The organism is Bartonella taylorii 8TBB (genome assembly GCF_902825155.1).
In the GTDB taxonomy this organism is placed as follows: domain Bacteria; phylum Pseudomonadota; class Alphaproteobacteria; order Rhizobiales; family Rhizobiaceae; genus Bartonella; species Bartonella taylorii_A.
Genome location: NZ_CADEAG010000005.1, coordinates 115343 through 159361, shown reverse-complemented (window position 1 = coordinate 159361; position 44019 = coordinate 115343). Strand labels below are relative to the sequence as shown.

Sequence of the window (44019 nt, the reverse complement as noted above, 5' to 3'; positions counted from 1 at the left end):
CGTTAGTAGGTGTTAATGAAAGTGATCCAGTATTGATAGATAATGTAGGTGATGGTAGCATTGAGCATGGCTCGAAAGAAGCTGTCAATGGAGGTCAATTGCATGATTATACCGAACAGCAGATGAATATAGTTCTTGATGATGCGAAAAAGTATACGGATGATAAGGTCGGCAGTGCAATAAATAATGCTGCTAATGAGGCGAAATCCTATACAGATATGAAGTTTGAAGCGTTAAATTATGCTGTTGAGGATGTCCGGAAGGAAGCGAGACAAGCAGCAGCCATTGGTTTAGCAACGTCTAACTTACGTTACTATGATATACCAGGATCTTTAAGTGTTTCATTTGGTACGGGTGTATGGCGCAGTCAATCCGCATTTGCTATTGGCGCTGGTTATACATCTGAAGATGGCAATATCCGTTCTAATATGTCAGTAACGAGTGCTGGGGGGCACTGGGGAATAGGCGCAGGGATTACTCTGAGACTGAGATGATGATGGAAAAAACTGATAGCATGATAAAAAAAGGAAATGTTTTTGTGAAGATTTTATTCGTCCTTGCCTTATTAGGTAAGGGCGAAAGTCTTGCTAATGAGAATAATAATGTTTATACGGTGCAACCACCGCATTTATCTATTCCTAAGGGAGAACGTGGTGAGACACGTCGAATCATTATGCAATTTTATCATTGGACTTTGATTTGCGATGAAAAAGAGGATGAAAAACAAAAGCTTAAGCAAGGTGTATGTAATGTAACTCAGACTGTTCATGACCAGGAGGATAATACTATTTTTAGTTGGTCTCTTGTTTCTACGAAAAATGGCCAAGCAGTAATGCTCTTTCGAACATTGCCAAATACTGATACAAACATCCCACTTCGAATATTTTTGGAAGGCGTTAAAAAGCCCCTCCTCATTCATTATACGCAGTGCAATGAAACGGTCTGTTTGGCTCAGTCACCTGTAGGAGCAGTCCTTAGTAAACAAATAGAGCAGAACAAAAAAGTGCGTATCTCCTATAAGGTTAAAGAGGGAAAGATATTTTCCTTTATTGTACCATTTAAAGGATTAAGTGCAGCACTTAATTCTCTACAACGATAGACTGCATGGAGTTTTTTAACAAAGATTTTTTCATAAATTTTTGCAGTGTATTTCAGATTTAGTTGCATATCCAGATTGAAATGAAGAGTAATGAGTGAGAATTTCTATACGATGTGATGTAGAGGCGATTGATTAAAATAAGGGCACATTTTAAAAGTCTAAAAATCATAATAAGCTATTTATATACAATAGAAAATCATATTAGAGTTTTTCTGTAGGGCTTATGAGTGAATTATAGGATTCTTTAACCGTAAAAATAACTGAGAGTAAGAAGTTTTAAAAAATAGAAATATGGCTTTCTCGGATGATGGACGAGTTCATTTATTCCTGTAAAAGTTTTTTACAGGTTTTGGGAATGATCTTATTTGATACCAATAACTCCCAATTAAAATGCTGTAGTATCTTTTTTGTGATAGCAGTAAGATTTCAGTCATTCTGAAAATACAATTACAATGCTACCATTTTGTGAAACAAAAGAAAATTATAATTCCAAAACTCCCTAAAAGTATAAATTTATCTTTATACAATACTATTCCATGTGAATGATATAAAGAAAGTTTAGTAATTTACAAAAATGGCTGTAAACATAAACGATTAATTTATAGTTTCAAGTTCATAAAGAAAAGCAGGATATTGTGGGAACAACCACAAGATTATTCAAAAACCGGAATGATGCTAGCGTAAAAAATTTTATAATAGAAAAATAGGGAATGTTTTCTTGATATTTATAATTTAATACCACATTGTTACTTTAGATTTATTAATTGAGCAGAAGAGTTCTCGCGTTTGTTTATTGGGGGAAAACGCTTAAAGGATAAGGAAGAATGACCCCGTTAGATTATGATTCAAAAGAATCAAAGCGAGCAAGTGCGTATGATACCAGAGCAAAGCGATTATATGGTCAAAGTGGGTGCAATCAAAATAATCATTCTGCATTGTTACAGATGGGGACGCGCTCTGTTTCTGTTGATATAAAGAAACAACAGAGAAAAAGGTGCTGGAAACAGAAACAGGTGCTTATCCAATCAGATACAGCTCTTGAACTCCAAGGTCGAGCAATTTTAGGTGTCAAAAAAACAAAAAGCCCCAAAACATATTTTCTTCCACGAGTCTCTCAATTAGAATCTCCGCCTCTTTATGCGGCACTTGATTTGGGGACGAATAATTGTCGCCTTCTTATTGCATCTCCCGCTAAACCTGGGTATTTTCGTGTTGTTGATGCTTTTTCGCGCATCGTACGATTGGGAGAAGGTTTAGTAAATAACGGCTTCCTTAATACACGAGCTATGGATCGTGCGATTGAAGCATTAAAGATTTGTCATTTAAAGTTAAAACAAAGGCGTATTAAACGTTATCGTTTAATTGCAACGGAAGCTTGTCGTTCGGCAAAAAATGGTAGACATTTTATTCAACGTGTTTTGGATGAAACTGGCCTTCAATTGGAAATTGTTGATCGGGAAACAGAAGCGCGTTTTGCTGTTTCAGGATGTAGTACGCTTGTTGAGCCGAATACTGATGCAATTGTGCTTTTTGATATTGGAGGAGGGTCATCGGAAATTGTTCTTCTTGATGTTTCACAAAAGCGTTCTTTTCGTTTAGCTGAACAGATTACGGCTTGGACTTCTCTTCCTGTTGGTGTTGTTACGCTTGCTGAACGTTTTGGGGGAAATGATGTTAGTTTAGACGATTTTGAAAAAATGAAAAGTTATGTGCGAGGTCTTTTAAATAATTTTTCAGATCGACACAAATTAGGAGCTTTAGCGCAAAGTTCAAAATTTCATCTTTTGGGAACCTCTGGCACGATTACGACTTTAGCAGGAATGTACCTTAATTTAGAGCATTATGATAGAAGACGCGTTGATGGCATTTGGATGAATGATGCAGACATTACTCTTATGATGAAACGTTTATTGTCATGGGACATAAAAAAACGAGTAAGCAATCCTTGTATTGGGCGAGAGAGAGCAGATTTAGTGTTAGCCGGATGTGCAATTTTAGATGTTATTCGAGAAGTTTGGCCCAGTAAACGATTAAGAGTTGCTGATCGTGGATTGAGAGAAGGAATTTTGATAGAGCTTATGTTGCGCGATGGTGTATGGTATCGCCATAGGAAAAGAAGAGGTATAAAACGTTAGCAGCTATCAGAATATGGAGACAATCAACAACTATGAAAAAAACGACGGGTGGATATGGGGGTTCAGGATCGCATGAATTATATCAACGCGTGAAGAAAAAGGCAGGAACTATTAAAGCGTCATCACGGCGATGGTTAGAGCGACATCTAAATGATCCATATGTCCATCAGTCGAAAATAGATGGTTATCGTTCGCGTGCTGCCTATAAACTGATCGAAATTAATGAGCGCTATAAATTTCTCAAAAAAGGACAAAAGGTTATTGATTTGGGAGCGGCGCCGGGGGGATGGTGTCAGGTTGTTGGGCGTTTAGTAGGAACCAGTAATGAAAAGCCTAGTGTGGTTGGTATTGATTATTTGCCTATTGACCCGTTGCCTGGGATTGTGATGCTGGAAATGGATTTTTTGCATGCAGATGCACCACAGAAATTAATTGATGCTTTAGGAACGAAGCCGGATGTAGTCCTTTCTGATATGGCCGCACCAACAACAGGACATCGCCAGACAGATCATTTAAGAACGGTTCATTTATGTGAAGTTGCTGCTGATTTTGCTCTTTCAGTTCTCAAGCCTAGAGGGCATTTTTTAGCAAAAGCCTTTCAAGGTGGAGCAGAAAACACCCTGCTCACGACATTAAAACAGAATTTTAAAACAGTTTATCACGTTAAACCCCCCGCAAGTAGAGCAGAATCAGTAGAGCTTTACCTTTTAGCACTCGAATTTAAAGGAAAAATAAAAGGATAATAATAGTTTCTTCTTTTCAAAAGGCTTAAGTATACTTGCATATTTAAATGTGAGGATATTCTCAAAAAGTTATCAGTGATATTGTTTATAGTTTTTCTTTTATAAATGATGAAAAACTGGTAAAATTATTGCGTTGCCTGTAGAGGTTAAGGGGATTGATTCCTCGGTGAGCATTTCTAATGAAATTTCTTGATCAAGCTAAAGTTTATATTCGTTCTGGTAATGGAGGGGCAGGGGCAGTATCATTTCGTCGTGAAAAATTCATCGAATTTGGAGGCCCTGATGGAGGGAATGGAGGACGTGGTGGTGATGTTTGGGCTCTTGTTGTTGATGGGCTCAATACGCTGATCGATTATCGCTACCAGCAGCATTTTAGAGCAAAAACAGGGGGGCATGGTAAGGGGCGTAATATGACAGGAGAAAAGGGTGATGATGTCATCCTTAAAGTACCGGTTGGGACGCAAATTTTTGAAGAAGATAATGCAACGTTAATCTGTGATTTAACTGAGGTTGGACAGCGTTACCGTCTTGCAAAAGGAGGAAATGGCGGTTTTGGGAATCTTCATTTTACAACGTCTACGAATCGGGCACCTCGTCGCGCAAATCCTGGTTTAGCTGGAGAAGAGCGAACATTGTGGCTTCGTTTGAAGTTAATTGCTGATGCGGGACTTATTGGTTTGCCAAATGCTGGAAAGTCAACTTTTTTAGCTTCCGTGACAGCTGCAAAACCAAAAGTTGCAGATTATCCTTTTACTACTCTCCATCCTCATCTTGGTGTTGCACGTATTGATGCTCGTGAATTTGTTTTAGCTGATATTCCTGGTTTGATTGAAGGAGCACATGAAGGTGTGGGGATTGGAGACCGTTTTTTAGGGCATGTAGAACGTTGTCGTGTTTTATTTCATTTGATTTCTGCTCAAGAAGAAGATGTGGCAAAAGCATATAAAGTTGTGCGTAATGAACTAGAAGCATACGGGAACAATTTGAGTAATAAAACTGAAATTGTAGCTCTGAGTCAAATAGATACTCTCACTATTGAGGAGCGTAAAGCTAAACAAGAACTTTTGCAAAGAGTAACGGATAAATCTGTGATGATGTTTTCTGCGGTCAGTCGTGAAGGTTTAGAAAATGTGCTACGTGCTGGGGCGCATATTATTGAAATGGCACGTAAAGAAGATGCTGGCGACGATATCAGGGTTGATTAAGATGACTGTTGGATTGCAAAAGCTTGCGCATTATAAACGCATTGTGGTTAAAGTTGGATCTGCGCTTTTGGTTGATCCTCAGACAGGTTTACGTGCTGAATGGCTTAAAAGCTTGATAAGTGATGTTGCTAATTTGCGCCAACAAGGTGTTGAGGTTTTATTAGTATCTTCAGGCGCTATTGCTTTAGGAAGAACATTGCTACAGCTTCCTAAGAGAGCTTTGAAATTAGAAGAGAGTCAAGCATGTGCTGCTTTGGGGCAAATTGAATTAGCAAAAACATATAGAGATGCGCTTGCTCAATATGGATTAAAAACGGGTCAAATTTTGCTTACTCTCTTCGATACGGAAGAGCGACGACGTTATCTTAATGCACGTGCTACGATTAATGTGCTTTTACGTTTTGGAGCGGTGCCTGTTATCAATGAAAATGATACTGTCGCAACAAGCGAAATTCGTTATGGTGATAATGATCGTTTAGCGGCGCGTGTGGCAACGATGATGGGTTCAGATCTTTTGATACTTTTATCAGATATTGATGGTCTGTATACGAAATCTCCTCATCGTGATCCAACGGCTGAATTTATACCCTTTATTGCATCAATTACGAGTGATATAGAAAAAATGGCTGATGTTGCTGCTTCAGAGTTTTCTCGTGGAGGAATGAAAACCAAGCTTGATGCTGGGAAAATAGCGAATTCCGCTGGAACGGCGATGGTTATTACTTCAGGTAAACGTATGAATCCTCTTGCAGCAATTGATAGAGGAGAACGTAGAAGTTTCTTTGCTGCCAGTGAAAAGCCCGTTAATGCTTGGAAAACATGGATTTCTGGTCATTTAGATCCATCTGGCATTTTGACCATTGATCAGGGAGCGGTTAAAGCTCTTGAATCTGGAAAATCATTATTAGCTGCAGGAGTTGTTGCGGTTGAGGGGAGATTTCATCGCGGAGATACGGTTGCAATTATTGATGCAAATGGAATTGAAATTGCTCGTGGACTTGTGAGTTATGGCAAGGATGAAGCTGTACGCATTATGGGGTGCAAAAGCGAGGAAATTGAAACTATCCTTGGATATGAAGCATGCTCTGCTATGGTGCATCGTAATGATATGGTTTTACGTTGCTTGACCGATTCTGCTTAAAAAAGTTATCTTTTACCTTATTTATTGTTTTAGCAGAGTGGATGATACTATGGCTTTAGAAGAACAGATGAAGGACATGGGGCGAAAAGCACGCCATGCCGCCGCTGCATTGGCGGTTATGTCTTCTGAACAAAAGAACAAAGCATTAGAAATGATAGCTTTAAATCTAGAGGCTCAATCAGCTGAAATCTTACGGGCTAATCGTCAAGATTTAGAGAATGCTGCTCAGAATAATTTGAAGGCAGCAATGGTTGATCGGCTCAAATTAGATGAATTGCGTTTGCGTGCAATTATAGACAGTGTTCGCCAGATTGCATATTTACCTGATCCTGTTGGACAAGTTATGAGTGAATGGACACGTCCAAATGGGCTCCATATTAGTCGTGTCCGTACACCCCTTGGTGTGATTGGCATTATTTATGAGAGTCGACCAAATGTTACAATTGATGCAAGCGCTTTATGTTTGAAAGCAGGAAATGCTGCAATTTTACGTGGTGGTTCGGATAGTTTTCATTCTGCCCATGCACTTCATTCGGCATTAGTGAGAGGATTGGAGGAAGCTGGTTTTCCTAAAGATGCCATTCAAATGGTTGGAACAACAGATCGTGATGCTGTTGGAGAAATGCTCAAGGGACTGGACGGTATGATTGATGTTATTATACCTCGTGGTGGGAAAAGCCTTGTTGCACGTGTTCAGTCTGATGCACGTGTTCCGACTTTTGCGCATTTAGAGGGGCTCTGTCATATTTATATTGATCAGTCGGCAGATTTAGATATGGCCCGTAATATTGTTGTAAATGCAAAGTTGCGGCGGACAGGTATATGTGGTGCTGTTGAGACAGTTCTCATTGACCGCCATGCATTAAGAAAGTTTCTTCCTGTTCTGACCGCTTTACAGGAGAAGGGATGTGAAATTCGTGCAACAGAGGATATTGTTTTTCTGATGCCAGATGCCAAATTAGCCTGCGAAGAGGATTGGTCACACGAATATCTTGATGCAATTCTTTCTGTTAAAACAGTAGAAGGTGTTGAGGGGGCTATTGCGCACATTCAGCGTTATTCATCAGGACATACGGAATCAATTATTGCTGAGGATATGAGGGTGGTAAATAACTTTTTTAATCGTTTAGATTCGGCCATTTTGCTTCATAACGCATCTACACAATTTGCTGATGGAGGTGAGTTTGGTTTTGGGGCGGAAATTGGTATCGCAACAGGAAAAATGCATGCGCGTGGTCCCATAGGTGTTGAACAGCTGACGTCATTTCAGTATCATATTAAAGGAAGTGGACAGGTTAGGCCTTGAAGAATCCATTTTTTCCTTGGAAAAATCGCATGCCGCATGTTGAAAGGTCCAATATTGTAGGCCTTTTTGGTGGATCTTTTAATCCACCGCATGCTGGACATCTTCTTGTCGCAAAGATTGCAATTCGGCGTTTACGCCTTGACCAATTATGGTGGATGGTAACACCGAGAAATCCCTTAAAAGATTGTGCAAACTTATTATCTTTAGAGGAGAGAATGCGACTAAGTGTTGAACTCATTGACCATCCGAAGATTCGCGTAACAGGTTTTGAGCAGGCTATAGGGAGTAAAGTATCAGTAGATACGATTTCTCATATTCTTGCGCATTGCCGAGGGGTACGTTTTGTGTGGGTTATAGGTGCAGATAGTTTTGCATCGATTCATCATTGGCATCGATGGCATGATATCATATCTATGCTTCCTATTGCGATTATTGATCGTCCTTTTGTGCATATGTCAGCACTTTCTTCACCTATAGCTCATGTTTACCGTTCTTTTCGTTTAGATGAGAGAGAAAGTATACGATTACCTTTTATGAAACCACCAGCTTGGACTTATTTGCATGGACCTTTATCTTTTCAGTCTTCAACGAGTCTTCGTTTAAAGGAGAATAATTTTTCTTGAATATTTTATAAGATTCTGCTTCTCTTTGGGATAAGGTTCTCTTTTTTCTATGTTCTAAATGATAAGAAAGGATATTGGTCTGGAAAACATTTTACAAAAACATTCTTACAGTATGACATCTTCGGCAGACAAAAAAATCTTTTCTGTCAGTGATGGTCTTAGAATTATTCTCAAAAGTTTAGAGGATACAAAGGCAGAAGACATCGTCTCCATTGATATTCAGGGTAGATCGTCCTTAGCTGATTACATGGTTATAGCTTCAGCAAATTCACAACGTCATGTATCTGCTGTTGCTGACCATTTGTTATGTGCTTGGAAAGACAATGGGTACGGCTTTGCAAATGTAGAAGGGCTTGCGGGAGGTGATTGGGTATTGATTGATACAGGTGATATTATTGTTCATATTTTTCGTCCGGAAATTCGTCTCTTTTATAATTTAGAAAAAATGTGGCTTTTACCAGAGTTAAATAATATAAAATCAGTTCTTTTTGGAGATCATTAACATGCAAATTTCTATTTTTGCTGTTGGTCGCATGAAGAAAGGAGCAGAGCACGAATTGGTTGACCATTATTTGGATCGTTTTTCTAAAAGTTCTGGAGCTGTGGGATTTCATTTTAAAAAGCTACAAGAGATATCAGAAAGCCGTGCACAAACAGCATGTCAGCGCATGGAGGAAGAGGCAAGAAAGCTTATCGAGTTTTTACCTGAAAAGTGTCGATTAATTGTGTTGGATGAGCGTGGAGAGTCAATTTCATCATCTGCTTTTGCTGAAAAATTGGGGTTTTATCGTGATGAAGGTATTCGTGACCTCATAATTGCGTTGGGAGGACCTGATGGGCATAATGAACAGATAAGAAATCGTGCTGATTTTCTTTTGTCTTTTGGTTTTATGACATGGCCACATCAAATTGCGCGTATACTTCTTACAGAACAGCTTTATCGTGCTGTAACAATTGCGAGCAACCATCCGTATCATCGTTTTTAACATTTTTATGCAATTTTTAGTACTTATTTATGTATTTATTAATATTGTTTTAGCTGACATCATTTAAAGCATCGCTAATTTATGCGATGATACTTAATGGTTGGGCAAATGAAAAAGCTTCTTCATAAAAAGATGCAATGTTTATATGAGGAATGCGTGATATTTGTAGTGCTGTTTTTGAGTATATTTTTTTGCTTTTCTGTATCGCATGCTGAAGATACAGTAAGCAGTGTAGAAGCCGCACATAAAGCATTGGTAGAAATTCGCCAAAATATTTCACTCTCACGTGAGCGTGTTGCTTTTCTTACGCGTCAAGTTGAGCGTTTAAAAAAAGATCAACGTGCTTTGAGTGATGCACTTATAAAAGCTGCTAAAGCAGAACGTGCAGCAGCAAATGATATTGCTGAAAGGGAGGAAAAGCTTAAAAAAATGATAGAGAAACAGGCACAAGTTCATCAAAGTTTAAAAAGTAATCGCGCTGAATTTGCAGAAGTTCTTGCACTCTTAGAACGTATGGGATTAAATCCACCTCCTGCTCTTATGGTGAGGACTGAGGATGCGTTAGCTTCTGTCCGGAGTTCTGTTTTATTAGGGGCTGTCGTATCGCAAATGCAAGAGAAAATACAGGTTTTAACAGCAAGCCTCAAGGAGTTGACTAATTTACGTCATTCAATTGCCACAGAATATGCAACGCTAAAGACTAAAATGCAAAATCAAGCAGAGCAGCAAAAGCGTTTAGAGCTTTTATTAGATGAAAAAGCCAAATTACAAAAAATGTCAGAAGAAGAACTTACAGAGCAGCAACAGAAAAACATTATACTCGCTAAAAAAGCGCAGTCTTTGGAGGAATTGATTTTAGAACTTGACCGTCAATCAAAACTTAGTTCTGATGTCTCAGTACAGGTACAGAAAAATTTACAATTGTTAGAGCAAGCCAATTTTGAAAGCCGAAAAGGCTCTTTACTTTTTCCTGTTGCGGGAAAAAAAATTCAACACATGAATAGTAGTTCGCAGATTACACGCTTTGGTGAAATGATTGAAACAGAAGCAGCAGCCGTTGTTATATCACCTGCTGATGCTCTTGTTGCTTTTGCTGGACCATTTCGTTCTTATGGACAATTAATCATTCTTAATGTTGGAAATGGTTATCATATCGTTCTTATTGGGATGTCGAGAATCAACGTCACTCAGGGACAGTTTGTTCTTGCAGGTGAACCTCTTGGAACGATGGGGATGCAATTTGTTGCGAACAGTGTTGCATTGGATATAGGCAAAACGACTCCAATGCTTTACATTGAGTTTAGAAAGCAGGGGAAGCCTGTGAATCCAACTCCTTGGTGGCAGACTGAAAAATAAGAAGGAACCAAAATGATTCGTAAAATTATTCTTTTGGTCGCTGGGGTATTTCTCGGCGCCAGTTCAATGATTATGGTGCAGTCTGTTGCTGCCAATAATGAAGGTGATACGTATAAAGAGCTGGCCATATTTGGCGATATCTTTGAACGCGTACGTATGCAATACGTGACGGTTCCAGATGATAAAAAGCTTATTGAAAATGCTATAAATGGGATGCTCACATCGCTTGATCCTCATTCATCTTATATGAATGCGCAAGAAGCCAAGGAGATGCGGGATTCTACAAAAGGAGAATTCGGAGGGCTCGGTATTGAAGTAACCATGGAGAAAGGCTTAATTAAAGTTGTGTCCCCAATGGATGATACACCTGCTTCAAAAGCAGGTATTTTGGCAGGGGATCTCATTTCAAAAATTGATGGTGTACAGACCAATGGTCAAACATTGAATGAAGCTGTTAATAAGATGCGGGGTGCTCCTGGAACACCAATTACGTTGACAATTATTCGTTCTGGTGTTGATAAGCCACTGGAAATTAAGGTTGTTCGTGATATCATCAAAGTGAAGGCAGTGAAGTATCGCGTTGAGGGTGATATTGGATATTTAAGACTCATTCAGTTTTCTGAGCAGACTTTTGGCAATCTTCAGGCTGCAATTAAAGATATTCAGTCTAAAATTCCTCAAGATAAGTTGAAGGGATATGTCCTTGATTTGCGACTTAATCCTGGTGGTCTTTTAGATCAAGCTGTTAGTGTTTCGAGTGCCTTTCTCAATAAAGGTGAGATTGTATCGACCCGCGGGCGTAAAAAGAGTGATGTGACGAGATTTGATGCTAAGCCAGGGGATATCATCAATGAAAAACCTCTTATTGTCCTCATTAATGGTGGTTCGGCGAGTGCTTCTGAAATTGTTGCAGGTGCATTACAAGATCATCGTCGTGCAACAATTTTAGGTACGCAATCTTTTGGTAAGGGATCTGTTCAAACGATCATTCCTTTGGGTGAAAATGGTGCTTTACGCTTAACAACAGCACTTTATTACACGCCGTCCGGTACTTCAATTCAAGGAACTGGGATTACACCTGATATTATTGTAGAACAACCACTACCTGAAAAATATAAAGGCTATGATGTAAAGATTGGTGAATCTGCATTGAAAGGGCATATAAAAGGGAAGCGAGAAAATAATAAGGGGTCTGGCTCGGCTGCTTTTGTTCCGCAAGACCCTAAGGATGATGTTCAATTGCGTGAGGCTTATAAGCTGTTACGTGGTGAAATGGCACATGCAGCATTTCCACCAGATCCCAATAAGGATATTTTAAAGTGAGAAAGAATGGATGCAGCTTATGCTTTTGGTGAATAATTGAATGGATGCGGTGGTTAATTTGACAGCTCTTCCTTATCGGAAATGTGTTGGGATTGTTGTATTTAATCGTGCAGGTAAAGTTTGGATTGGGCGCCGTTTAATGACGTCAGCTCATGCTGATACCGACATGTCTCATCGTTGGCAACTCCCTCAAGGAGGAATCGATGAAAACGAGGAGCCATTAGAAGCGGCATGTCGTGAACTTTATGAAGAAACTGGTATCCGATCTGTAAAATTGATTAAAGAAGCACAGAATTGGTTCCATTATGATTTTCCACAAGAACTTGTTGGGTGTACATTGAACAATAAGTATCGTGGACAAATACAAAAATGGTTTGCTTTTCAGTTTACGGGAGATCTTTCTGAAATCGCCATTAATCCCCCGCCAGATGGTAATAAAGCAGAATTTGATCAGTGGAAATGGGCGGATCTAGAAACCCTCCCTTCAATTGTAATTTCTTTTAAAAAGCATGTCTATAGGAAAGTTGTCAATGAATTTCGAGGTAGCCTTAAAAGATTATAAAGGCTATATAATTAAATAAAGCTCTTTTTTAGCAAGATGCTTTATATTATGTATAATCATTAAAAGATAATAAACATGTTTTTCTTTTATGTAAAGAATTGGAATATAAGATGAAAAAGTTATTTAATTTACTTATGGTTTTTACTCTTTTGAGTATTTCTTCTGTAGCATTTGCATCAGATTCAAAGCCAACTGCAACCAAACCTGCAGCAGCTACGTTGCCTAATGGCGCTTCTTCTTTGTCTGAAACCTACGGCTTGTGGACTATTAACTGCGGTATACAAGAAGGGAAAAAGATTTGTTTTATGGGCCGTCAGGAAGTGAATGATCAAGGTCGTGTCGTTGTGGCTATGAACGTTATTCTCAACGCTGATGGTGTTGTATCTGGTAATTTAACGGTTCCTTTTGGCATTTTGGTCTCTAAACCTGTTCGTTTACAAGTTGATGAAGGGAAGGCTGCTATCGAAACGGGTATTCGGACGTGTGTACCAGCAGGTTGCATTGTTCCAATAGTATTTGATAAAAATCACGTGGCAGCTTTACGTGCTGGCAAGAATTTGAAATTGGCTATGACAATTGCTGCTCCGGGCGAACCACCTTTGAATGATTTATTCGTTCAGTTGAATGGTTTTAGCAATGCCCTTAACCGTTTGACTACTTTGCAGAAATAATTTTTAAAAATATAACAAAGGCGGCCTTTAAAGGCCGTTTTTAGTTTGAGTGTTTGTTTGTAGTAATTCTACGGTTAAAACAGCAAGGTTATTTTATAAGGAATGTTCTGTGGTTATGCGTCATTATTTCTGTTTTGAGCAGCTATTTTTTAGCTGATATTTATTTTCTCAGTTTCATCATCATGATGGTATAAAGGTAAAGAATTTGAATGTTTGGATTTTCTATTTATGGAAAAATGAACATTTAACTATAAACATTGTTCGAAAAACAGACTTATTTTAATAAAAGCTCTATATAAAATTTTCTATTTCTGTGATTGAAAGAGGGATAAAGCATGGTTTATACATTGCTTAAAGTGATTGATCTCGTTTTCGGTATTTATATTGATATTTTAATCGCAAGTGTCATTTTTTCTTGGCTTTATGTATTTAATATCATAAATGCACGCAATCGCTTTGTTGTTTTGATAAGAAGCTTTTTATATCGCCTTACGGAACCCGTTCTTAGTCGTATTCGGCAGATTTTGCCAAATCTTGGAACAATTGATATTTCACCTGTTGTAGTTTTCATCATTATTTATTTTATTCGTACATTTATGTGGCGCGTTTATGCAAATATATATCTATAGAAATCTCATATGAGACATATGAAGATGTTTCATCAATTTGATTCGAATGGTTTGAGCTTGTTTGTATATCTCATTCCCAAAGCTTCCGTTGATAGAATTATGGGGGTTGAAATCAGGGATAATGGAAAGCAATATTTAGTTGTACGCCTTCGTGCTGTTCCTGAAGATGGAAAGGCAAATAGAGCTCTCATTAAATTTCTAGCAAAACAATGGAAAATTCCATCCTCTTGCATTTCTCTGAAAAGCGGTACAACATCTCGCTACAAACAGCTTTACTTTTCAACACATTTGGAAGAGTTAAAGCAAATATGGCAATCTTTAGGAGAATATACCTCAAAGTAAAAGCCCATTCAAAATGGACTTTATTTTTTTGAAAGAATTATATTCCTTTATTGCGCTCAATAGCTTGCATAATGAGTCCATGGGCAAAACTTTTATCACGCCATCCTTCAATTTTTGCCCATTTCCCAGGTTCAAGGTCTTTGTAATGTTCGAAAAAATGCGCAATCTGCTTGAGTGTAATTTCAGGAAGATCTGTATAGTCATGAATATTGATATAGCGTTTTGTTAATTTGGGAGTAGGGACAGCAATAATTTTCTCGTCTTTACCACCGTCATCTTCCATAATCAGAGCCCCGATAGGACAAACATTAATCACACAACCAGGAATAAGTGGACGGGTATTACAGATAAGAACATCAATGGGATCACCATCATCTGAAAGAGTATGTGGGACAAAACCATAATTTCCGGGATAAACCATTGATGTATGAAGAAAACGATCAACAAATAACGCTTCTGATTTTTTATCCATTTCATATTTTATTGGTTGACCACCAAGAGAGACTTCTACAATGACATTGATATCTTCTGGTGGATTTTTACCAACTGGGATTTCTTTAATATTCATGTAAATATCCTTTCTGGAGTGTGGTGAGGCTAAGTACGATAAAATCTTCGACCGAGTAAGTCATAAAATTAGCTTGAAGTTGATGCACGTGTTTTTTCAAAACGTTTGCGTTCATTGGGATCCAGATAGAGTTTGCGCAGACGAATATTTTTAGGAGTTACTTCTACAAGTTCATCATCTTGTATCCACGATAGAGCACGTTCTAATGTCATTTTAAGTGGAGGGGTTAATTTTACGGCTTCATCTTTTCCAGAAGCGCGCATATTGGTCAGTTTTTTTCCTTTTAAAACATTCACTTCTAAGTCATTATCACGTGAGTGTATACCAATAATCATACCTTGATAGACTTTAACGCCAGCATCGATGATCATAGGTCCACGGTCTTCGAGATTAAAAAGAGCATAAGCGACAGATTCACCGCTATCATTTGAGATCATAACACCATTCACACGACCACCAATATCTCCTTTATAAGGTTCATAGGCGTGGAAGAGACGATTCATAATTGCTGTACCACGTGTATCCGTCAAAAGCTCTGATTGGTAGCCGATAAGACCTCGCGTTGGTGCGTAAAAGACAAGGCGGACACGATTACCCCCAGAAGGACGCAGCTCAACCATTTCAGCCTTACGTTCGGACATTTTTTGAACGACAGTTCCGGAATATTCCTCATCAACATCGATAACAACTTCCTCTATTGGTTCAAGAGTTGTTTCGTTTTCATCTTTTTGCATAACGACACGTGGACGAGAAACACTAAGTTCAAACCCTTCACGGCGCATATTTTCAATGAGAACCGCAAGTTGTAATTCTCCTCGTCCTGAAACGTAGAAAGAATCTTTATCGGCTGATTCTTCAATTTTAAGGGCTACATTACCTTCTGCTTCTTTTAATAAACGATCACGGATGACACGACTTGTTACTTTATCGCCTTCAGTTCCTGCAAGGGGACTATCATTGACAAGAAAACTCATAGTAACAGTAGGAGGGTCAATTGGTTGAGCGGTGAGGGGTTCATTGACAGCAGGATCACAGAAAGTATCGGCGACGGTACCTTTCTGTAGACCTGCAATTGCTACGATATCACCAGCAATACTTTCTTCAATAGGTTGCCGTTCTAGCCCACGAAATGCCAAAATTTTTGAAATACGCCCAGTTTCTAAAAGTTTTCCATCTTGTCCAAGAACTTTAACACTCTGATTGGATTTTATAGAGCCTGAATGAATGCGTCCAGTAATAATTCGTCCTAAAAATGGATCTGCTTCAAGAATAGTTCCGATCATACGAAATGGTCCTTCTGCTATACTAGGAGAAGGGACATGGCGGATTACAAGGTCAAATAGAGGACTTAGCCCTTGATCTTTGGGTCCCTCAGGGGATTCAGCCATCCATCCATCACGGCCTGATCCATAAAGAATGGGAAAATCAAGCTGTTCATCGGTTGCATCAAGAGCCGCAAAAAGGTCAAAAACTTCATTGATAACTTCATCAGCACGCGCATCAGCTCGATCAATCTTATTGATAGCAACAATTGGGCGTAATCCTACTTTTAAGGCTTTACCAACGACAAATTTTGTTTGCGGCATGGGGCCTTCAGCTGCATCAACAAGCACAATTGCTCCATCGACCATATTTAAAATACGTTCAACTTCTCCACCAAAATCGGCGTGACCTGGTGTATCAACAATGTTAATTCGGGTATCTTTCCAAACAACGGACGTCACTTTTGCTAGAATTGTAATTCCACGTTCTTTTTCAATGTCGTTTGAATCCATCATACGTTCACTGGTACGCTGATTATCGCGAAAGTTCCCTGATTGTTTGAGAAGCTCGTCCACGAGTGTTGTTTTGCCATGATCAACGTGGGCAATGATGGCGATATTACGCAATTGCATAAATTTTCTTCTTTTCTTTAATGAGATTTCACTTGAGGTAACGCCTCTGCGGTCCTTACCTTACTACTAAAAAATCTTTTACATGTTTTTTTATAATTTTGGAAGAGGAGGAAATATTTTTATAGCAAAGTGTTTGCAAAGGCTTTTGATGTTCTATTGGCTTGGAAAAGTTTTCCTAAAAACTTTTGAGTATGTGAGCACTTTATATGAGGTATGTACGAAGAAAACCAATAATAAAATTTGTTCTCTTATAATCAAAGTGTGTATTTTACCACTATCAATACTCAAAATCGATACAGCTTTGTGTTGGTAAAATATTGATTTATAATGATATAGTTATTGTTTTCTATATTGAGTAAGAGTGCTAAATAAAGGACATATTTCCTTATACTCTGTTCAGGTTTTATTTATTTTGGTATGTAAACAGTGCATTAACGTATATGAGATTTTTTCTAAAACTGCTGATATAGGTATGCTAATCTCTTTCTTGATTTGTCATTGAACAGCTTTTGTTTACGCATAATCTAAGAGCTCCTAAAAGAATGGACGATAACAATATCACAGGAGTTTCTTTAAGATGTGCGATGTTGTTTTATGTTTTTAAGAAATTAATGTGCTTTTCAACAGTTGTTTACATAGAAAAGATTTTAGCTGCATGAGATATGTTTTTTGCTTGCCATGTTAGAGTAGAGTACCAGACAAGATAAAGGAGGCTACAGAAAAGTAGATAATGATTCCCATGACATCCACTAAAGTTGCGACAAGGGGAGCTGAAGCACTTGCTGGATCGAATCCAAAACTTTTAAGGATAAAGGGAAGCATAGAGCCAGATAAAGAACCAAAGGTGACAATTCCAACTAAAGCTGTGCCTACTGTTATGGCAATGAACATCCAATGTTCACCATAGTTGTAAATACCGAGTTCTTGCCAAATAGCAATGCGCATCATTCCAATAATTCCGAGTAAAAGGCCAAGGGATATCCCTGCTGGAATTTCACGGAGGATAATTTTCCACCAGTCTTTGAGTGTGAGTTCACGTAAAGCAAGTGCACGAATAATGAGGGATGTTGCCTGCGAACCAGAATTTCCTCCTGAACTCATGATAAGAGGAATAAACAGTGTAAGAGTGATGGCTTTTTCGAGTTCTGTTTCGAAATATTGCATAGCGCTTGCTGTCAACATTTCGCCAAGAAAAAGTAAAGCCAGCCAGCCACCACGTTTTTTCATCATCCCTAGAAAGTTGATCTGCATATAGGGTTTATCGAGAGCTTCCATACCTCCAAATTTGTAGGCATCTTCACTCATTTCATCAACCATTGTATCAAGTACGTCGTCAACCGTCACAATACCAATAACATGGTTACAGTCATCGATAACTGGTACAGAGAGAAGGTCATGGCGCTGAAAAAGACGAGCGATGTCTTCATGATGCGTAAAGGGCGATATTGTAATGGGTGTATCATGTGTAGAGACGTTTAGAATTTGATCATCAGGAGAGGCAAGGATAAGGTTACGCAGTGAAACGGCCTTGAGAAGAGTGCCTGTTTGGGGGTCGATAACATAACTCGTATAAACTGTTTCACGTGTTCGTTCAACATCACGAATATGATCCAGAGTTTTTTTTACGGTCCAGTTTGCTGGGACAGCGATAAACTCTGTTGTCATCAGTGCACCTGCTGTATGATCAGGGTAACTGGTAAGTTTTTTTAGTTCAGCACGCGTTAAGGGTTTGAGCAATGCATAAAGCCGCGTGCGGGTTTCTTTATCCATTTCCTGAAAGACATCAGCAGCAGCATCAGCAGACATACCATCAAGAATTTCAACGGAACGATTCACAGGGAGAAGTTCGAGAATAGCTGCAGGTTGTTCAAGTTCTGGTTTGTCAAAGAGTTCAATGACATACTCAAGAGGCAAAAGGCTAAGAATAGCTACACGTTCCATGATATCGAGATCATTGATGATATCGATCGAGTCAGCAAAATGATAATTTTTTAATTCTTCGGCAAGAGCTTCTGGAGAAGAATTTTTGAAGTCGAAGGTCGTTTTAATTTCAGTCATAATAAAGTACCTTCCGAAAAATTAAAGAATTATAAATTCAGATCATGAACAAGATAAAACAAAAATTATAAAAGATTTAAGCAAAAGTGCTCCCCAATTGCACTCTTCCAATTGTTAATATTTGAAATAAAGTCAAGGATAGATAGCAGGTTATAAACAATTTCATGAAGCAAATACATAGAAATTTTCATTTTTATTTATATCCTCATGATAAAAATTCTTTTATTTTTTCTCTTAAAAGAGAGAGCTGAAAGGCATTTTTGAAGTTCATTAAATAAGTTTAGTATATTATCAATTTGTGTCGTAAAGGTAATTATTATACATCAAATTCATAATGGAGATAGAGAGTATTATGACAAAAGTAGCAGTGCTAGACTGGAAGGGATTTTCAGGGCTTCCTGATTTTTCGTCAATAAGTGATGAAGATTTTGCTCCCGCTTTTGAACAGGCACTTCAAGAAGCAGAAAAAGAAATAGAGATGATTGCAACGGTGCGAGAAGCACCAACGCTTGAGAATTTTTTGCAACATCTTGAGCTTTGTGGCAAAGCGCTTGATCGTGTATGTTCAATATTCTTCTTGCGCACAAGTGCTCATAGTAACGCATTGATTCAGCAGTTAGAGCAAGACTTTGTTGTAAAACTTTCTCATTATTCTTCAAAAATTATGATGGATACACGGATATTTGCAAAAATAGATGTGCTTTATAAACAGTCGCAGCAAGGTATGTATGATAGTGAAACGACACGTGTACTTGAATTATGGTGGAAAAAGTTTGTTTGTAACGGTGCAAAACTTGATGAAACAGGTAAGAAACGACTTGTTGAAATTAATGAAAAGCTTGCTTTTTTAAATGCTACTTTTGGTCAGCACGTCTTAAAAGATGAAGCTGAATGGGTTTTGTTTTTAGAACAAACGGATTTATCTGGTTTGCCTGATGATCTCATTGCTTCAATGAAAGAAATGGCACGCGAAAAAGGAAATGAAGGAGCTTATGCCTTAACATTAGCACGCTCAGTTGTTGATCCTTTTTTGAAATTCTCTCATCGTCGTGATTTGCGTGAAGTGGCATTCCAAGCTTGGTCTAAACGTGGTGAAAATAATAACGAGAATGATAATCGAGCGATTATTTTAGAGATTGTTGCACTTAGAGATGAGAAGGCTAAATTATTGGGGTATAAATCTTTTGCAGATTTAAAACTTGATAATACCATGGCCAAAAGTGTTAATGCGGTTATGAATTTGCTTACGCCTGTATGGGAACGGGCAAGAGCTAAGGCTTCTAGCGAACAGATTGAATTGCAAAACTTTGCGAACAATCATGGAAGCAATGAAACTTTAAAAGCTTGGGATTGGCGCTATTACGCTGAAAAACTTCGCGCTGAAAAATTTTCTTTCGATAGCTCTGAAATTAAATATTATTTTCAGCTTGATCGCATGATTGAAGCGGCTTTTGGAGTGGCAGAAAAACTCTTTGGCATTACATTTGAAGAAAAAAATTCTGTTACGCTTTGGCATCCTGATGCACGTTTGTGGGAAGTAAGAAAATCTGATGGAAGTCTGCTTGGACATTTTATTGGTGATTATTTTGCGCGTTCATCAAAACGGTCTGGGGCGTGGATGAATAGTTTACAATCACAACATAAACTGGATGGTGGACAAAAGCCTATTATCTATAATGTTTGTAATTTTGCTAAGCCACCCAAAGGAGAGATTGCCCTTTTATCACTTGATGATGCGCGCACACTTTTCCACGAATTTGGACATGCGTTGCATGGTTTACTTTCTGATGTAACATGGCCATCTGTAGCGGGAACATCGGTTTCGCGGGATTTTGTTGAACTTCCTTCTCAGCTTTACGAACATTGGTTAACTGTACCAGAGGTCTTAAAATCTTATGCTACGCATATAAATACAGGGCTTCCTATGCCACAAACATTGATGGATAAAGTTTTATCAGCACAGACATTTAATGCTGGTTTTTCTGCAGTTGAATTTACCTCATCAGCCTTATTGGATATGGCTTTTCATCAAGGCGAAAAAATAACTGATCCAACAATATTTGAGTGTCAAGAATTAGAAAAGTTACAAATGCCTGAAACAATTATTATGCGTCATCGTCCTCCGCATTTTACGCATATATTTTCAGGAGATGGTTATGCCGCTGGTTACTATTCTTATATGTGGTCGGAAGTACTTGATGCTGATGCTTTTCAGGCTTTTGAAGAAACGGGTGACGTTTTTAATTCAAAGCTTGCTGATAGGTTGAAACGTTTTATTTACTCGGCTGGGGGAAGTTGTGATCCAGAGGAGCTTTATAAAGCTTTTCGGGGACGACTACCGTCACCAGAGGCAATGATTAAAAAACGTGGACTATAAATTATAACGGTATGGTCTAAACCATACCGTTATTATATTCTTTTCTGCGGTTGAGATTGATGAAAATCTTCACTCCATCATGGTTATGTGAGCAGAGATTTTTTATTTTTGTAGCTTTTAATTTTTGGAGAATATGAGACTCTGTGTTTTTATCAGTCATCATGGGAAAGAAAAATTATCAGCTCGGTCTTTTTGATGACCATTTGGTAGAAACCATGATTTTTTTATGAAATTTTGATCTATTTTGTTAAGTAAGCCAGTATTTTGTTGTGCCATGTCATCAAGACTCATTGGGGGTTGGCGTTCAATATTTTGTGATTCTTGGGTAAACTTTGAAATGTTGCCATTGATCAAAAGTAAATTTTCATGGGATAATGTGTGGATATTTAAAATGTTTTCTAATTTTGTTTCTAAATAAGAAGCGAGTTTTTTCTTTCCTTCAGAGGTAAAATTGATACCATCATGAGTGCGTAATCTAATGATTTTTCCATTTGTATCGTAGCCTGAAAAAGAAAATTGACCTTGTTCATTAATAAATCCACTCCAGATATCGACAAAATATCCTCCTGCCATTTCTGTTGCTTGTTTGTAGAGCTCATTAAAAAATTTCATTTTTTGTGTTAAATTATCGTTTCCAAAAGCAGGTTGCCCCATCCATATCCATGGTTTCCCAGAAGTATGAAGGCTTTCAGCAATTTCGGTAATTCTTTGCTTGTATATGTTTAGCCATTCGGGCTGAAGCGTACCGAATATGCCGTGAAGCGTTTTGATTGGTTGATTATCATTTGCACCTATCACCATAACAATGGCGTCGGGTTTATTTTTATTAATGAGTTCAGAAATATTGTTTTTCCAAGAAGTCTGATCAGTTTGGATTAAGCCAGAAGTTGGCATTGTATTATTTATAATGATAATATAGCGATTATCAGTAAAAAGCTTTTTGAGTGCATCGGCAACAGCAGAAGCGACAAAATCCCCTATGACGAGAATACGTTTTGCATTTTCTTCTTTTAGTTTTTGTGCGGGTTTTTGTAATACAGTCTTTTTTAATGGTTTATATATTTTTTGTTCTATAGTTTGCGGTGGTTGTTGCTGTTGTTTGTTATGTTGCAACAACCATTTGAAAAAGTTTGTTGCTTTACTTGGAGATGGTTGTATGACAGCCATAGTAAAGAGAGAGAAAAGCAGAAAAATCCAGTATATAGGGCGGAAATGGGACAAACACTTTACTCCAGATTATTGTTTACGCAGAATAGAAAGAACAGCAGGGGTTGGATATCCATCTGGCTTTAAACCGTGACGCAGTTGAAAAGCTTTAATTGCTTTTTGAGAGACTGTACCGATTTTGCCATCAACTTCTCCTTTATAATAGCCAAGTGCAGCTAAGCGAGATTGCAGTTCTTGACGCTCATGGAACGTAAGAGGTTGAAATGGACGTTGCCAATCTTGAAGCAATTTATGATGTCCAGCAATGCGGTTAGCGAGAAGAGCGACAGCGAAAGCATAGCGATCTGCGTTATTATAACGTTTAAGAACAAAGAAATTTTTTGTTACTAAGAATATAGGTCCTTTGGGGCCATCTGGGTATTTCAATATTGCTTGTTCAGTTGATGCAGGAAGGGGGTGCCCATTCGCGTGTTTTACACCTAGTTTTGCCCATTTCTCAAAGGAATACCAATCCTCAGGGAAATTTTTTCCTTGTGGTAATTTAACTTCTACTCCCCAAGGGAGGTTAGACTGCCAACCATTCATGTGAAGAAGATTAGCAGCGCTAGCAAGAGCATCTGGAACAGAAGTCCAGATATCACGCCGTCCATCCCCGTCCATATCAATGGCATAGGCGAGATAACTGCTCGGAATAAATTGCGTATGTCCCATTGCCCCAGCCCAAGATCCGGTAAGTTGTGCACGTGTAATTTCACCACTTTGGAGAATTTTCATGGCAGCAATCAGTTGTGCATGCGCGTATTTTGCGCGTTTTTGATCAGCATAGGCTAGGGTTGCAAGTGAGCGAATGGTATCACGCATCACACTTTTATTTTCTAAAATTTTTCCGTAATTGCTTTCCATTGACCAAATAGCCAAGAGAATATTACGGTCAACACCAAAACGTTTCTCAATTTGAAAAAGCCAATTTTTCCATTTTTGGGCTTGGCGTTTTCCTTCTAAAATTGCAATGTCATGGACACGATTATCGAAATAATTCCATGAAGGGTCGACAAATTCTGGCTGGTATGCAGCTCTTTCTAGAACTTTTGGATCAATTGCATTGACGCCTTTAAAAGCCATATCAAACGTAGAGGATGAAATATTGTTAGCAAGAGCTGTTTTTTTAAACTCTTTAATCCAGTATTTAAAACCACTATCAGCATGTAAAAATGATGCAAAAAACATTAAAAATGCAGAAAAAAGAACAGCAAAACCTATGATAAAAGTTTTCCGACTTATTGATTTTTCTAAAGAAGAGAAAATTTTAGATTCTGTTTTTTGCATTTTTAAATTCCCCTCAATATTCAAGTCTTTTGATGCGCAAGGACTTTATTTTTGTATTTGGTATCATTGATAATGTTATCAAACGCATAAGAAAGGTTGAAATAGATTATTTGTTTTGAAGGAATATTCTCAATAAATTATCATATTCTTGTATCTCTTTCTTGTCCATTATAATGGCAATTAAAACAATAAGATATCTTTTTTACTATTTAGTAAAAACATATGTTAAGTAAAATCAGAAATTTATAAGATTCATAAGAAGCAGGAGGATAAGAGTGCGTAAAATCCGGAAGGCAGTATTTCCTGTGGCGGGTCTTGGTACACGTTTTCTTCCCGCAACAAAAACAATTCCTAAAGAAATGCTGACTGTTGTTGATAAGCCCGTTATCCAATATGTTGTAGATGAGGCACGTGAAGCTGGTATTGAACATTTTATCTTTGTTACTGGACGCAATAAAGCAGTCATTGAGGATTATTTTGATGCGCAAGTTGAGTTATATACGACTCTTGCCGAACGTGGTAAAAGAGAAGAACTTGAACATTTACATGGTTTACAGCCTCTACCAGGGTCAACTTCTTTTACGAGGCAACAGCAGCCTTTGGGGTTAGGACATGCCCTTTGGTGTGCGCGTGAATTAGTTGGTGAGGAGCCTTTTGCTTTGTTATTACCGGATATGCTTATACAAGCTAAAAAGGGCTGCCTTTCTGAGATGATCAATCTTTATGAGGAAACGGGTGGAGGAAATATCATCGCGGTTCAGGAGTGCAATCCTGAAGAAGCTCATAAATATGGTATAGTTGGACAAGGAAAGCAGATTGCAAACGGTTTTAAAATCACAAAAATGGTAGAAAAACCAACAAAAGGAACAGCACCATCAAATTTATACATTAATGGACGTTATATCTTGCAACCAGAAATTTTTAATATTCTTTCCAGTCAAGAACGAGGAGCAGGAAACGAAATTCAATTAACAGATGCGATGGTACGACTGTCAAAGGAGCAGGATTTTTTCGGTTTCCAGTTAGAGGGTCTTACTTTTGATTGTGGTTCTAAAGCTGGTTTTATTGAAGCCAATGTTGCATTTTCTTTAGCGCGTGCTGATATGCATAGCCAAGTTTCTACTTCATTAAAAAAATTACTAGAAACTATTAAAATTGAAAAATAATATAGATCTCTCGTTTAATTTCATCTATCAAACTTGATTATGATAATACAATCTTCTCATATGGTGTTGCAGGGCGCCATTACATCGGCGCTTAAAACGCTTGCGAGTGAAAAACAAGGACTTGAAGCTCTTGAAACAGCTCTTCTTGGAAGTCTTTCTTCCTCTTTTGAAGCTGCTGTTCAAACCATCAGAAATGCTAATGGTCATGTGGTAATTACGGGACTTGGGAAGAGTGGTCATATAGGTACAAAAATTGCAGCAACCTTAGCTTCGACGGGGACGCCTGCTTTTTTTGTTCACGCTGCGGAAGCCAATCACGGTGATCTTGGTATGATTGGCTCTGATGATGTTATTCTTGCTTTGTCATGGTCAGGTGAAACTTTGGAATTAAATGGCATTATTAATCATGCTGCGCGTTTTCGTACGCCCCTTATTGCCATAACCTCGGGTGAAAGCTCTGTATTAGGGCGACAAGCTGATATCGTACTCTTGTTGCCAAAGATAGAAGAAGCTTGTCCCCACGGGCTTGCTCCTACAACTTCAACTGTTATGCAATTGGCGATGGGAGATGCATTAGCTGTTGCTCTTTTAGAAATGCGTGGCTTTACTGCAACGGATTTTAAAATTTATCATCCTGGTGGTTCTCTTGGTGCAAGCCTAAAATATGTGCGTGATATTATGCATAAGGGTAATCGTCTTCCTTTGGTTGTGCAGGGAACAACTATGACTGAAGCGATGAATGTTTTGGTTGAAAAACATTTTGGCTGTGTTGGCGTTGTCAATCAAAAAGGTGAATTAATTGGGATTGTGACCGATGGTGACCTTGCACGCAACATTCACTTTAACTTATCAAAATTTAATGTTGATGAGGTGATGACAAAAAATCCTAAAATTGTGGAACCAAATACACTAGTTGGTGCCGCAACGGCTTTTATTAATGATCACCATATAGGTGCTTTCTTCGTAGTCGAGAATAAAAAACCGGTGGGAATTGTTCATTTTCATGATCTTTTGCGCATTGGTGCTGCGTAAGTTAGAGCGCCCATATCATATCAAATTTCATGTTGAGATAAAATAGGTTCAACAATAAAAAAACAAAATTTTATTGTGCAGCATTTTTATTGATGTTTCTTAGAGAAAGGATGATTGTTTTCCATGGTGTTAGAAAATTCTGCCAGCAGAGGGGGCTAATATCTTTACGTATTTTTGATAAAACCCCTCTCAGGAGGAGAAATCACCACCTCCTGTTTATGCATGCTCACCATATTTCTAATAAAAGCTGTAGCTTTCATTTAAAATTGTCTATTAAGAGAAAATTGTGATCCTGTATGTGACGTGCAGAAAAGTTGTGTTGCCTCACGTGACATTATACAATTTACTCGAGATATTGTCCCACGGAGAATGGAGCGTATTTCCATTTCTATATGTTGGGCACTGACATAATTATATGTACCCTCGGATAGTTTTTCTTCTGTATCTGCTGCGCGTGTTTCAAAAATGCCCTCACGGAAAGAAGAAATGATACCGTTTTCATCAACCCACTTACCATCAATTCCAGCCGGTATATTTTGGCCATAATATTGTGAAAAGCTACAGGCACTTAATACTAAAGCGATGATCGTAAGATATAAAATACGGCACATATATTTCATTTTTTTCACTCTACTTATATTGCTTTGCTCTCTAACTTGCATAACATTGTTAAATTACTCCGTGAGTCAAGATGAAAAATTTGATAAAAATCAATGAAAAGGCAAAAAATAGAAAAAAATGCCTTAATGTTGTATTTAATTAACAGCTTGATGAAATTCGTAGATAAAACACAAGAGGCTAAATATTTCTTATGGTTTACAACAATTTTTACATTAAGCCGTTTAATAGTCTCAAAGGAGATTATTAAAATTATGGTTGGTCCCATTCTTGTTGCGAGTGAAGATTATGGAAGACGTGTAGAGCTTTCTGCTATGCTCCGAGGTTTTGGTCACCGTGTCATTGAAGCAGAAAATGGACTCCGTACGATCGATCTTTTACACAGACGTAAAAATATTGTGCTTGCACTCCTTGATGTCGCTATGAGTGATTTGAGTGTGGGTGATTTGATTAAAATGATTAGGGTTGCTGGTGTTTCTGTTCCTATTGTTGTGATAGCACAACAAGAGAATCAAGGTTTACTCCAGAAAGCTTTAACAGCTGGAGCTATTGATTATTTGGTTCATCCAGTTACATCATTACGGTTAAGAGTCACGTTAGATACTCTTGCTCTTGTTTCTGCATTAGAGCGTGAGGTTCGTTATATTCGGCGAAAAAATGAGAATCATTTGCGCTTTGCTGACCTTTGCATAAAAAGTAGGGCAATGCAGATAGTTCTGGAACAGTCGAGGAATGCAGCTGCTTCTTTACAGAATCTTTTGATAGAAGGTGAAGGTGGAACTGGTCGTGAAACACTAGCACGCATTATTCATCATGAAGGTTTGTTGTCGGAGGGGGCTTTTATTCGCTTTCAATGTTCAGCTATCGTTGACCCAAAGGAAGAAGAACGTCAGTGGTTTAAAGAGTTTTTGCCACTGGTTTCTACTCTTAAAAAGGGGACTCTTTGCCTTTGTGATGTTGATCGACTCGAGCCCATACAGCAAAAGCGTTTTGCTGGTTATCTTCAAGAGAGGGAAAAAGCAGCAAAAAATAGTCCTCCTCTATTTCGTATCATGGCTATTTCAGCATCGCGGCTTTCAGATTTGGTTAAAGAAGATTGTTTTTCGCGCAGTTTGTTTGAACAACTTTCCCAATTATCAATTAGTGTTCCTGCTTTGCGGGAATTGAGAGATGATTTTCCAGAGCTTACGCAGCGTTTAATTGATCGTATTATTACAGAAACAGGGCGATCGCATGTACATGGTTTGGCAGGATCAGCTCTTTCGTTGCTTATGCAGTATGATTGGCCTGGTAATCGTAGTGAACTTGAGAATTTTCTATTTCGTGCAGTTTTACTCAGTGAAGGGCCATTGTTAACTGTACGGGATTTTCCCCAATTAATGGGGAATCTATTGATAAGCGTTCCAAATATCATTGAGAGTGATGTTCAAGAAGATCATGAACAAAAATCGATACAATTTTTAAATGCTGATGGGCATGTTCGCACTTTCGCAGAGATGGAACGTGATATTATTGAGAAAGCGGTTCAACACTATAAGGGACATATGAGTGAGATTGCTCGTCGTCTTCATATCGGTCGTTCTACTCTGTATCGAAAAATAGAGGAATTGAGAGCAAGAAAAAGCTAAGAACGCAAGTAAAATCCACAATAAATTTCCATTTATGAGAAGCATGATTTTCATAAAAAGTGTAGTGGTTTTTAGTAAAAGCAAGGGAGGGGTTTTGGCTTTTAAAAGAAATATTGTCTATTATAGATTTTAGCTATTGAAGATAATTTTGAAGACTTAATAAGTATTGATTTTATTTGATTAAATTATTTTAAATTCCTTTTTTGTTGTAGTCTTTACAACTTTAGGTAATTTTACATTCGTTTAAGATGAGAGATAGCTTTTACACTTTTTAGAATGAGAGCTAAAATTCTGAAATCATTGATATGGGGTTTATATTCTCTTAATCAAAAGATGGCATTCTATCTGTTTTAATGATTAAGATAGGATCATTAATTTTAATGTTTTGGTTCGTATCGGGGGTGATACGGTATCTTAAAAATGGAAAGTTTATCCTCTTTGACTCTGTTACAGATTGTTATTGGTTGTATCATATTTTTTTTTATTGCGTCTATGTTGGCGATTTACACCTATGGACGTTTTGTGAAAAGTGCTAGAGGGGTGTGTTCTTATGCATTAGCTGTTAAGAAAGATGAAACCAAGTTTGATCGTATAGTAAGTCGATTGGCAGAGGAGAAGGATGGATTAGGGGTTGACAAAGATGCCCTTTCACTCATTATCAGCAATTTGGATGCGTTTTGTGTCCGCGCAATAGGTGCAGCACAGGCGGGGCGTAGCCTTGATCTGATGTATTATATTTGGGATGATGATTTAACGGGGCGCTTATTATTAAGTGAAATAGTGGAGGCGGCTGAGCGTGGTGTTCGGGTGCGTCTTCTTTTAGATGATATTAACGCTCAGGCACGTGATCCAGCTTATATTGCACTGGATAAACACCCTCATATTGAAGTAAGAATGTTTAATCCAGGGCTGTCACGTAAGGGGGGATTACGCCGTGGCTTAGAGATTATATTGCGGGCAATTACTGTAACGCGCAGAATGCATAATAAAGCTTTTATTGTGGATGGTCGGGTGGCTTTTGTAGGAGGACGCAATCTTGCAGATTCTTATTTTGATGTTGGTGAGAAATCACATTTTCGAGATTTAGATCTAATGTTAATCGGTCCCTCGGTTAAAAAGGTGGAAACCATTTTTGATGACTTTTGGAATAGTTCTGTCGTTTTGCCGATTCATACTTTAGTTGTTCCTAAAAGTGCGAGTGACCTTTGTTATTGGAAAGATAAATTACGGAAATTTCGTGATTCCAAGGTTGCAAAAGTTTATTTAGATTATGTCAAGGAGCATATTAATTTTGACTGTTTTATTCAGACAGGGAAGAGATTATTTTTAGCAGATAAGGTTATAGTGCTTTCTGATCCTCCGGAAAAAGCATTGCGTAAAAAAGCAGGAAATTGGCTTATGAAGGCACTTTCACAGGTTATTGGAGATGCCAAAAAAACGGTCCAAATTACATCACCTTATTTTGTCCCTGGTAAAATAGGTACGCAGAATTTTAGCAATTTGGTTTCAAAGGGTGTTGATGTAAAAATTCTTACAAATTCTTTAGCAGCCACTGATGTAGCACTGGTGCACGGTGGCTATGTACCATATCGTAAGGCACTTTTGAAAAATGGTGTTAAACTTTATGAGTTAAAACCAGACGGAAACACGCACGGATTACGGCTCTTTCGATCAAGTAGGGCAAGTTTACATACTAAAGCTTTTTTAGTTGATCGTAAAACCGCTTTTATTGGCTCTTTAAATTTTGATCCTAGGTCAGCTGCGTTGAATACAGAAATGGGAATTCTTTTTGAATGTGCACCAATTACAGCGAGGTTAGACTTGCTTTTTTCTGAAGAAACAACGGGTGAAATGAGTTATCATCTCCGTCTTGGTAATAATAACCGTATTTATTGGGATTTTATTGAAAACGAAAAACAGAAAAGCGTTGATTATGAGCCAGAAAGCAACTTTGGACGTCGTGCGTTTGCCAAAATAATAAGTTGGTTACCCATTGAATCACAATTATAGATTTTATAAACTATAATCAGAAAATTGTTTTAATTTTTCTTTCTATTTTTCTTGTAGCATGGCATAATTTCCTGCCAATCCACAACCTATGAGAACCGCAGTTGTATCTTAAAAACACCTTGCGGTGTTTTATTATAAAAGGAATTTGGCTATGGCAAAGATTGTTGAAACAGGGACAGGTGCATTGGCACTGACTTTTGATGATGTGCTTCTACAACCTGGTCATTCTCTTGTTATGCCCAGCCAAGTAGATCTTAAGACGCGTATTGCAGCTGATATTGAGTTGAATTTACCATTACTTTCTGCGGCAATGGATACTGTGACAGAATCGCGTTTAGCAATTGCTATGGCCCAAGCGGGTGGTCTTGGTGTTATCCATCGTAATATGTCTCCTGCAGAGCAGGCTGAAGAAGTGCACCAGGTAAAGAAATTTGAATCTGGTATGGTTGTTAATCCAGTAACAATTGGGCCAGATGCAACACTTGAAGAAGCAAAAGCCTTAATGCGTTCTCATGGTATTTCGGGTATTCCAGTTGTTGAAAATGGTGCTAAAGATAAAACTGCTGGGCGTCTTGTTGGCATTTTAACAAATAGGGATGTGCGTTTTGCATCGGATCCAAAACAAAAAATTTATGAATTAATGACGCATGAAAATTTGATCACAGTGCGTGAAAATGTCCAACTCAGTGAAGCGAAGTATCTTTTACATCATCACCGTATTGAAAAATTATTGGTTGTAGATGAACAAAATCGCTGTGTCGGCTTGATAACAGTTAAGGATATTGAAAAAGCACAGTTAAATCCAAATGCTGCCAAAGATTCCCAAGGACGCTTGCGTGTTGCAGCTGCTAGTAGTGTGGGGAAAGATGGGATTGAGCGGGCTGAACGACTCATTGATGCTGGTGTTGATGTACTAGTGATTGATACAGCACATGGGCATTCTCAACGTGTATTAGAAACCGTTGAGCAAATTAAAAAAATGGCGCCCTTTACAGCTGTTATTGCTGGTAATGTAGCGACTTCTCAAGCAACGCAGGCGTTAATTGATTGTGGTGCAGATGCAGTGAAGGTTGGTATTGGTCCTGGTTCTATTTGCACAACACGAATTGTTGCAGGTGTTGGTGTGCCTCAACTTGCAGCTATTATGAATGCTGCAGAAGTTGCTGAAAAAGCGGGGATTCCTGTCATTGCGGATGGCGGGATTAAAGCTTCAGGTGATTTTGCTAAAGCTTTAGCAGGTGGGGCTTGTGCTGCTATGATCGGTTCTCTTTTAGCAGGTACGGAAGAAAGTCCTGGTGAAGTTTATCTTTATCAAGGACGGTCTTTTAAGGCCTATCGCGGTATGGGATCAGTTGGTGCTATGGCGCGGGGATCGGCAGATCGTTATTTTCAGGATGAAGTGCGTGATGAGCTTAAATTGGTTCCTGAAGGTGTGGAGGGTCAAGTGGCTTATAAAGGTCCTATAGCATCGGTTCTACATCAGCTTGCTGGTGGGTTGCGTGCTTCGATGGGGTATGTTGGGGCGAAAAATCTAGCAGAGTTTCGTAAAAAAGCAACGTTTGTTCGTATCACCAATGCCGGACTCCATGAAAGTCATACACATGATGTTTCTATTACACGAGAGAGTCCAAACTACCGAGGTCCTGTTTGATGTATAAGGTTTTAGCGCCATGTTACATGGCATAAAATCTTTTGGGAGAAGAGAGGAAATCTACCATTTTTTCTCTTTGTGATGTGGTGCAACGATCCTAAAAAGGAAAGAATTGGAGGCTGATGTCCCAATTCTTTCTGTAGGTTATATAAAATTAAGGAAATTAACTTTTTGTAGTTTTCCGTACCGACTTTGACGCGCGTTGGCGAGTGTTAGCCTGATCACCTTGGACGGATTTCTTTCCATTGTTTGAGGGTGTTGTATTGTGACGGCTTTTAGATGAAGTTGTTTTCCCATTATTGTAAGTATTCATTATTTTCTCCTTTTAAATTAGCTGACTTAAAGCCAGTACAGTAAAAACGGTCATGCCAAATAGTGGTTCCAAGCGTTTTTTAAAAAGTTAATGTTTTATCGAGAATAAGATGTATTTGCATGGTCTTAGTAGAGCTGTTTTTTCACCTTTTCAGGAAGAGAGCATTTTCAAGATAGTGAATACTTGATGTTATGTGCTGTTATATAAGGCTACAAAATTCTTATTTTATGCGGTAATTAAAAGTTTGGTGGTTTTGCGTACGTATAACTGGAAGAGGTATCTTAGGGATGACTACTTGTCTTGCAGTGTCAAAAAGGATTCCATCTATTTTAGAAAGTTAAAAGGTGCGCATAAGGAGCACATAAGAAGAAAATTTTGGATGCTATAAAAAAGCGTAATAAGAATCTGCTTCTAATGTAAATTTTACATGGGTTTGAGAAAATTCCGTTGGTGTCAAAAAAGATGAATTTGTTTTTTCTTAAATTGTGTAGAGTCTTGTAAAAATCAAAATAGGAGAAATCAATGCGCTTAGGTGGGCGTTTATATGCGGCAATAGATATTCTAAAAGAGATAGAAACTCGGCATCGCCCAATAGGTGAAGCTTTAAAAGATTGGGGACTTTCTCATCGCTTTGCTGGAGCAAGCGACCGAGCTGCAATTGGTACAATCGTTTATGATGTTTTAAGACGACGTTATTCTTTACAATGGCGTATGGAGAGTGATGACATGAGGGATGTCGTTTTCGGCACCTTATTAGATACTGGAAAAATGACGATTGAACAAGTTGATAGTGAATTAGAAGGAGATAGATTTGCACCGCAGGTATTAGGTTCTAAACAGCGCCAATCGTGGCAAAAACAGCAATTAATTGATGCGCCAGACTATATTCGTGGTGATATTCCTCAATGGTGTCAAGCGCATCTTCTTCCTGTATTTACCGACAATTGGGTCATTGAAGCTGCTGCATTAGCAACACGTCCTTCTTTAGATTTACGCGTGAATAGCTTGAAGGTAACACCAGAAAAGGTATTCAAGGAATTAGCAAAAACCAAAGCTCAACCGTTGTTATGGTTTCGGCAAGCTTTAAGAATTGCGCCGATTGAAAAGTTTGGCCGTCATCCCAATGTTCAGATGGAGCCAGCTTTTCAAAGGGGACACTTTGAAATACAGGATTTGGGATCTCAGATTGTTGCTTATCTTGTAGAAGCAAAGGCAGGTATGCAGGTGTTGGATTATTGTGCTGGAGCTGGTGGAAAAACATTAGCCTTAGCTGCCAGTATGGAGAATCAGGGACAAATTTATGCTTATGATTCAAACAAAGCCCGCTTGGCTCCCATTTTTGATCGTCTTCGACGTGCCGGTGTTCGTAATGTACAGGCACGTGGGAATGTAGAAGAATTAAAGCCGTTGGTCGGTCAGATGGATATTGTGCTGCTAGACGCGCCATGTAGTGGTACAGGAACATGGCGGCGGCGGCCAGATACGAAGTGGCGTTTGACGTTAGAACAGGTAAAACAACGCCAAACAGAACAAAAGGTTATTTTGAATGAGGCTATAGATTATCTTAAACCAAACGGGCGTTTAGTCTATATTACATGCTCTCTTTTTGTGGATGAAAATGAGGAACAAATTTCCCGTTTTCTTCAACAGCATTCTAATTTTTATCCAATAAATATGCGTACACTTTGGCAGCAACATTTTAGTTTTTCGTCTGTGCAACCAATTTTTTCAAATCATGGACTTACGTTATCGCCAGCAGCAACAAAAACAGATGGTTTCTTTTTATCTGTGTTGCAAAAAAAACATTGATACATATTTTTGCATTTTTTATCTTAGATTTTACGAGAAAAATCTTTTTCTGAAGCGAACAGGCTTGTGAAAAGAGAAAGATTAAATCATAAATCTCATTGGTTCTCTTTTATAATTATTGATTGGTTTTCTATGAGCGTATCACATCCAGACACTGTTCTTATTATTGATTTTGGTTCACAAGTCACACAACTGATCGCACGGCGGGTGCGAGAAATGGGTGTCTATTGTGAAATTGTTCCTTTTCAATTAGCTTTAGAAGGCATCAAGCGAATAAAACCTAAAGCTATTATTTTATCAGGTAGCCCTTATTCAGTTGTTGATGGCGGTTCGCCGCGTGCTCCGATGGAAGTTTTTGAAATTGGTATTCCAGTTCTTGGTATCTGTTATGGTGAACAAGCTATGTGTGTTCAGCTTGGTGGAAAGGTTGAAGCTGGACATGAGCGTGAATTTGGGCGTGCTTTTTTGGAGATACAAGAAGAGAATGCACTTTTTGATGGAGTGTGGGAAAAAGGATCTTGTTATCAAGTATGGATGAGTCACGGTGATCGTGTGACGGCGTTACCAGAAGGCTTTCGTGTAATAGGAACATCAAAAGGTGCTCCCTATGCTGCGATTGCTGATGAAAAAAGGCATTTTTATGCTGTACAGTTTCATCCTGAAGTTGTTCATACACCCGATGGTACAAAACTTTTACAAAATTTTGTTCATAAAATTTCTGGTCTTAAAAGCAATTGGTCAATGACTTCGTATCGCAAGAAGGTAATTGCTGATATACGCGAAAAAGTTGGGAAAAGCCGTGTGATCTGTGGCCTTTCAGGTGGCGTTGATTCAACAGTTGTTGCTGTACTTCTTCATGAAGCAATAGGAGAGCAACTAACATGTATTTTTGTGGATCATGGGTTAATGCGTAAGAATGAGGCTGAAGAAATTCTTACATTATTTCGAGATCATTATAACATAGAGCTTATTCACGCTAATGCCACCAACATGTTTCTTAACGCTCTAGAAGGTGAAATAGATCCAGAGAAAAAACGTAAAACAATTGGCCGTCTTTTTATAGAAGTTTTTGAAGAAGAAACTAAAAAAATAGGAGGTGCAGAATTTTTAGCGCAGGGAACGCTTTATTCAGATGTTATTGAGAGTGTATCGGCTATTGGTGAATCGGTAACAATTAAAAGCCATCATAATGTAGGGGGGTTACCGGAACGAATGAACATGAAACTTGTAGAACCATTGCGTGAACTGTTTAAGGATGAGGTTCGCGCGCTAGGGCGAGAGTTAGGATTGTCGGAGCAGTGTATTGGTCGTCATCCTTTTCCAGGACCCGGTCTTGCAATTCGGTGTCCAGGCGCAGTTACACGTGAAAAATTAGAAATTTTACGTGAAGCGGATGCTATCTACCTTGATGAAATTCGTAAAGCTGGCCTTTATGACAAAATTTGGCAGGCTTTTGCTATTCTTCTTCCTGTTCAGACTGTTGGAGTTATGGGTGATGGGCGCACTTACGAATTTGTTTGTGCTCTTCGCGCGGTAACATCTGTAGATGGAATGACTGCTGATTTCTATCCATATGATATGGAGTTTTTAGGCAAAACAGCGGCACGCATTATTAACGAAGTGAGAGGTATTAATCGTGTTGTGTATGATGTAACTTCAAAGCCTCCTAGTACAATTGAGTGGGAATGATTGAAAAAAAATTTTAATCAGAGAGTGTCGCTTAAAATTAATATTCGGGAGAGTGGATAGAAAAAACAATTTTTTTAAAATTGTTTTGCACTTTGTATGATTTTTAAAAAATCATTATCTGATTTATATGAACCGATATTGTTTAAAATTAAGAAGTGTGAAATTTTGCATGTCTGAGAGAAAAATTGTTGCACACCGTGGTGGAGCAAACCTTTATCCCGAAAATACACTTTCGGCATTTCGTCACGTAATTGCATTAGGAGTCGATGAAATTGAATGTGATGTTCATCTTCTGAAAAGTGGTGAAGTGGTTGTATTCCATGATTTTCATCTGGAACAACTGGTTGGGAAAAAAGGATATATTCATGATATTGATAATGAAACACGCAAAAAACTCTGTGTGAAAGGAAGCACTGAAGCGCCTCCTTTATTAGAAGAGGTGCTTGATCTGTTGGTGTCAACTCACGTTGCCCTCCATCTTGAAATTAAAACATGTGGTGAACTTGAGCGTGAGACTATTTTATCCCAAAAAGCACTTGCATTAATAAAAAGTCGAAATTTAGCAGAACGGGTTTCTGCAATCAGTTTTGATCCTACAAGCCTTCGTCCTTTTATTGAAGCAGGAATAGCATCTGGGCCATGTATTGATAGCTTTGAAGGTGATATGTACCGCAGTTTTTCTGAATGGAAACGATTAGGGTACTCTGATCTGAGTTTAGATGGCTCCATTGCTTCACAGGTTTTTATTGAATCTGCGCTTGAAGCTGGTTTTACTGTGGGTGTATGGACAATCAACGGGAGAGCTCGGTTATCACATTGGCTTGATATGCCTGTACATTATATCACGACAGATCAACCCGATTTAGCTTTGCAATTACGTGCACAGAGATAAAAAGCTTATTACTATACAAAAGAAACGATACAGTTGATAAAAATTGAAGTCGATAGGAGAAAATAAGAAGTTTTGCTAACAGTGCTTATAAGGTTAAAGTTTCTATTTTATTTACTTGTTACTTGTGCGTTTTCCTGTGGTTTTATTAAAAGTGTGAAAATTCTGATGAGGAACAGTGAAGCTTAGTTTCTTACCATAGTCGCTTGTAAGGCGTTCTCTTATTTCAACAGTAAAAATGGTATCGTTCCAACGCGTTAAAATATGACACCCTGTCCCAACAGGCTTGATAAGCTCAATTTGTGTGTGAAAGACAGGTCCTTGATCTGGGTATTCTCCCAACAAGATTACTTCTGGTCTGAATGCCAAAAGTTCTGTTTCTTGGCTATAAGACCATGAATGGCCTAAGTATCGTTCTAGGATTTTGCGATCAAGAAAGTTCATAGGAGGAGAACCAATAAAATCAGCAACAAATGTTGTTGCTGGAGTGTCGTAAATTTCCATTGGCGTTCCAATTTGCTCGATAGCTCCTTTGTTCATGACAACTATTCTATCGGCCAGTGTCATTGCTTCTAATTGATCATGGGTAACATAGAGGCTTGTTGTTTCCAATGAGCGCTGGAGTGTTTTAATCTCAATACACATTTGCGCACGCAATTTCGCATCAAGGTTTGAAAGTGGTTCATCAAAGAGAAAAACACGTGGTTGGCGCACAATCACACGCCCCATTGCAACACGCTGTCGTTGTCCTCCGGATAATTGTCGTGGTTTGCGATCAAGAAATGGCTCTATTTGCAAAAGTTTTGCAGCATGTGTGATACGTCTATTTATTTCATCTTTAGGTGTTTTGCGATTTTTAAGCCCATATTCTAAGTTTCCACGAACAGTCATATGGGGATAAAGTGCGTAATTTTGAAAAACCATAGCAATATCGCGATCAGCTGGTTCACGTTCATTGATGCATTCATTATCAATATAGAGTTCACCCGAGGTGACCTGTTCAAGTCCTGCAATGATCCGTAAGAGTGTTGATTTACCACATCCTGAAGGACCAACAAGGACAAGAAGTTCCTTATCGGCAACTGTCAAATTTAAATCATCAATGACGATAATGTTGTTGTCATACTGTTTTTTTATATTTGATAACTGGATTATGGCCACAGTTATTTCTCCGTTTCAATAAGGCCTTTGATAAAAAGCCGCTGCATGAAGATGACGACAAGAACAGGCGGGACCATGGCAACGACCGATACTGCCATGAGTATATTCCATTGAGGATCATGCTGAAGTGATTCTACGATAAGCTGTTTCAAAATAATAAGAATAGTTTGATGATTTTGATCAGTTGTCACTATAAGAGGCCAGAGATATTGTATCCATCCATAAATGAACATAATGATAAATAAAGCAGCGATATTGCTTTTGCTAAGAGGAAGAAGAATATCTTTAAAGAATTTAAATGGCCCTGCACCATCAACACGCGCAGCTTCCAAGAGTTCATCAGGAACAGTCAAAAAAAATTGACGAAATAAAAATGTAGCTGTTGCAGATGCAATGAGCGGGATGATCATTCCACTATAGGTGTTTATCATGCCTAACTGTGCAACTACAGTATATGTTGGAATGATGCGGACTTCGACAGGGAGCATCAATGTAACAAAGATGAGAGCAAAAGCAGTTTTGCGAAAGGGGAAGCGCATATAGACAATTGCATAAGCAGAAAGGAGTGAAATAATAATTTTTCCAATACTAATACCAAGAGCCATAATGAGCGAATTCATTAAAAGTGGCCAGAGATTGGGCAAACCAAGCTTTTGAAGGCCATCACCAAAGATTATTTTATAGTTTTCTAGAGCATGCTTCCCCGGTAAAAGGGGAAGTGTTCCAGAGCTAAACGCCGCTGAGCTATGGGTTGATGCGATGATAGCGACATAAACAGGAAAACAAATAATGATAATGCCAACAATGAGGGTGAGATGGGTTAAAAATTTCAAAACAGGGCGATTTTCAACCATAATTCGCTTCCTAATATTGTACGCGACGTTCAATCCAGCGGAACTGGATAAACGTTAAGACAATAACCATCAACATTAATATTGTTGATTGTGCTGCTGATCCACCGATTATTTGGTTTTTAAAGCCATCATCATACACTTTGTAGACGAGAGTGCTTGTTGCACGTGCAGGACCTCCAGAGGTCATGTTATCAATAATACCAAATGTATCAAACATGACATAATTGATGTTAATGACAAGAAGAAAAAAGGTCGTTGGTGAAATCTGCGGGAATACTACAGTCCAAAACCGTTTAAAAGGACCAGCACCATCGATTGCTGCGGCCTCTATTTGGGAACGTGGAATAGACTGAAGACCTGCAAGAAAAAAGAGAAAATTATAGGAGATTTGTTTCCAGCTGGCCGCAATTACAATAAGGCTCATTGCTTGAGTGCCATTAATACGATAATTCCATATGACACCTATTTTTTCTAAAAGAAAAGGGATAATTCCAATAGTTGGGTGAAAAATAAACAACCATAATATACCTGCCAATACTGGAGCAACAGCATAAGGCCAGAGCAAGAGCATTGTATAAGCTTTTTTTGCACGGATGACTCTATCAACGCAGGTAGCCAAAAGAAGCGATATCGTCATTGAAGCAAGAGTAACGGAGACAGAAAATACTGCAGTTGTGAGAAGTGATTTCAGATAAGAAGGATCAGTAAGAATTGTCACATAATTTTCAAAGCCAACAAAGGTTGTTGTAAAACCAAAAGCATCTTCACGCTCGAAAGATGATTTTATCGCGTGGGCAGCAGGCCAAAGGAAAAATAAAAAAGTCACAATAAGCTGAGGAAAAAGCAACCAGTAAGAGAGTAGACTGTTTTTGAAATATGCTTGTTTTTCTTGCATTCGTAGGACTTTTTAAATATAGAGAGTTTAGAAAGATGAATAAAAAGAATTGAAGAAACTCAACTATTTGGTGAAGGTTTTGATCTTTAATGATAGTTATGAAACCTTAATGATTAGCTTTTTCAAATTCACGTAAGAGTTTATTGCCGCGTTCAACTGTTGTATCTAATCCGTTTTTTGGTGTTTTTGAGCCACTAAGAACAGCTTCTAATTCCTGATCAAGAATAGAGCGAATTTGCGGTAAATTACCAAATCGTATACCCTTTGAATTAACAGTCGGCGGGTTAAGAGTAATTTGTTTAATGGCAATATCTGCGCCGGCATTTTTCTCGTAGTAATGTTGTTTTTTACTCAGTTCGTAAGCAGTCTTTGTGGTTGGTAGATAACCTGTTGTCTGATGCCACCTAGCTTGAATATCCGCTTTCGAGAGAAATTTAAGAAAAGCTGCGGCACCTGCATATTCTTTAGGCGTATGACCTCTCAAAGCCCAAATAGAAGCTCCACCAATAATTGAGTTCTGTGGTGCTGCATTGACATCGTCATAATAGGGCAGCATACCAAACCCAACTTTAAATTGCGCTTCGGAAACAATACCTGCACGCGACCCTGAAGATTGCATAAAAATTGCGCAATTTTGTGACATAAACATCGGTGTTGCATCTAATGCACCAGAAGGACCGCCATAGCGGAAAATACCTTGATCAGACCATTTTTTAAGATCAGTCCACATACGTACTTGCACAGGTCCATTAAACGTGAGCTCTGAATCAAGTCCACCAAAACCATTTTCTTTTGTTCCAAAAGGAACATTATGTAATGCTGAAAAGTTTTCTACGCCAATCCATTGGGCTGCATAAGCCATTGTAAAACCACATCTCGCAGATTTAGTTTCAAGAATTTTTTTGGAGAATTTTTCAACGTCTTGCCATGTTTTAGGTGGCTGTTCTGGATCAAGTCCTGCTTTTTTGAAGATATCTTTATTATAATAAAGGATCGGTGTTGAAGCGTTGAATGGCATAGAAAGCATTCGTCCCTGAACGTCAGAGTAATAACCACTGATAGCAGGCAAATAATCAGCAAAATCAAGTTCTTGCTTTGTATCAGCCATAAGTTGATAAATGGGATAAACAGCACCCTTTGCCGCCATCATGGTTCCAGTGCCAATCTCATAGATTTGGGCGAGCACCGGTTGTTTATTTCCGCGAAATGCTGAAATGAGTGAAACCATACCTTCTTCATATTCACCACGAAATGAAGGAACAACTTTATAATCAGACTGACTGGCATTAAAATCGTTGATGAGTTGTTCAGTTTGTTTTCCCAGCTCACCGCTCATAGAATGCCAAAAGCTAATTTTTGTTTGTGCAAACCCCGTTGTTGTCACGCTGATAGCAACGATAAATGACGTTATAAAAAGATAAAAACGAATCATGGCCTCCCCCTTTTGAAGTGATGAAATACAGGTTTCCTCTAAATTTACGGTATTACACATGAACATACCATGACAGTTTTATTTTAGAAATATGTTTGTCCATTTAAACAGGAACCACCAAAAGGTCAAACAAATTTGTTTAGACTTATCTATTTTTCCTTTTTGAGAGTTATCGTATGTTAACGGGATTACCCTGTAAACAGTTGATAAAAAAACTGAAATGGTTCAAATGAGTAAAGCAGAAGGGAAGATCAAGGACGCAAACAGTAAATGCCATTTAGCTATGGCTATTGCCGTACTCAAATTTATTTTTTTCAAGAGAGTTTTTAGTTTTTGTGTTATTTGTCTTAATAATTGGGGATGATAGTTTTGAGGCAATTGTGCATTCCAATTGTAATAACGCTTGTTATAATAATGCCTAATAAAGCGGATTTTTTTAATTTATTCAGAAGCTATTTCTCTCTTAAACTTTTAAGTGTACTTGCAAATCATGTTTTGGTTTGCATTTTAGGAGCTGCCTAACAAGCTTTGTTTTTTAAGTTAATGAGATGTTTTAGCGCGCTTAATAGTATCCTTGATCTATGACCAAAGCGATCTGTTTTAGCGTTGTAAGATATTTTCAAGAGCGCATGTGCATTTAAAAAATTTGAAAAACAAGAAAATAAGTTTAAGAATACATGGTGTTTTTGGATGTAAAAGATTTAATTGGTAATGATAGAGGATGATATTTTTAAAAAATAACAGAAAAATGCTTTGTAGATTGATTATAGATTTTGTTGATTTGTCTTAGTGTTTTGTCGTCGCATCGATAATAGTATTAACATTATGTTCCATCATATCGAGATAAGTTGCAGCAGGTCCGTTTTCGTCCGACAATGCATCGGAATACAGTGTTCCACCGATTTTTAAACCTGTTTCTTTTGAGATCTGTTTTATGAGACGAGGATTAGAGATGTTTTCAACAAACAGTGCGGCTGCTTTATGAGTTTTAATTTGTTTAATAAGTTTGGCGACATCTGCTGCAGTCGCTTCAGCTTCTGTTGAAGCACTTTGAGGTGCAAGTATGGTAAAACCGTATTCTTGGGCAAAATAACTAAAGGCGTCGTGAGATGTGATAATAACACGTTTATCTTTTGGGATGGTTGCAATCTTTGATTTAAGTTTTTCTTGCGCTGCTTTAAGCTTTTGGCTATAAGCTTCGGAATTTCTTCTGTAGCTTGCACAGGATTGTTGATCGATTTTACAGAAGGCAGTGGCGATATTTTTGATATAAATTTCGACATTAGGGATAGTTTGCCAAGCATGTGGATCAATACTACTGTGGTGCTGATGTTGGGCACTATGTTCTTTATTTTTAATTTCGAGGAGGGGAATGTTGGCACTAACTTCAACAAGAAGTGCTTTTGTTCCGCTTGCTGTGATGAGGCGGTCAATGAAGCCTTCTAAATGAAGCCCGTTGATGAAAATAATATGTGCCTTTCTCAGAGCTTGGGTATCATTGGGAGTAGGTTCATAAGTGTGGGTATTTGCATTGGGACCGACCAAAGTAGTAGTATAAATATTGTCACCTCCTACATTTTTTACTAAATCTGCAAGAATAGAAAAGCTCGCAACAACTCTAATCTTATTATGTGCGGCAGCAGAAAATGGAAAAAGGGCAAGCAAGTAGAGAGAGCCAAGCATAACAAATTGTTGAATGAGTTTAAGCACAATTATTTCCTTAAGGTGGGGAGGAACGTATAAAAAAGTTGGGGAAACCATGCCACAATAAAGCCGCGTGGACTTATGAAGCAGGAAAAAAGATAAATAAATCCTGCGGTAATGATGATAGCAGGGCCAGAGGGAAGTGAAAGGTGGAAAGAAAGCAGTAGGCCACATATGCTAGAAATGATTCCCAAAAGTGTGGAAAGTACGCAGATAGGACCCAGACGTGAAAGCCAAAGACGAGCTGTAATAGCTGGAATCATCATAATGCCGACGGAAAGTAATGTTCCTAGTGATTGGAAGCCACCAACCAAATTTAATACGACAAGTCCGAGCAGTGATATATGAACATATTTACTCAATGGAGAGAGCGATTTAAAAAAGAGGGGGTCAAAGCTTTCTACTACAAGTGCGCGCCAGAAAATGCAGAGACTGCACACTGTGATGAGCATTATAGTAGTAACCAGTAAAAGGGCTTGTGTATCCAGTGCAAGTACCGAGCCAAATAAGAGATGAAGCAAATCAATCGTTGAATTTTTAAGTGAAACAATAATGACACCTGCTGCGAGTGCAATAAGATAAAAGACTGTCATTGATGCGTCTTCTTTCTGAAAGCTATTTCGCGAAATCAAGGCGGTTGCTAACGCAACAATAACACCAGCTAAAATGCCGCCAAGTGTCATAGATATGAGAGAAAAGCCACAAAACAGGAAAGCGGCGGCAACACCAGGAAGAATGGCGTGAGATATAGCATCTCCTGTTAAACTCATCCCGCGTAGCATCAAAAATACACCAATAGGACAAGCACTGATGGACAGGAGAATTGAACCGATAAGGGCGCTTTGCATAAAATGGAACTCAACGAAGGGGGCAAGAAAAAATGCGTACACGTATTATAGCCTAATAGAGCGAGAATCATTGAAGGGAAGATGTCGTTTTAGTGCGCTAATATGAAAAGAGTTGGATGTGAGAGGTGATATAAAGTGATGAATGTTGTCATGGAAAAATTGTGTTGTTTCTCCATAAAAGGCGTTTTGTTTATTAATTTGAATCATATGGGGAAAATATTCTTGCACAATGAGCGGATCATGGAGTGCTGTAAGAACTGTCCGTCCTTGTTGTTGCCAATGGGTTATCAACGCAAGAAGATCTTTTTGGGTATTACAATCTATACCATTAAAAGGTTCATCGAGCAAAATAATATCAGCATCTTGTACAATAATACGCGCAAAAAGGGCGCGTTGTAATTGGCCACTTGATAGTGTGTCAAGTGAACGAGTGGCGAGTGTCGTGAGCCCAACCATTTCAAGTGCATGCTGAATTTTAGAGTAATAAGGGCGCTGGTTTTTCCATAATCCACAAAAAGACCATAGTCCCGTTTTTATAAGCGCTTCCACATCAATTGGAAATGTTTGATCTATATCGCATTGCTGAGCGAGATAAGCAATCCGGCTTTTCTTCGGTTTTGTAATTTTACCTCTGATAGGTTTAATCAAACCGGCGATAGCTTTTAGCAGTGTAGATTTTCCAGCACCATTATCACCCGTTATTGCAACCAACGAACCAGCTTTTAATTTTGCTGAAAAACTCTTTATAGCTATTCTATTTACATAGCCTAATGTTGCATTATCGAAATGCAGACCCATAATTTATACC

General features: G+C 38.3%; 39 protein-coding genes. 25 read left to right on the top strand and 14 right to left on the bottom strand.

The window, feature by feature from the left end; genetic code table 11:
* The 16 genes from J7R13_RS05540 to J7R13_RS05465 all read left to right on the top strand — a co-directional run.
* On the top strand, positions 1-494 hold a 494-nt coding region (locus J7R13_RS05540; protein ID WP_208437821.1), incomplete at its 5' end, for a YadA-like family protein.
* Entirely contained in the window at positions 491-1099 is a 609-nt protein-coding gene (locus J7R13_RS05535) for an invasion associated locus B family protein (RefSeq protein WP_208437820.1), read from the top strand. The genes J7R13_RS05540 and J7R13_RS05535, both read left to right, overlap by 4 nt.
* 824 nt (positions 1100-1923) lie before the next feature.
* Entirely contained in the window at positions 1924-3234 is a 1311-nt protein-coding gene (locus tag J7R13_RS05530; protein ID WP_208437819.1) for a Ppx/GppA phosphatase family protein, read from the top strand.
* 32 nt (positions 3235-3266) lie between these two features.
* Complete coding sequence (locus J7R13_RS05525) at positions 3267-3977, top strand: RlmE family RNA methyltransferase (protein WP_208437818.1); 711 nt, start codon at positions 3267-3269, stop codon at positions 3975-3977.
* A gap of 179 nt (positions 3978-4156) precedes the next feature.
* Complete coding sequence (gene obgE / locus J7R13_RS05520) at positions 4157-5182, top strand: GTPase ObgE (RefSeq protein ID WP_208437817.1); 1026 nt, start codon at positions 4157-4159, stop codon at positions 5180-5182.
* A 1-nt stretch (position 5183) separates the two neighbouring features.
* Positions 5184-6323, top strand: coding sequence for a glutamate 5-kinase (gene proB / locus J7R13_RS05515; protein ID WP_208437828.1), 1140 nt, complete (start codon positions 5184-5186; stop codon positions 6321-6323).
* Positions 6324-6372: 49 nt separating this feature from the next.
* A complete protein-coding gene (locus tag J7R13_RS05510) occupies positions 6373-7629 on the top strand; it encodes a glutamate-5-semialdehyde dehydrogenase (RefSeq protein WP_208437816.1) in 1257 nt (418 codons plus the stop codon).
* A 29-nt stretch (positions 7630-7658) separates the two neighbouring features.
* The gene (locus J7R13_RS05505; protein ID WP_208437815.1) at positions 7659-8252 is read left to right on the top strand and encodes a nicotinate-nucleotide adenylyltransferase; all 594 of its coding nucleotides are present in this window, start codon (positions 7659-7661) and stop codon (positions 8250-8252) included.
* A 58-nt stretch (positions 8253-8310) separates the two neighbouring features.
* A complete protein-coding gene (gene rsfS, locus J7R13_RS05500) occupies positions 8311-8754 on the top strand; it encodes a ribosome silencing factor (RefSeq protein ID WP_208437814.1) in 444 nt (147 codons plus the stop codon).
* A gap of 1 nt (position 8755) precedes the next feature.
* On the top strand, positions 8756-9238 hold the full coding sequence (gene rlmH, locus J7R13_RS05495; protein WP_208437813.1) for a 23S rRNA (pseudouridine(1915)-N(3))-methyltransferase RlmH: 483 nt from the start codon (positions 8756-8758) through the stop codon (positions 9236-9238).
* 168 nt (positions 9239-9406) lie between these two features.
* A complete protein-coding gene (locus tag J7R13_RS05490; RefSeq protein ID WP_246786287.1) occupies positions 9407-10594 on the top strand; it encodes a murein hydrolase activator EnvC family protein in 1188 nt (395 codons plus the stop codon).
* A gap of 12 nt (positions 10595-10606) precedes the next feature.
* On the top strand, positions 10607-11917 hold the full coding sequence (locus tag J7R13_RS05485) for a S41 family peptidase (protein ID WP_208437811.1): 1311 nt from the start codon (positions 10607-10609) through the stop codon (positions 11915-11917).
* 40 nt (positions 11918-11957) lie between these two features.
* Positions 11958-12479: an RNA pyrophosphohydrolase gene (locus J7R13_RS05480; protein WP_208437810.1), complete on the top strand. Its 522-nt coding sequence runs from the start codon at positions 11958-11960 to the stop codon at positions 12477-12479.
* 110 nt (positions 12480-12589) lie between these two features.
* On the top strand, positions 12590-13150 hold the full coding sequence (locus J7R13_RS05475; protein WP_208437809.1) for an invasion associated locus B family protein: 561 nt from the start codon (positions 12590-12592) through the stop codon (positions 13148-13150).
* A gap of 335 nt (positions 13151-13485) precedes the next feature.
* The gene (locus J7R13_RS05470) at positions 13486-13779 is read left to right on the top strand and encodes a YggT family protein (protein ID WP_208437808.1); all 294 of its coding nucleotides are present in this window, start codon (positions 13486-13488) and stop codon (positions 13777-13779) included.
* 24 nt (positions 13780-13803) lie between these two features.
* On the top strand, positions 13804-14121 hold the full coding sequence (locus J7R13_RS05465) for a DUF167 domain-containing protein (RefSeq protein WP_208437827.1): 318 nt from the start codon (positions 13804-13806) through the stop codon (positions 14119-14121).
* Between the two features lie 37 nt (positions 14122-14158).
* Here J7R13_RS05465 and ppa read toward each other — a convergent pair whose 3' ends face one another.
* The 3 genes from ppa to mgtE form a co-directional block, all read right to left on the bottom strand.
* Positions 14159-14689: an inorganic diphosphatase gene (ppa, locus tag J7R13_RS05460; RefSeq protein WP_208437807.1), complete on the bottom strand. Its 531-nt coding sequence runs from the start codon at positions 14687-14689 to the stop codon at positions 14159-14161.
* Between the two features lie 68 nt (positions 14690-14757).
* The gene (gene typA / locus J7R13_RS05455) at positions 14758-16584 is read right to left on the bottom strand and encodes a translational GTPase TypA (RefSeq protein WP_208437806.1); all 1827 of its coding nucleotides are present in this window, start codon (positions 16582-16584) and stop codon (positions 14758-14760) included.
* 681 nt (positions 16585-17265) lie between these two features.
* Positions 17266-18642 (bottom strand): magnesium transporter, encoded by a 1377-nt coding sequence (gene mgtE, locus J7R13_RS05450; RefSeq protein WP_208437805.1) that lies wholly within the window; start codon positions 18640-18642, stop codon positions 17266-17268.
* 352 nt (positions 18643-18994) lie between these two features.
* Here mgtE and J7R13_RS05445 point away from each other — a divergent pair, with 352 nt between their 5' ends.
* The gene (locus J7R13_RS05445) at positions 18995-21019 is read left to right on the top strand and encodes a M3 family metallopeptidase (RefSeq protein WP_208437804.1); all 2025 of its coding nucleotides are present in this window, start codon (positions 18995-18997) and stop codon (positions 21017-21019) included.
* Positions 21020-21178: 159 nt separating this feature from the next.
* Here the strand turns inward: J7R13_RS05445 and J7R13_RS05440 are convergent, their stop codons facing one another.
* Together J7R13_RS05440 and J7R13_RS05435 are read right to left on the bottom strand one after the other, a co-directional pair.
* The gene (locus J7R13_RS05440) at positions 21179-22186 is read right to left on the bottom strand and encodes an SGNH/GDSL hydrolase family protein (RefSeq protein ID WP_208437826.1); all 1008 of its coding nucleotides are present in this window, start codon (positions 22184-22186) and stop codon (positions 21179-21181) included.
* 69 nt (positions 22187-22255) lie between these two features.
* Positions 22256-23512 carry a lytic murein transglycosylase gene (locus J7R13_RS05435; RefSeq protein WP_208437803.1) on the bottom strand — a complete coding sequence of 419 codons (1257 nt, stop codon included), beginning with the start codon at positions 23510-23512 and terminating at the stop codon, positions 22256-22258.
* Between the two features lie 275 nt (positions 23513-23787).
* On the opposite strand from J7R13_RS05435, the gene galU reads away from it, so the two are divergent.
* The gene (gene galU / locus J7R13_RS05430) at positions 23788-24678 is read left to right on the top strand and encodes a UTP--glucose-1-phosphate uridylyltransferase GalU (RefSeq protein WP_208437802.1); all 891 of its coding nucleotides are present in this window, start codon (positions 23788-23790) and stop codon (positions 24676-24678) included.
* A gap of 39 nt (positions 24679-24717) precedes the next feature.
* Positions 24718-25710 (top strand): KpsF/GutQ family sugar-phosphate isomerase, encoded by a 993-nt coding sequence (locus J7R13_RS05425; protein WP_208437801.1) that lies wholly within the window; start codon positions 24718-24720, stop codon positions 25708-25710.
* 260 nt (positions 25711-25970) lie between these two features.
* Here the strand turns inward: J7R13_RS05425 and omp10 are convergent, their stop codons facing one another.
* Positions 25971-26330, bottom strand: coding sequence for an outer membrane lipoprotein Omp10 (gene omp10, locus J7R13_RS05420; protein ID WP_208437800.1), 360 nt, complete (start codon positions 26328-26330; stop codon positions 25971-25973).
* Positions 26331-26582: 252 nt separating this feature from the next.
* Between omp10 and J7R13_RS05415 the strand changes: the two genes are divergently transcribed.
* The 3 genes from J7R13_RS05415 to guaB all read left to right on the top strand — a co-directional run bounded on the left by J7R13_RS05415 (position 26583) and on the right by guaB (position 31617).
* The gene (locus J7R13_RS05415; protein ID WP_208437799.1) at positions 26583-27956 is read left to right on the top strand and encodes a sigma-54-dependent transcriptional regulator; all 1374 of its coding nucleotides are present in this window, start codon (positions 26583-26585) and stop codon (positions 27954-27956) included.
* A gap of 438 nt (positions 27957-28394) precedes the next feature.
* Positions 28395-29966 carry a phospholipase D family protein gene (locus tag J7R13_RS05410; protein ID WP_208437825.1) on the top strand — a complete coding sequence of 524 codons (1572 nt, stop codon included), beginning with the start codon at positions 28395-28397 and terminating at the stop codon, positions 29964-29966.
* Positions 29967-30117: 151 nt separating this feature from the next.
* Complete coding sequence (gene guaB, locus J7R13_RS05405) at positions 30118-31617, top strand: IMP dehydrogenase (protein ID WP_208437798.1); 1500 nt, start codon at positions 30118-30120, stop codon at positions 31615-31617.
* Between the two features lie 163 nt (positions 31618-31780).
* Here the strand turns inward: guaB and J7R13_RS05400 are convergent, their stop codons facing one another.
* Entirely contained in the window at positions 31781-31930 is a 150-nt protein-coding gene (locus tag J7R13_RS05400; RefSeq protein WP_004858550.1) for a hypothetical protein, read from the bottom strand.
* Positions 31931-32452: 522 nt separating this feature from the next.
* Between J7R13_RS05400 and J7R13_RS05395 the strand changes: the two genes are divergently transcribed.
* From J7R13_RS05395 to J7R13_RS05385, 3 genes are all read left to right on the top strand, one after another.
* Positions 32453-33739: an RsmB/NOP family class I SAM-dependent RNA methyltransferase gene (locus tag J7R13_RS05395; protein WP_004858551.1), complete on the top strand. Its 1287-nt coding sequence runs from the start codon at positions 32453-32455 to the stop codon at positions 33737-33739.
* Positions 33740-33871: 132 nt separating this feature from the next.
* The gene (guaA, locus tag J7R13_RS05390) at positions 33872-35428 is read left to right on the top strand and encodes a glutamine-hydrolyzing GMP synthase (protein ID WP_004858554.1); all 1557 of its coding nucleotides are present in this window, start codon (positions 33872-33874) and stop codon (positions 35426-35428) included.
* 169 nt (positions 35429-35597) lie between these two features.
* On the top strand, positions 35598-36320 hold the full coding sequence (locus J7R13_RS05385) for a glycerophosphodiester phosphodiesterase (protein ID WP_004858557.1): 723 nt from the start codon (positions 35598-35600) through the stop codon (positions 36318-36320).
* Positions 36321-36431: 111 nt separating this feature from the next.
* Here J7R13_RS05385 and J7R13_RS05380 read toward each other — a convergent pair whose 3' ends face one another.
* The 7 genes from J7R13_RS05380 to J7R13_RS05350 all read right to left on the bottom strand — a co-directional run bounded on the left by J7R13_RS05380 (position 36432) and on the right by J7R13_RS05350 (position 44009).
* The gene (locus J7R13_RS05380) at positions 36432-37478 is read right to left on the bottom strand and encodes a sn-glycerol-3-phosphate import ATP-binding protein UgpC (RefSeq protein ID WP_004858560.1); all 1047 of its coding nucleotides are present in this window, start codon (positions 37476-37478) and stop codon (positions 36432-36434) included.
* A 2-nt stretch (positions 37479-37480) separates the two neighbouring features.
* A complete protein-coding gene (gene ugpE, locus J7R13_RS05375; protein WP_208437797.1) occupies positions 37481-38332 on the bottom strand; it encodes a sn-glycerol-3-phosphate ABC transporter permease UgpE in 852 nt (283 codons plus the stop codon).
* Between the two features lie 10 nt (positions 38333-38342).
* Entirely contained in the window at positions 38343-39227 is an 885-nt protein-coding gene (gene ugpA, locus J7R13_RS05370; protein ID WP_208437796.1) for a sn-glycerol-3-phosphate ABC transporter permease UgpA, read from the bottom strand.
* Between the two features lie 106 nt (positions 39228-39333).
* A complete protein-coding gene (gene ugpB, locus J7R13_RS05365; protein WP_208437795.1) occupies positions 39334-40659 on the bottom strand; it encodes a sn-glycerol-3-phosphate ABC transporter substrate-binding protein UgpB in 1326 nt (441 codons plus the stop codon).
* Positions 40660-41445: 786 nt separating this feature from the next.
* Entirely contained in the window at positions 41446-42369 is a 924-nt protein-coding gene (locus tag J7R13_RS05360) for a metal ABC transporter solute-binding protein, Zn/Mn family (protein WP_208437794.1), read from the bottom strand.
* Positions 42370-42371: 2 nt separating this feature from the next.
* A complete protein-coding gene (locus tag J7R13_RS05355; protein WP_208437793.1) occupies positions 42372-43253 on the bottom strand; it encodes a metal ABC transporter permease in 882 nt (293 codons plus the stop codon).
* 3 nt (positions 43254-43256) lie between these two features.
* A complete protein-coding gene (locus J7R13_RS05350; protein ID WP_208437792.1) occupies positions 43257-44009 on the bottom strand; it encodes an ABC transporter ATP-binding protein in 753 nt (250 codons plus the stop codon).
* Positions 44010-44019 lie beyond the last annotated feature (10 nt).

Excerpts from the sequence above, each read along its gene's own strand:
- J7R13_RS05535 (WP_208437820.1), top strand. The coding sequence starts at position 491 with ATGATGATGGAAAAAACTGATAGCATGATAAAAAAAGGAAATGTTTTT.
- J7R13_RS05530 (WP_208437819.1), top strand. The coding sequence starts at position 1,924 with ATGACCCCGTTAGATTATGATTCAAAAGAATCAAAGCGAGCAAGTGCG.
- J7R13_RS05525 (WP_208437818.1), top strand. The coding sequence starts at position 3,267 with ATGAAAAAAACGACGGGTGGATATGGGGGTTCAGGATCGCATGAATTA.
- obgE (WP_208437817.1), top strand. The coding sequence starts at position 4,157 with ATGAAATTTCTTGATCAAGCTAAAGTTTATATTCGTTCTGGTAATGGA.
- proB (WP_208437828.1), top strand. The coding sequence starts at position 5,184 with ATGACTGTTGGATTGCAAAAGCTTGCGCATTATAAACGCATTGTGGTT.
- J7R13_RS05510 (WP_208437816.1), top strand. The coding sequence starts at position 6,373 with ATGGCTTTAGAAGAACAGATGAAGGACATGGGGCGAAAAGCACGCCAT.
- J7R13_RS05505 (WP_208437815.1), top strand. The coding sequence starts at position 7,659 with ATGCCGCATGTTGAAAGGTCCAATATTGTAGGCCTTTTTGGTGGATCT.
- rsfS (WP_208437814.1), top strand. The coding sequence starts at position 8,311 with ATGATAAGAAAGGATATTGGTCTGGAAAACATTTTACAAAAACATTCT.
- rlmH (WP_208437813.1), top strand. The coding sequence starts at position 8,756 with ATGCAAATTTCTATTTTTGCTGTTGGTCGCATGAAGAAAGGAGCAGAG.
- J7R13_RS05485 (WP_208437811.1), top strand. The coding sequence starts at position 10,607 with ATGATTCGTAAAATTATTCTTTTGGTCGCTGGGGTATTTCTCGGCGCC.
- J7R13_RS05480 (WP_208437810.1), top strand. The coding sequence starts at position 11,958 with ATGGATGCGGTGGTTAATTTGACAGCTCTTCCTTATCGGAAATGTGTT.
- J7R13_RS05475 (WP_208437809.1), top strand. The coding sequence starts at position 12,590 with ATGAAAAAGTTATTTAATTTACTTATGGTTTTTACTCTTTTGAGTATT.
- J7R13_RS05470 (WP_208437808.1), top strand. The coding sequence starts at position 13,486 with ATGGTTTATACATTGCTTAAAGTGATTGATCTCGTTTTCGGTATTTAT.
- J7R13_RS05465 (WP_208437827.1), top strand. The coding sequence starts at position 13,804 with ATGTTTCATCAATTTGATTCGAATGGTTTGAGCTTGTTTGTATATCTC.
- ppa (WP_208437807.1), bottom strand. The coding sequence starts at position 14,689 with ATGAATATTAAAGAAATCCCAGTTGGTAAAAATCCACCAGAAGATATC.
- typA (WP_208437806.1), bottom strand. The coding sequence starts at position 16,584 with ATGCAATTGCGTAATATCGCCATCATTGCCCACGTTGATCATGGCAAA.
- mgtE (WP_208437805.1), bottom strand. The coding sequence starts at position 18,642 with ATGACTGAAATTAAAACGACCTTCGACTTCAAAAATTCTTCTCCAGAA.
- J7R13_RS05445 (WP_208437804.1), top strand. The coding sequence starts at position 18,995 with ATGACAAAAGTAGCAGTGCTAGACTGGAAGGGATTTTCAGGGCTTCCT.
- J7R13_RS05440 (WP_208437826.1), bottom strand. The coding sequence starts at position 22,186 with ATGGCTGTCATACAACCATCTCCAAGTAAAGCAACAAACTTTTTCAAA.
- J7R13_RS05435 (WP_208437803.1), bottom strand. The coding sequence starts at position 23,512 with ATGCAAAAAACAGAATCTAAAATTTTCTCTTCTTTAGAAAAATCAATA.
- J7R13_RS05425 (WP_208437801.1), top strand. The coding sequence starts at position 24,718 with ATGATAATACAATCTTCTCATATGGTGTTGCAGGGCGCCATTACATCG.
- omp10 (WP_208437800.1), bottom strand. The coding sequence starts at position 26,330 with ATGAAATATATGTGCCGTATTTTATATCTTACGATCATCGCTTTAGTA.
- J7R13_RS05415 (WP_208437799.1), top strand. The coding sequence starts at position 26,583 with ATGGTTGGTCCCATTCTTGTTGCGAGTGAAGATTATGGAAGACGTGTA.
- guaB (WP_208437798.1), top strand. The coding sequence starts at position 30,118 with ATGGCAAAGATTGTTGAAACAGGGACAGGTGCATTGGCACTGACTTTT.
- J7R13_RS05400 (WP_004858550.1), bottom strand. The coding sequence starts at position 31,930 with ATGAATACTTACAATAATGGGAAAACAACTTCATCTAAAAGCCGTCAC.
- J7R13_RS05395 (WP_004858551.1), top strand. The coding sequence starts at position 32,453 with ATGCGCTTAGGTGGGCGTTTATATGCGGCAATAGATATTCTAAAAGAG.
- guaA (WP_004858554.1), top strand. The coding sequence starts at position 33,872 with ATGAGCGTATCACATCCAGACACTGTTCTTATTATTGATTTTGGTTCA.
- J7R13_RS05385 (WP_004858557.1), top strand. The coding sequence starts at position 35,598 with ATGTCTGAGAGAAAAATTGTTGCACACCGTGGTGGAGCAAACCTTTAT.
- ugpE (WP_208437797.1), bottom strand. The coding sequence starts at position 38,332 with ATGGTTGAAAATCGCCCTGTTTTGAAATTTTTAACCCATCTCACCCTC.
- ugpA (WP_208437796.1), bottom strand. The coding sequence starts at position 39,227 with ATGCAAGAAAAACAAGCATATTTCAAAAACAGTCTACTCTCTTACTGG.
- ugpB (WP_208437795.1), bottom strand. The coding sequence starts at position 40,659 with ATGATTCGTTTTTATCTTTTTATAACGTCATTTATCGTTGCTATCAGC.
- J7R13_RS05350 (WP_208437792.1), bottom strand. The coding sequence starts at position 44,009 with ATGGGTCTGCATTTCGATAATGCAACATTAGGCTATGTAAATAGAATA.